The organism is Methylobacterium sp. 092160098-2, from assembly GCF_028920805.1.
Lineage (GTDB): Bacteria > Pseudomonadota > Alphaproteobacteria > Rhizobiales > Beijerinckiaceae > Methylobacterium > Methylobacterium fujisawaense.
This window is the reverse complement of the sequence record NZ_JAQPZJ010000002.1, coordinates 1,336,966-1,394,636: the sequence shown is the minus strand read 5'-3', so window position 1 is coordinate 1,394,636 and position 57,671 is coordinate 1,336,966. Positions and strand designations below refer to the sequence as shown.

The 57,671-nt window shown below is 63.4% G+C and carries 50 protein-coding genes and 6 pseudogenes (1 of these 56 running past the window's edge); 25 read left to right on the top strand and 31 right to left on the bottom strand.

Features of this window, described 5'->3' with window-relative positions:
* Together PQI07_RS32245 and PQI07_RS32240 are read right to left on the bottom strand one after the other, a co-directional pair.
* Window positions 1-31: the 5' end (the start) of a penicillin-binding protein gene (locus PQI07_RS32245; protein ID WP_274928897.1), read on the bottom strand. It extends 404 nt beyond the left edge of the window; the window shows 31 of its 435 coding nt (coding positions 1-31); the start codon lies at window positions 29-31; its stop codon lies beyond the left edge, outside the window.
* A gap of 10 nt (window positions 32-41) precedes the next feature.
* The gene (locus PQI07_RS32240; RefSeq protein WP_274928896.1) at window positions 42-332 is read right to left on the bottom strand and encodes a hypothetical protein; all 291 of its coding nucleotides are present in this window, start codon (window positions 330-332) and stop codon (window positions 42-44) included.
* 190 nt (window positions 333-522) lie between these two features.
* On the opposite strand from PQI07_RS32240, the gene PQI07_RS32235 reads away from it, so the two are divergent.
* The 5 genes from PQI07_RS32235 to PQI07_RS32215 all read left to right on the top strand — a co-directional run bounded on the left by PQI07_RS32235 (window position 523) and on the right by PQI07_RS32215 (window position 2,264).
* Window positions 523-687: a hypothetical protein gene (locus PQI07_RS32235; protein WP_342462671.1), complete on the top strand. Its 165-nt coding sequence runs from the start codon at window positions 523-525 to the stop codon at window positions 685-687.
* Window positions 684-872: a hypothetical protein gene (locus PQI07_RS32230; RefSeq protein WP_274928894.1), complete on the top strand. Its 189-nt coding sequence runs from the start codon at window positions 684-686 to the stop codon at window positions 870-872. Before PQI07_RS32235 ends, PQI07_RS32230 begins: the two co-directional genes overlap by 4 nt.
* A gap of 125 nt (window positions 873-997) precedes the next feature.
* Window positions 998-1,240 carry a hypothetical protein gene (locus PQI07_RS32225; protein ID WP_274928893.1) on the top strand — a complete coding sequence of 81 codons (243 nt, stop codon included), beginning with the start codon at window positions 998-1,000 and terminating at the stop codon, window positions 1,238-1,240.
* Between the two features lie 5 nt (window positions 1,241-1,245).
* Complete coding sequence (locus tag PQI07_RS32220; RefSeq protein WP_274928892.1) at window positions 1,246-1,410, top strand: hypothetical protein; 165 nt, start codon at window positions 1,246-1,248, stop codon at window positions 1,408-1,410.
* A 185-nt stretch (window positions 1,411-1,595) separates the two neighbouring features.
* Window positions 1,596-2,264 carry an HAD-IA family hydrolase gene (locus tag PQI07_RS32215; protein ID WP_274928891.1) on the top strand — a complete coding sequence of 223 codons (669 nt, stop codon included), beginning with the start codon at window positions 1,596-1,598 and terminating at the stop codon, window positions 2,262-2,264.
* Window positions 2,265-2,587: 323 nt separating this feature from the next.
* On the opposite strand, the gene PQI07_RS32210 is transcribed toward PQI07_RS32215, so the two are convergent.
* The 3 genes from PQI07_RS32210 to PQI07_RS32200 all read right to left on the bottom strand — a co-directional run bounded on the left by PQI07_RS32210 (window position 2,588) and on the right by PQI07_RS32200 (window position 3,580).
* Complete coding sequence (locus PQI07_RS32210; protein WP_274928890.1) at window positions 2,588-2,785, bottom strand: hypothetical protein; 198 nt, start codon at window positions 2,783-2,785, stop codon at window positions 2,588-2,590.
* Window positions 2,786-2,820: 35 nt separating this feature from the next.
* Entirely contained in the window at window positions 2,821-3,087 is a 267-nt protein-coding gene (locus tag PQI07_RS32205) for a hypothetical protein (protein WP_274928889.1), read from the bottom strand.
* A gap of 151 nt (window positions 3,088-3,238) precedes the next feature.
* Window positions 3,239-3,580, bottom strand: a complete 342-nt coding sequence (locus PQI07_RS32200; protein WP_274928888.1) for a hypothetical protein — start codon at window positions 3,578-3,580, stop codon at window positions 3,239-3,241.
* A 543-nt stretch (window positions 3,581-4,123) separates the two neighbouring features.
* On the opposite strand from PQI07_RS32200, the gene PQI07_RS32195 reads away from it, so the two are divergent.
* The 4 genes from PQI07_RS32195 (at window position 4,124) to PQI07_RS32180 (ending at window position 7,119) form a co-directional block, all read left to right on the top strand.
* Window positions 4,124-4,459, top strand: a complete 336-nt coding sequence (locus tag PQI07_RS32195; protein WP_274928887.1) for a hypothetical protein — start codon at window positions 4,124-4,126, stop codon at window positions 4,457-4,459.
* A gap of 183 nt (window positions 4,460-4,642) precedes the next feature.
* Window positions 4,643-4,864: a hypothetical protein gene (locus PQI07_RS32190; RefSeq protein ID WP_274928886.1), complete on the top strand. Its 222-nt coding sequence runs from the start codon at window positions 4,643-4,645 to the stop codon at window positions 4,862-4,864.
* 1,348 nt (window positions 4,865-6,212) lie between these two features.
* Complete coding sequence (locus PQI07_RS32185; protein WP_274928885.1) at window positions 6,213-6,545, top strand: hypothetical protein; 333 nt, start codon at window positions 6,213-6,215, stop codon at window positions 6,543-6,545.
* A 346-nt stretch (window positions 6,546-6,891) separates the two neighbouring features.
* Complete coding sequence (locus tag PQI07_RS32180) at window positions 6,892-7,119, top strand: hypothetical protein (protein WP_091722396.1); 228 nt, start codon at window positions 6,892-6,894, stop codon at window positions 7,117-7,119.
* A 175-nt stretch (window positions 7,120-7,294) separates the two neighbouring features.
* Here PQI07_RS32180 and PQI07_RS32175 read toward each other — a convergent pair whose 3' ends face one another.
* Together PQI07_RS32175 and PQI07_RS32170 are read right to left on the bottom strand one after the other, a co-directional pair.
* On the bottom strand, window positions 7,295-8,404 hold the full coding sequence (locus PQI07_RS32175) for a serine hydrolase domain-containing protein (protein ID WP_274928884.1): 1,110 nt from the start codon (window positions 8,402-8,404) through the stop codon (window positions 7,295-7,297).
* Between the two features lie 1,028 nt (window positions 8,405-9,432).
* Complete coding sequence (locus tag PQI07_RS32170) at window positions 9,433-9,999, bottom strand: Ros/MucR family transcriptional regulator (RefSeq protein ID WP_274928883.1); 567 nt, start codon at window positions 9,997-9,999, stop codon at window positions 9,433-9,435.
* Window positions 10,000-11,085: 1,086 nt separating this feature from the next.
* Here PQI07_RS32170 and PQI07_RS32165 point away from each other — a divergent pair.
* Window positions 11,086-12,251 (top strand): IS3 family transposase gene (locus PQI07_RS32165; RefSeq protein ID WP_089231777.1). Its coding sequence is split into 2 segments (ribosomal slippage): window positions 11,086-11,350 and window positions 11,350-12,251, totalling 1,167 coding nucleotides; the frame shifts between segments, so codons are not numbered across the junction.
* A 597-nt stretch (window positions 12,252-12,848) separates the two neighbouring features.
* Window positions 12,849-13,325 carry an IS66-like element accessory protein TnpA gene (gene tnpA / locus PQI07_RS32160; protein ID WP_342462670.1) on the top strand — a complete coding sequence of 159 codons (477 nt, stop codon included), beginning with the start codon at window positions 12,849-12,851 and terminating at the stop codon, window positions 13,323-13,325.
* A gap of 1,784 nt (window positions 13,326-15,109) precedes the next feature.
* Here tnpA and PQI07_RS32155 read toward each other — a convergent pair.
* The 3 genes and pseudogenes from PQI07_RS32155 to PQI07_RS32145 all read right to left on the bottom strand — a co-directional run bounded on the left by PQI07_RS32155 (window position 15,110) and on the right by PQI07_RS32145 (window position 17,293).
* Window positions 15,110-16,153, bottom strand: coding sequence for an IS110 family RNA-guided transposase (locus tag PQI07_RS32155; protein ID WP_274928881.1), 1,044 nt, complete (start codon window positions 16,151-16,153; stop codon window positions 15,110-15,112).
* A 78-nt stretch (window positions 16,154-16,231) separates the two neighbouring features.
* A pseudogene (locus PQI07_RS32150) lies at window positions 16,232-16,555 on the bottom strand (hypothetical protein); the annotation flags it as partial.
* A gap of 555 nt (window positions 16,556-17,110) precedes the next feature.
* Window positions 17,111-17,293, bottom strand: coding sequence for a hypothetical protein (locus tag PQI07_RS32145; protein WP_274928880.1), 183 nt, complete (start codon window positions 17,291-17,293; stop codon window positions 17,111-17,113).
* Between the two features lie 403 nt (window positions 17,294-17,696).
* Between PQI07_RS32145 and wrbA the strand changes: the two genes are divergently transcribed.
* Window positions 17,697-18,350 (top strand): NAD(P)H:quinone oxidoreductase, encoded by a 654-nt coding sequence (wrbA, locus tag PQI07_RS32140; protein ID WP_274928879.1) that lies wholly within the window; start codon window positions 17,697-17,699, stop codon window positions 18,348-18,350.
* Window positions 18,351-18,649: 299 nt separating this feature from the next.
* Here the strand turns inward: wrbA and PQI07_RS32135 are convergent, their stop codons facing one another.
* Window positions 18,650-19,684, bottom strand: coding sequence for an IS481 family transposase (locus tag PQI07_RS32135; protein WP_274928878.1), 1,035 nt, complete (start codon window positions 19,682-19,684; stop codon window positions 18,650-18,652).
* Between the two features lie 83 nt (window positions 19,685-19,767).
* On the opposite strand from PQI07_RS32135, the gene PQI07_RS32130 reads away from it, so the two are divergent.
* The 7 genes and pseudogenes from PQI07_RS32130 (at window position 19,768) to PQI07_RS32100 (ending at window position 28,120) form a co-directional block, all read left to right on the top strand.
* Complete coding sequence (locus tag PQI07_RS32130) at window positions 19,768-20,157, top strand: hypothetical protein (protein WP_274928877.1); 390 nt, start codon at window positions 19,768-19,770, stop codon at window positions 20,155-20,157.
* 54 nt (window positions 20,158-20,211) lie between these two features.
* The gene (locus PQI07_RS32125) at window positions 20,212-21,825 is read left to right on the top strand and encodes a hypothetical protein (RefSeq protein ID WP_274928876.1); all 1,614 of its coding nucleotides are present in this window, start codon (window positions 20,212-20,214) and stop codon (window positions 21,823-21,825) included.
* Between the two features lie 89 nt (window positions 21,826-21,914).
* Window positions 21,915-22,322 (top strand): hypothetical protein, encoded by a 408-nt coding sequence (locus PQI07_RS32120; RefSeq protein WP_274928875.1) that lies wholly within the window; start codon window positions 21,915-21,917, stop codon window positions 22,320-22,322.
* Between the two features lie 193 nt (window positions 22,323-22,515).
* Complete coding sequence (locus PQI07_RS32115) at window positions 22,516-25,497, top strand: bifunctional diguanylate cyclase/phosphodiesterase (protein WP_274928874.1); 2,982 nt, start codon at window positions 22,516-22,518, stop codon at window positions 25,495-25,497.
* Between the two features lie 91 nt (window positions 25,498-25,588).
* Window positions 25,589-26,826: pseudogene (gene istA / locus PQI07_RS32110) on the top strand (IS21 family transposase).
* Complete coding sequence (gene istB, locus PQI07_RS32105) at window positions 26,826-27,608, top strand: IS21-like element helper ATPase IstB (protein ID WP_210028606.1); 783 nt, start codon at window positions 26,826-26,828, stop codon at window positions 27,606-27,608. The pseudogene istA and the gene istB overlap by 1 nt, the downstream one beginning before the upstream one ends.
* A 71-nt stretch (window positions 27,609-27,679) precedes the next feature.
* Window positions 27,680-28,120 (top strand): EAL domain-containing protein, encoded by a 441-nt coding sequence (locus tag PQI07_RS32100; protein ID WP_342462679.1) that lies wholly within the window; start codon window positions 27,680-27,682, stop codon window positions 28,118-28,120.
* 290 nt (window positions 28,121-28,410) lie between these two features.
* On the opposite strand, the gene PQI07_RS32095 is transcribed toward PQI07_RS32100, so the two are convergent.
* Window positions 28,411-28,608 (bottom strand): hypothetical protein, encoded by a 198-nt coding sequence (locus tag PQI07_RS32095; RefSeq protein ID WP_274928873.1) that lies wholly within the window; start codon window positions 28,606-28,608, stop codon window positions 28,411-28,413.
* Between the two features lie 853 nt (window positions 28,609-29,461).
* Here PQI07_RS32095 and PQI07_RS32085 point away from each other — a divergent pair.
* Window positions 29,462-30,442: an AraC family transcriptional regulator gene (locus tag PQI07_RS32085; RefSeq protein ID WP_446721000.1), complete on the top strand. Its 981-nt coding sequence runs from the start codon at window positions 29,462-29,464 to the stop codon at window positions 30,440-30,442.
* On the opposite strand, the gene PQI07_RS38030 is transcribed toward PQI07_RS32085, so the two are convergent.
* From PQI07_RS38030 to PQI07_RS32010, 14 genes and pseudogenes are all read right to left on the bottom strand, one after another.
* Window positions 30,375-31,115 (bottom strand): IS66 family transposase, encoded by a 741-nt coding sequence (locus tag PQI07_RS38030; protein ID WP_446720999.1) that lies wholly within the window; start codon window positions 31,113-31,115, stop codon window positions 30,375-30,377. The two genes, PQI07_RS32085 and PQI07_RS38030, sit on opposite strands and share 68 nt — an antisense overlap.
* A gap of 45 nt (window positions 31,116-31,160) precedes the next feature.
* Window positions 31,161-31,508 (bottom strand): IS66 family insertion sequence element accessory protein TnpB, encoded by a 348-nt coding sequence (gene tnpB / locus PQI07_RS32075; RefSeq protein ID WP_274928872.1) that lies wholly within the window; start codon window positions 31,506-31,508, stop codon window positions 31,161-31,163.
* Window positions 31,505-31,711, bottom strand: coding sequence for a hypothetical protein (locus PQI07_RS32070; RefSeq protein ID WP_274928871.1), 207 nt, complete (start codon window positions 31,709-31,711; stop codon window positions 31,505-31,507). Before PQI07_RS32070 ends, tnpB begins: the two co-directional genes overlap by 4 nt.
* 54 nt (window positions 31,712-31,765) lie before the next feature.
* Window positions 31,766-31,921 (bottom strand): transposase, encoded by a 156-nt coding sequence (locus tag PQI07_RS32065; RefSeq protein ID WP_274928870.1) that lies wholly within the window; start codon window positions 31,919-31,921, stop codon window positions 31,766-31,768.
* A 1,334-nt stretch (window positions 31,922-33,255) separates the two neighbouring features.
* The gene (locus PQI07_RS32060; protein WP_274928937.1) at window positions 33,256-35,967 is read right to left on the bottom strand and encodes an MGH1-like glycoside hydrolase domain-containing protein; all 2,712 of its coding nucleotides are present in this window, start codon (window positions 35,965-35,967) and stop codon (window positions 33,256-33,258) included.
* An 11-nt stretch (window positions 35,968-35,978) separates the two neighbouring features.
* Window positions 35,979-37,916 carry an amylo-alpha-1,6-glucosidase gene (locus PQI07_RS32055; protein ID WP_274928869.1) on the bottom strand — a complete coding sequence of 646 codons (1,938 nt, stop codon included), beginning with the start codon at window positions 37,914-37,916 and terminating at the stop codon, window positions 35,979-35,981.
* 1,610 nt (window positions 37,917-39,526) lie between these two features.
* Entirely contained in the window at window positions 39,527-39,643 is a 117-nt protein-coding gene (locus PQI07_RS32045) for a gamma-glutamyltransferase (protein ID WP_274928868.1), read from the bottom strand.
* A gap of 262 nt (window positions 39,644-39,905) precedes the next feature.
* A pseudogene (locus PQI07_RS32040) lies at window positions 39,906-40,204 on the bottom strand (hypothetical protein); the annotation flags it as partial.
* A gap of 382 nt (window positions 40,205-40,586) precedes the next feature.
* Window positions 40,587-41,392, bottom strand: a protein-coding gene (locus tag PQI07_RS32035; RefSeq protein ID WP_274928867.1) for an IS5 family transposase whose coding sequence is annotated in 2 segments (ribosomal slippage) — window positions 40,587-41,056 and window positions 41,056-41,392 — 807 coding nt in all. Because the reading frame shifts where the segments join, the coding sequence is not laid out codon by codon here.
* A gap of 81 nt (window positions 41,393-41,473) precedes the next feature.
* Window positions 41,474-42,217 carry an SDR family oxidoreductase gene (locus PQI07_RS32030; RefSeq protein ID WP_274928866.1) on the bottom strand — a complete coding sequence of 248 codons (744 nt, stop codon included), beginning with the start codon at window positions 42,215-42,217 and terminating at the stop codon, window positions 41,474-41,476.
* Window positions 42,218-42,766: 549 nt separating this feature from the next.
* A pseudogene (locus PQI07_RS32025) lies at window positions 42,767-43,823 on the bottom strand (ISL3 family transposase); the annotation flags it as partial.
* A 67-nt stretch (window positions 43,824-43,890) separates the two neighbouring features.
* Window positions 43,891-46,371: a two-component system VirA-like sensor kinase gene (locus tag PQI07_RS32020; RefSeq protein WP_274928865.1), complete on the bottom strand. Its 2,481-nt coding sequence runs from the start codon at window positions 46,369-46,371 to the stop codon at window positions 43,891-43,893.
* Window positions 46,372-46,373: 2 nt separating this feature from the next.
* The gene (locus PQI07_RS32015; RefSeq protein ID WP_274928864.1) at window positions 46,374-47,384 is read right to left on the bottom strand and encodes a cytochrome-c peroxidase; all 1,011 of its coding nucleotides are present in this window, start codon (window positions 47,382-47,384) and stop codon (window positions 46,374-46,376) included.
* A gap of 2 nt (window positions 47,385-47,386) precedes the next feature.
* Complete coding sequence (locus PQI07_RS32010) at window positions 47,387-48,097, bottom strand: response regulator (protein WP_446721005.1); 711 nt, start codon at window positions 48,095-48,097, stop codon at window positions 47,387-47,389.
* Between the two features lie 903 nt (window positions 48,098-49,000).
* On the opposite strand from PQI07_RS32010, the gene PQI07_RS32005 reads away from it, so the two are divergent.
* Entirely contained in the window at window positions 49,001-49,336 is a 336-nt protein-coding gene (locus PQI07_RS32005; RefSeq protein ID WP_274928862.1) for a chorismate mutase, read from the top strand.
* A gap of 137 nt (window positions 49,337-49,473) precedes the next feature.
* Here PQI07_RS32005 and PQI07_RS32000 read toward each other — a convergent pair whose 3' ends face one another.
* Window positions 49,474-50,019 (bottom strand): YkgB family protein, encoded by a 546-nt coding sequence (locus PQI07_RS32000; protein WP_274928861.1) that lies wholly within the window; start codon window positions 50,017-50,019, stop codon window positions 49,474-49,476.
* A gap of 205 nt (window positions 50,020-50,224) precedes the next feature.
* Between PQI07_RS32000 and PQI07_RS31995 the strand changes: the two genes are divergently transcribed.
* On the top strand, window positions 50,225-51,145 hold the full coding sequence (locus PQI07_RS31995) for an AraC family transcriptional regulator (protein ID WP_274928936.1): 921 nt from the start codon (window positions 50,225-50,227) through the stop codon (window positions 51,143-51,145).
* A 12-nt stretch (window positions 51,146-51,157) separates the two neighbouring features.
* On the opposite strand, the gene PQI07_RS31990 is transcribed toward PQI07_RS31995, so the two are convergent.
* Entirely contained in the window at window positions 51,158-52,522 is a 1,365-nt protein-coding gene (locus PQI07_RS31990) for an FAD-dependent oxidoreductase (RefSeq protein WP_342462678.1), read from the bottom strand.
* A 69-nt stretch (window positions 52,523-52,591) separates the two neighbouring features.
* On the opposite strand from PQI07_RS31990, the gene PQI07_RS31985 reads away from it, so the two are divergent.
* Both PQI07_RS31985 and PQI07_RS31980 read left to right on the top strand, forming a co-directional pair.
* A protein-coding gene (locus PQI07_RS31985; protein ID WP_274928860.1) for an IS5 family transposase occupies window positions 52,592-53,346 on the top strand; the annotation gives its coding sequence in 2 pieces (ribosomal slippage) (window positions 52,592-52,922 and window positions 52,922-53,346; 756 coding nt in all).
* Window positions 53,347-54,121: 775 nt separating this feature from the next.
* A pseudogene (locus PQI07_RS31980) lies at window positions 54,122-54,887 on the top strand (IS5 family transposase).
* Here the strand turns inward: PQI07_RS31980 and PQI07_RS31975 are convergent.
* The 3 genes from PQI07_RS31975 to PQI07_RS31965 are packed head-to-tail and all read right to left on the bottom strand — an operon-like array spanning window position 54,884 to window position 56,924.
* On the bottom strand, window positions 54,884-56,266 hold the full coding sequence (locus PQI07_RS31975) for an IS701 family transposase (protein WP_274928859.1): 1,383 nt from the start codon (window positions 56,264-56,266) through the stop codon (window positions 54,884-54,886). The pseudogene PQI07_RS31980 and the gene PQI07_RS31975 overlap by 4 nt on opposite strands.
* A 38-nt stretch (window positions 56,267-56,304) precedes the next feature.
* Window positions 56,305-56,454 carry a hypothetical protein gene (locus tag PQI07_RS31970; protein WP_274928858.1) on the bottom strand — a complete coding sequence of 50 codons (150 nt, stop codon included), beginning with the start codon at window positions 56,452-56,454 and terminating at the stop codon, window positions 56,305-56,307.
* Window positions 56,455-56,486: 32 nt separating this feature from the next.
* A complete protein-coding gene (locus PQI07_RS31965) occupies window positions 56,487-56,924 on the bottom strand; it encodes a Ros/MucR family transcriptional regulator (RefSeq protein ID WP_274928857.1) in 438 nt (145 codons plus the stop codon).
* A 380-nt stretch (window positions 56,925-57,304) separates the two neighbouring features.
* On the opposite strand from PQI07_RS31965, the pseudogene PQI07_RS31960 reads away from it, so the two are divergent.
* Window positions 57,305-57,460 (top strand): annotated as a pseudogene (locus PQI07_RS31960) (IS110 family transposase); the annotation flags it as partial.
* Between the last annotated feature and the right edge of the window lie 211 nt (window positions 57,461-57,671).

Below are 57,671 nucleotides of genomic sequence, written 5' to 3'. Positions count from 1 at the left end.
GGGCGGAACGGCGGGTGAGGAGCGCGTTCACTGGCTCGGCCTCAGTGCGCGGCGGCGCGGTGGGCCGCCTTGGCGACCTGCCAAGCGGCCTTGAGAGCGGATGACATGGCATCGGCGCGAGAGACGCCGCACCGCTCCTGGATCCCGCTGGCAGCCTTGCAGGCGGCGGCCATGATGGCGGCGCGGTCGTAGCGACCACCGGCGGCGAGGGGACGAGTGCGGGCGCCGAACTGGATGAGGGCGCGGGCGCTGAGCAGGCCGGCAAGGATCGTGGGGCGAGCGTCGCGGCCGGCGCGGTCGATGCGGGACCAAGAGACGGTGCGGTGGGGCATTGCAAACCCGCTTCACTAGGTATAATTCCTAGTCAGGTATGAGCCCTTCCGTTCGTGCAGCCAATAGTCTACTATGAAAAAATCCTAGTCAGGCAGGATCAGAACGGCGATGTTGACGACGGGCAACCAACTGCGAGCTGCGCGTGCGCTCGTTGGGATGGATCAGGGGACGCTAGCTGATCGGGCAAGAGTGAACATCAACACGATTGGTGCGATGGAGAAGCGCGGCGCGTCTGGGCTCGTGAGCGGGCTCGACAAGGTCCAGGCCGTGATGCGCGTTCTGGAAGCCGAAGGCGTCGAATTCCTGAACCACGGGGAGCCTGGCGTGAAGCTGCGGAGGAAGGATCCGGCGTGAACTCAGTAGTCGCGGCGCCCGAGCGTCTGTCCGAGGTCCTCCGCCTCTGCACCTCGCTCGCCTATCGCGCACTCGACGCGCAGATCATGGGCCTCCCTGTACCGGCGGATCAGGCCGTAGCGCTGGCGAAGGCTGCGCAGCTTCTGGAGGACCACGGTGTGGAATGGCCGCCGCTGCTGACGTAGGTGCTGCACGAACTGGCGGGCAGGAGCGGCGGACCGAACCCCTCGCCCGTCGTCGAGGTTTCAGCAGACGGTGATCTGCAGGGCCTCACACGCTTTTTCGCGGGCTTCCGCACGAAGGATCAGCAGTGACCTACACCGTCGAAGATCTGGCACCCGGCAGCTACGATGTGCTGCTCGATGGCATTGTGATCGCAGCTTTGGTTCGGAGCATCTCTCGCAGCGGGCCGAGCGATATGTGGCAAATCGAGCTACTCGACGAAATGCCGGCGGCTCAGAGACCCGCGCCGTTCACATCCCAATGGCGCACCTTCGAGTCGCGTCCAGCGGCACTGAAATGGCTTGGGATCGAGGTGGCCGACCCTGAGTAGGCCGGATGAACCGGATCTGGAGCCGTTTCGCGGCGATCGGCGTGGCCTGTGTGCTCGTTAGCGCTGAGCGCCTGCTCGAAGCCGTCGGCCTGGAATACGCGTTCGAAGACTGCGCCGTAGCAGCTGTCGCTGCAGCCGTCGTTGTAGCGGCAGCGGATCTCAAAACATGACCGCCGGTCTGGAGTTCATCTCCGAGAACGGCGGCGGTGCCGGGATCCGATTCCGGGAGCGGAAGGCCTCATGATCGTCAAGGCGTCATGATCGCCAGCGACAAGGAACGGCGCGCAAGGTCCACGCGGCTCTGGCACCTAGCGGCGCCTTTTCCCGATGTGACTGAATTGGGAGGAGCACAGTTTTGAGCGAGCAAGACAACCGTTCAGCAGGTCCGTTCCGGGCCGTTGCTTTCGATCTGCTGACCGCACTGATGGACTCATGGTCACTCTGGGTCGCGGTCGCGGGCGAAGATGCGCTTGGACGTCGATGGCGGCGCGAGTCGCTGCAGCGGGTCACGACAGCGGGCGCTTACCGCCCCTACGAGGTGATCGTGCGCGAGGCCGCTCAGACTGTCGGGCTAACTCAGGTGCGGGCGGATGAACTGCTTGAGCGGTGGGCTTCAGGAGAGTTGCGGCCCTGGCCGGAAGCGCACGACGTCCTCGTTCAACTCGCATCAGAGGGATGGAAGACCGCCGTCGTCACCAACTGCTCGCAACGCTTGGCCGAAGCGGCTGCCAGCGCGACGGGGCACGCCTTCGACGCGATCGTCAGCGCTGAGCGTGCCGGCGTCTACAAGACAGACCCACGTGCCTACCAAGCTGGCCTTGCGGCTCTGGGGAACCTCGCACCGGTTGAGGTCCTGTTCGTCGCAGGCTCGGCCCATGATGTACCAGGGGCCGGGTTGGTCGGGATGCCGGTGTACTGGTCGAACCGCTTCCACGACAAAGTGCCTGCCGGTGCGCCGCTGCCGCTCTTGAATGCTCCTGATCTCCGGCAGCTGCCAGGCCTCCTCGCGACTAAGCGCGATTGATGACCTACACCGTCTAGGAACGGGCTCCCGGCAGCTACGATGTGCTGCTCGATGGCATTGTGATCGCGGCTTTGGTTCGGGGCCTCTCTCGCAATCGGCCGAGCGACACGTGACAAATCGAGCTGCTCGACGAGATGGCACCGTCCGAGCGGCCGGCGCCATTCATATCCCAATGGCATACCTTCAAGTCGCAGGTGGCTGCGCTGGATTGGCTTGGCATCCCGCACGACACGGACGATCCAAGCCAATCCGGATGAACGCGAGTAGGTGCGGTCTGATGGCGACAGGTGCGACTTTCATCGTCGTCAGCGCAGCCCTGCTGCTTAAGGCAGCGGATCTTGATATGCCATCGCGGATTGTGCCGGCGCGGCGACATCGTCGATCACTGTGATCATCTTTAAGGTCGTGTTGTCGTAGGGACCGGCGACCGAATAGCAGGTTCGATCGCAATCAGCGGTCGCGTCCCCCGGCGTGGGTAGCTTCACCGGACTCGCCGGAGAGCCCATTTCATCGTTCTGCATCAGCAGGATCGCGCCGGCAAACTACGGTAGTGAGATCAAATGAAGTCGATGTGCTCAAGCTCCACAACACCACCCGGCGCCCCCATCGCCGCATAGTGCTCTTGAGCCGCTTGCTCGATCTCCGTCTTGTTGGCGAGAAACAAATCGATGGCATCGGCGGCCGGATCATCGAACAGTTCACCTAGCATGTCGGCAAGAATGTGGAACTCCACAATCTCCTTGCCCTCCCACGTGGTCCAGCGCAAGTACGTGATGTTATCTTCTAGGACCAGATTGTTGCGCGAGAATGTATCGTATGACATGGATTTTCTCCCAAGATTAGCCAACTTCATTCGGTGAATACTATTAGGATACGAGCAATTTGTTTATACTAAAAATATTTAGACGCAGATCTTTATATGGATTGTCACTACAGATCTTCAATTCCCGCTTGTCTCGTCGGGACTAATTCGATCAACACCCTGTGCAGATGGCGTTGTTGATCAGCCAATCGAGCTGCCGGCTCCTGGCGTCGAGGGCAGCGGTGGAGCCGGCCCGCTCGTCTAGGGCAGCACCCGCAGGCTTGGTCTGACCCACCGCGCTGACCCGGCGAAAGCCGGTTCCCACGTGCAGCATCGGCAGGTGCACCAACTGAGCGACGGCCGGCACCTCAGACGTGCCACCGTTCACGGGGCGCGCCTGTGCGGCCGAGGTGAGCACCGTGCTGGTGAAGGCTAGGCCGGCGAAGACGACCGGCAGCAGCTTGGCGGCTGTGAAGTGGCGGGTACGGGCCGGGGAGCGAGCGGTGAAGGACATGTGAGCCTCCTGCGTTGAAGCAACGAGCGTGAGGTCATGGTAGGCGCCGCTATCGAGATGATGAATGCCGTATCTGCTTGATGAGCTGCTCAGGTGTCTCACCACCGCCCGGCGCTCAGGCGGTCCGATCCGACAACCGGCCACACCAAGGCGGGCCCGCTTGCCTGACCGGCGGCCGCATGCGTGCCACCGGCAGCCGCCCGCGCTAACGCGCATGCGCGGCCAGCGGCTCCGGCGGCTCGCCTCGGCCAAGCCTGGTTCCAGCGCCAGCCTCCTCGGCCCCGGGCAAACCGCTTCTCGGGCCGGCATGCCTGATCCCGGGCTACCACGTGTCGCGCCTGCCGGATGAGCTGATCCGGCATAACGTCGAGCGTTCACCGGAGTGATCAGCTCGCGCGCCGCTCGTACACGGAAGAGGAGGTCCTCGCGACACCACCTCTTCCCGAGTAGGCAGTCATGTTCTCCGTCCAGCCACACCCAGCATCTTCGGTCACCTCAGACGTCCCGGCCGACGGCGCCGGCGATCACTCGTCCGCGCGGTTGTTGCCCAAGGTCAAGCTCGGCGTAATCCTCGCTCTGTGCCTCGCCAGTCTCGGCCTCGCTGCGGCCGGCGACGCTCAGGCGCGCTCCGCACCGGGCGGGTACGAGCGTGCAAGCGCCCCGCTCAACATCCACGTTCGCCCCCGCAGCTGGCTGGACGCCGGCAACGTCGTCGAGCGTGGGAGCAGCGTGGCGGGGCTGGGCAACCCCGCGATGAACCCGCAGCTCATCGCAGCCTCCAACCAGCTCGCTCCGGTCTGGGGCCGCAACGATCGCTTCGGCGCCGACATCCTGCCCGATCCGATCACCAACGCACCCTTCATCGGCGTTCGCTGGTAGGGACCAATGAGGACATCCTTAGTCTGCAAAAACCGTTGACATCAGTAGGGCATCTTTTTCCGAGCGGTCAGCGGACCGGCAGAACAAGGCTGAAGATGAACTGCTGCTCGCATTCCACATGTCGAACCGCGCTTTGATCCGCGCTCAGAGGGACAGTATCTTGGCTGATGCTCTGACCGGCACATGAGTGTCGCCGGCAAACAGTTCGAGGCAGCAGTGGAGAACTTGAGCCGCCGCATCGCGCAGGCTGAGATGCGCTCGACGACGGCGGCTGAGGCGCTTGCTGCCCTGACCAAGACCGAGGCCGACACTGTCGAGGCGCAGCAGTGGCTCTGGGAGGAGATGGATGCTTTGCTGGCCCTGCGTCGACAGCTATGGGAACTCCGCTCGCAGGAAGGCTGTTGAGCGTTTTCTGTTTCGGGATCGGCTCTAAGCCGACCGTTGAGCCTCGGCTAACCGCCCTCCCCTCATCCTGCAGTTCGGGTCGCGTTGCGTACTGGCCCTGCCGTGAAGAACGGCGTCGAGCCCCGCCAGCCCATGAGCAGATCGGGCGGCGGGGCTATCTCAACCCATGCTGGGCAACCCCGCTTCTGGCCGCATGGCTCACCGGTCGCGCATGCCGTAGCTCGGCCGCACGGCTCCCGATTTCCTCACACGGCATGATCTGCGCACCGTGCTCAGCAGAGTCCTCCGTTCACGTCGATTTCCGACCGACAGCTATGAAAATTTTGGTCGGCATCTCGATAATTCCGTTGGGAACCGCGTAGGACGCGAACGCCTCGGCCATTCATCTCGGTGGGCTTGCAACTAAAGAAGAAGCTGGCACCGCGTATAAAGCGGCTGCGGCACTCAACCATAGTGAATACGTTATGCGAGTTGTTCTGTCGTCACGGCTTGATCAGTAGGCCTGGAATTAAAGAGCCGTGATCTCCAAACAAGCTCCAAGCGGTTGAACACCAACTAAGTGCGCCTTGTTTCTTGATATTGTCATTGATACCGGACTCCGCTTTATCTATCTCTGCATCTACAACCGGCCGATCTTATTCCAAAATATTCGATATTGATTGTATTTGTAATATAAGATATGTGTTTTGATTAACGCCAGAGCACGCATCCTCTGCTAGAACAGCGATCGCGAAAGTCGAAGCATAGGCTGTTATAGCTCTGCTGTGATCAAACTTTGCCGGTTACTCACGCCGGTCTTGAGCGGCGGCTGGCTGGATAGCTACGAGAGCTAATGCGATGGCCAGCATGAACATCATTCTCAACCTCAGAGTGGGGACCGCCGGTTTGGGGTTCGCGGCTCGGGGAGGCTGAGGCGGCTTGTTTCCCGCAGCGGCTCTGGAAGTGGCGGGCCGGGCCCACACCGAAGGGCGATAGGCTGCAAGAACCCGACCCGCTTGCCGCAAGCCAGTTGAGTCGGGCTTGCCGACAGGCGCACGATCACATCAGCAGGTTACAGCATGATTTCAGATTGGGAGTTCACCGCGAAGGGCGCCTGATGCAACGCGGTGAGGATAAGTGCCGAACCAGGACCCCTTCCTGAAGTACGGTAAGATCCTCAACATACAAACGTTTTTCGCACTGAGGTGGGGTCCCGATCGGCGCCGACCGGGACCCCGCCCCTCTCGCGATTTTGCTAGTGATAACAACGCGCTACATTGGCTTTGATCCGGGGTCCCGCTTCAACGCCTATCCACAATTTGATCGTGCGCGTCGCCGGCGCAGCCGACTGACCAGCCAAATTCCGCCCATGCGCACCTTTGCGCTTATCCTCGCCTTGGCGAGTGCCGGGCCAGCCTCGGCCCTGGCGGCCGAGCCGGCCGACCTGCCGGCCCTTGAGCGGGCGTGGCACAGCTGCGTGCGCGACGCGTACGATCGGCAACCGGAGCACGACAGCAAGCCCGGCCGGGAACGTAACGCCCTGGATGAGTGCAAGCCGCACGAGGACGCCTACGTGGCGGCGCTGATGGCGGCCCGTCCAAATGCCGACTTGCCCCTGAACGGCTGGGCGCGGACGTGGGCTTCCTACGTGTCGTTCGTGGTGGATCCGGTGAAGGCCTGGATCGAGGCGCTGCGGCGCTGAGGCGGTATCAAAGGCGGCTGCAGATCCGGCCACCAGTCAGGGTAAACTAACCGTTCACCAAGTGCGCGCAATTGCGCGGACCGCCGTGATCTCGCCGCCATGTCGGGACGTTCCACCGGCACATCCACCGGAGACACTCAGCCATGCTGATTCTCAATCCCCTGAGCGGACAGATGGTTGAGGTGCGCGTACCCCGGCCGGGATCGAGAACCGTCTGACACGCAATCCGCGCTCGGCAATGCGTGGCCGTGCATAGCCACATCCCCTCGCCCGAGCGCCCGGCCAGATACCCGCAATCACACCTTCTGGGCATAAGCCCCGCCCCGCCACGAACCCTAGCGAACCGATGACGCTGTCCGACCTCGACAAGCCCGCCGAACTCACCGTGTGGCCCGGCCATACGCCGGCCCATGTCGCCGATGCTCGCAGCTTCTCGACCCTGCGCGCAGCCCTGGCCGCCGCAGCCGAGGCGATTGATGCGGAGGATGCGAAGCCCTGGATCATCACCGAGAGCGGCGATATCCTCGCCCCTGGCTGGATCCGCGCCAATACCGCCTCGTACCGTCTGCAATAACAGGACGTGAGCCGGCGCCCCGCGGTGTCCAGCTCCCCTGCATGCACCGACCCTCACGCGACCGCCCGGCCAAGGCATCACGGGCGATGCGTGAGGAACTGGCCCGCACACCGCCTGTCGTCACGTGCCCACCTGCAACAGCGCCGAGCGATACCTCGACGCCTCGCGATCGATGTCAGCGGAGGGCGCTCACCACAGCGCTGAAGAAGTCGGCATCCACGACGGGAGGTGCGCCTGTCGGCTTCGAGCGAGCGCCCCACATGGCGATCACGACGTGCTCCTTCGGGTTCACGTAGACGTACTGGCCGAAGATGCCACGAGCCGTGAACGCGCCCTCGTTCGGCGTGCCCGCCGGGGCGCCGAGCGGCCACCACATGTAGCCGTAGTTGACGGTCTTCCCGCTCAACTCCTTCGGCGAGCCTGCCTGCTCGTACCAGCCTTCGGGGACGACGCTCTCACCATCGATCACGCCCTTGTTCAGCACGAACTGGCCGAAGCGCGCATAGTCCCGAAGCGTGGCGCTGAAGCCGCTGCCTCCGACCTCCAGGCCGTTCGGCGATTCCACCCACCAAGTCGCGTCCTGCTCCATGCCGAGCCGCGACCAGATCTTCTCCGACAGGTAGACGGAAACCGGCTTCCCGACCGCGGCGCGCACGAGAGCACCCACGAGGTGTGTCTCTCCGGTGCTGTAGTTCCACGCGGTTCCCGGCTCGTGAGCGCGCGGCAGCTTGGCCATCATCGCCACGATCGTGCCGGGCTTACCCTCGAGCTGCAGCTCCAGCATGCGCCGCCGGTCCGACTTCGGGTCGGTGTAGGTCTCGTCCCATTTGGCGCCGGAAGCCATCTGCAGGAGGTTCCGCACAGTCACGCCGTCGTAAGCGCCGCCGGCTAGCTCTGGTAGGTACCGGGTGACCGGGTCGTCGATGCTCTTGATGAAGCCGTCCTTGATCGCGACGCCCACGAGGGTCGAGCTGATCGACTTCGCGACGGACATCGACATCCAGCGCGTCGCTTCGTTGTTACCGAGTTCGTAGTCCTCGTAGGCGATCTTCCCATCCTTCAACACGAGCAGGCCGGCTACCCGGTTGAGCGAAAGGTAGTCGAAGAGGTCGACGGCCTTGCCGTTGGACTGGAACTTCACGTCCGTCAGCGGCTTCGTCGATGTCTCGAGGCGGGCGACTGGCCCACCCCGATTCACGGTCCGCGTCGAAAACAGTCGGTCGATGTTCCGGAAGGTGTTCGCCTGAAGGTCGGGCGTGAGGTGGCCGTCATAGGCCTGCTGCACGGAGCCTATCGCGTTCGAGCGGCCGTCCAATGCGGAGACACCCCCTACCTGGAGAGCGCTGAGGCAGCACAGAACGGCTGTCCCCATCTTCCATGTAGATTCGTGCATTGATTGCCCTTTTTGACTACGCTACGCGAGCTGGCGTTCCCATACGCGGGTGTCGGCCGTTGGGCCGCCATAGACAAGCTTGTGGTGACTGCCACGCGGGTGCACCGGATGCGAATGTCACCGCCGCTCCGGAGCCCGCGCACCGCTCGCACAGCTTGGCCCGGAACTCCGGCTCCGTGCCTACCTCTTCAACGTGCCGCGCGCTTGCATGCTGATCCGGCCGTCGCGGTCGGGCATTCATCAGCCACCAGCGCCGGGCTTTCTCCAAAAGGGCGATCGCCTCGGCCTGCACGAAGACGCGTCGCCGCGTCATAGCCCATCTTGTGATCCCCGGAGGGATGTAGAACGGGACTAGAACTGACGAGGCGGATGACCGAGAACGCCGGCATCAATCGCCCGTGTGTCATGTGCAAACGCGAACAGAGCGGCACCCGTTGACGAAATATTAACTATGAGGTGCCAGAATAACCGCAGCGATCGGGCGGGGGTCGAGCGTCGGAAGAGCTGCACTGGGGCCTATTCCCCCCTGGCCTCGGTGCGGCCTCGCCGGCGCAGTCGCAACAAGTCGTGCCAGGAACACCAGGGCGGGCATCTCTCTTCAGATTGGGCGACAAAGCCGATCTAACTTGGGTGACCGCCTGAAGACGCTGGGAAGGCGTGCCGGAATACCCGTATAGCTCCGCTTCAAGCGAACAGCTTGCTATCGGAGCCTCCAGCGATGATGCGCCTCTACGGACGTTCACCGATCGAGCATTACCGATCCGGGATCTGGTCACAGACCAGCGTTGAGCGTCGGCCAATCGCCCTCCTCCATCCTGCAGCTCGGCCGTATCGCATCTCCGCCTCGGCCATAAAGATTGGCATCAAGCCCCGACGCCCGTAATCAGATCGGGCGGCGGAGCTCTGAATGCGCATCGGCTCTACTTGGCCGCAGCGGTCTTCTTCGGCTTGCGCGCAGGTGCCGGCTTCTCGGCAGGTGCAACTGCAGGCTCAGCAGCCTTCTTCCGGCCGCGGGCTTTCGGCACCTCGGCGATCGTCTCAGCGACCACGGCGGTTTTCGCTGCGTTCCGGCGCCGCTGGCCGAGACCGAGCGCCAGGGCTAGCTTGGAACGCTGCTCCGAGTAGCTGGCTGCCGTAGACGGATAGTCCCTGGGCAGCCCGAAGCGCTCGCGATACTCCTCGATTGTCAAGCCATTGCCGGATAGGTGCCGCTTCAGCGTCTTGTACGGCCGGCCGTCAAGGAAGCTGATGAGAGCATCTGGCGTGATCGATTTGCGGATCTGCGCGGGTGTCGGCTTCTCCACCTTTGACTCGGCGGAAGAAGGGGCGCTGTTTAGCCCGGCGATCGCAGCGTGAACGTCGGCCAGAAGCGCCGGGAGATCGGCCGGACGTACAGAATTTTTCGTCACATACGCCGCGACGACGTCGCTGGTGAGTTGGATGAAGTCAACCTTATCGGCCGCGGAAACTGATGCGCCTTCGTCCACGTTCGCCTCCCTCAGGATCGTGCCGAATGAACGCAACGCGTTCGGATGTTAGTCAAGGCGCATTGGCGAAGAGTCGTCCAGGCATGTCGTATATCAACGGGTTTGATGAGTGATTTCCAACCCACGTCAAAATGCGATCGGCTCTAGACGGGAAGAACCTTCGACTATCTATTCGGCCAGGCCGCTCACGCAATGGCGCCTCCGGCTGACAAGATCCTCATTAAGCGGCATGCCGTCGCCGAGCCAGGTGTCCGCGCCGGTGTTCGCACACACTTACGTATTCGCTCTCAGTACTCGCCGACGCGATGAAAGCGAAATTGCTGGTGTTCGCGTGTGTCGTCGCACGGTTACAGTTTTCATTGCGTGGAAGGCTCTGAGCCGCGCCGATCATGGCTGCATCGAGAGGGCGAGATCATGCGAAACGGAGCAAAAATTCCACCATGGCTAGCACGTCGAGGCTTCTCTGCGCACCTAAAGAGGCGTTTGAACAGTGCTTCCAGTGTAAGGAAATTCGAACCGATACCAGACGATCCCAAGCACGAGGTTAAGCCTCAGCGGGTCGGTAGGGCCTTCGAGCTCCAAGAGTACCTGACTTTGCGAATGGCCGAGGTCGGCTGAACGTCATGAGTAGCTCCGGACCGCTCGAGCGTCCGGGGCTCTCTCGTTCAATCGTCCGTGCGGGAGAGGCCGGCAATCCGGAGATCCTCGTCGGTCAGTCGAATCGCGCCCGTACCGTAGACTTGCTCGTAGTCGGTGAGCCTCCAGTTCAGGGTGAAGGCCCGGCGCAGCCGCCGAAGCCTCAGGTGTGGACCAGAATGGCGATCGGGCTCATGCGGCGCCTCTCTGCGGGACCATGTTCTACCCGCCAGAGAAGTAGTGTTGGGCTCTGCCCATCAAGGAAGGCGGCTTTTGCGGTCTCATAGTAGGCTCTGCACATGCCTGTCGAGTTGCCGCTTTCACGGATTCCGCTGATGCGTTGGATCCGCTTCCTGCGGTGGGCCCGTACCATCCGGCGTGGTCCTGATGATCCGCCCCCAATGAAGTGGTCCGCCCTTTGGTATGGCTTTGAGCCTGGAGGACGGATCGATGTCGAGGAAGCGACCCAAGCCTGAGGAGATCGTCGCCAAGCTGCGGCAGGCGGACGTGCTGGTCGGGCAAGGCCAGAGCGTGGCGGAGGCGATCCGCGCGATCGGCGTGAGTGAGGTGACCTACTACCGCTGGCGGCGTGAGTACGGCGGCCTGAAGTCGGATCAGGTCCGGCGGATGAAGGATCTGGAGACGGAGAACCAGCGGCTCAGAAAAGCCATCGCCGATCTCACCCTGGACAAGCTGATCCTGCAGGAAGCCGCCCGGGGAAACTGACCAGCCCCGCGCGCCGACGCGCCTGCATCGAGCATGTCCGGACCGTGCTGAAGGTCTCCGAGCGTCGGGCCTGCAAGGCACTCGGGCAGCATCGCTCGACACAGCGCAAGGCGCCGCGGGGCAAAGATGACGAGGCGGCGCTCGTCGCCGAGCTGATCGAATTTGCCCGTAGCTACGGGCGCTACGGCTATCGGAAGGTCGCCGCCCTACTGCGGGCGGACGGCTGGCTGGTCAACGACAAGCGGGTCGAGCGCCTATGGCGGCAGGAGGGGCTGAAGGTCCCGGCCCGCCAGCCCAAGCGCGCACGGCTGTGGGACGGGGATGGTTCCTGTATCCGGCTGCGCCCGGAGCACCGCAATCACGTCTGGTCCTACGACTTCGTCGAGACGCGCACCCACGACGGGCGCAAGTTCCGGATGCTCAACGTCCTCGACGAGTTCAGCCGCGAGTGCCTGGCCATCCGAGTGGATCGCAAGCTCAAGGCGGCCGACGTGATCGATGTGCTGTCCGACCTGTTCATCCTGCGCGGCGTGCCGGCGCACATTCGGTCAGACAATGGTCCGGAGTTCATCGCCAAGTCGGTGCAGTCCTGGATTGCGGCCGTTGGCGCAAGGACGGCCTACATCACCCCTGGTTCGCCGTGGGAGAACGGATATGTCGAGAGCTTCAACGCACAGATACGCAACGAGCTGCTGAATGGCGAGATTTTTTACACGCTCAAGGAGGCGCAGATCATGATCGAGGGCTGGCGACGGCACTACAATACGGTTCGGCCGCATGGCGCATTGGGCTACCGGCCGCCAGCGCCAGAGGTGTTCGTGCCAGCTATAGCCGCTAGGCCGGCTGCACCGGCCAAGCTCGCCGTGGTCCAGCGACCAACCCTGCACTAACTTTGACCTTGGACCACCTCGTGGGGGCCGATCACTGCGAGCACACTGACGGCAAAAGCTAAAGCAGCAAGGGCTTGGTAGTGCACGGCGGATCTCTAGTGACCATCACTCGTACAATGCGGTAACGAGCGGCGGCAATATCTGAAAACAGCGTACTGCAGGACGGCTGGAGAGCAGTCTCGCTTCAGAGCAGCTGCGGCTGATTTCTCGGTCGCAGCTTGAGCCCTCAGACGAAGTGCATCGGCAGTGCCAGGGTGACGAGGGCGACATACGCACCAACGAGCAAGGCCCCGGCAGGTACGACGACACCGCTGAGCAGGACGAGGCGGGATGAGAGGGACATGACGATCTCCAAGGGATGGGCGGCGGCTGCCGTCGTTGAGGGAGATCTATGCTCAAGCTCTCCGGTCCGATGTGTTGAGAGACACTCCCAGCGGCCTGTTTAGGCGTAGGGGCCGCCAAACAGGTCGCCGAGCGCCTTCCGCTGGAACAGCGTGCGCCAGCGCCGTCTCTGAGTAAGCGCAGTCTGGGCGGCACCTTCCGGCAGGCGGTGTGAAGGCAACATACGGAGCGGATTGGGAGCTCCGTCACATTTTGATGTCAGGGCGTATGGCTATGTCGGAGCCGATCCGGCGCCTGGAGCTATTCACCGGGGCCGGTCGGCGGCGGACGTGGTCGAATGAGAAGAAGGCCGCCATCGTGGCCGAGAGCGATGGGCCGGGCACCTCGATCAGCGCGGTGGCACACCGGCTTGGATTGAGCGCCTCGCAGCTGTTCACGTGGCGGCGCCTGGTATGTCAGGCTGGGGGGCACGACGGCGAGTGCGCACTGCAGTTCGTGCCGGCCGTGATGAGTGTGGGACCACAGGAGCCGACGTCTGCCGAGATGAGCCCCGAGCTGAGGGAGCGATGCGGCGGCCACAGCATAGAAGTTGAGGTCGCAGGCGCCACGGTCCGCATCGCTCAGGGCGCGAGCGCGGCTCAGATCGCCGCGGTGACCCCAGCGCCGCGGCAGAATTCTTCTATGAAGCGCAGCTGGGCGTCCAACGGTTGCGCCTCGACGGGCCAGCCCTAGGCGCCGACGCGGCTCAAGCGATCGCTGAGAAGCTCTCTAACTCTGCAAGGGCGTGACGGTGCTATCGCGGTCGAGCTGCACGTTCGACGCGACGCTCGCGCCCACCGGCTCCGAATTCGAGGAGGGCGTGACCCTCATCCACTTCCCTGAAATTGACTGAAACTCTCCGCGCCGCCGCTGACGGAACTCGATTTAAGAGGGCGGGGGCGAATGGGTAGTTTGCCTGCCTCCGTCACTTGGCTGGCATACCAGCGTCGCGCTGAGCGAATGCAACCACTACGACGCCCATAGGATTGGTGCGCCAATATCTAATCGGTCAGTGGCAAGCCCAAGGTTGGTCATCGAATGATGCGATCATTTTGCAAGCCGAAGCAAATCCGTTCTGCGTAAGCTATCGACTTCTAGAGAGGTCCAGTCGATGCAGAAGCTTCGAGTAGATTGCGTCCGGTTAGCTAGTACACCAGAAAATGCATTTGGGGTTTCGTGACGTGTCAGTTTTGTTGGTTTCCTGGCGACTAAAAAAAGACGTGGCATACCGAGTGTCGCTACCTCTCGTGGTCGCGTCAATCATATCTGCCGCGGCGATTTGGGTGCCGATCTACAATCTATCGGGCCGCCTCATATGGTTCTGGTGAATGGTTTTGGCTGTCTGATCAGTGTTTATGCTATGAAACAGGTAATAACCTACGAGATAGCCCGATTGATGAGCAATCAGATAGGCAAAAACGATTAGTATCTGTAGATATTCAAAACCGATAAATATTAGAAATAGCACTGCGGAGCATACGAATATTAATATCGACGAGATAATGACCGCCAGCGCATTGAAGCGCCATCCGAGCGTCAGCCCAGCAATAAAAAGCAAAGCTGCGATTATCATTGCGGCGCTCGAAAGCTATCAAAAGAGAGAATTTATGCGTGCGGGAACGGCTCAGCTAACAATTTTTGAATTCCTACAGCGAAAACGCAGATTACTCTTATCGCGAAGGAATTGCATCGCATACGCAATGCAACCGTTGCTGTAAATTAATCTAGTATACAAATACCGTATTTTTATGGAGTCATGAGGTTTTTTTGGATCAGACTCGCGGATTAATCCGGAATTACGTCAAATTCATCCAGATGAAGCTCGGTCGTATAAAGAATTCCGCTCCGACGGACTTCGCGGGCTGAGCTTCAATCCTTCTCGGAGGAATGTATTCTAGCCGGAATGACATCCACCTTTGTAGGGCCGGATACCCATCCAATGTGTCTTCTCCGAAGCGGAGAGGCGGCTTTCGGCCAGGAGCTGCCGAACTCAGCTCATCAGACTGCTTAAGAGCGGACGCTCCCAGCTTCCGCGAAGGGTCGGAAGCAGTCCCTCGATCCGGGCACTGAGCGTTGGATCTCAACCGTGAATTCTCAGGCGTAGGGGCCGCCGAACAAATCGCCCAGCGCCTTGCGTCGGAACAGCGTGCGCCAGCGTCTGCGCTGATGCTCTGGTCGGTCGTGGATCATGTGGCATATGTGGACGGCCCCCAGCTCGCAAGATGAAGTCAGCTTGGATGATCGGATCGCTTGCGTTCATATGTCCGGCCTATTGACGCGTTCACACATGAACGCTGGCCAAGATGGGCTCCGCGACGTCAGCCCCAATCAACGCTGCGACCTTGATCGGCCACTGTCACATTCGGGTTCGCTGACGTCTCGGATCGATCGATCACGCCACCTGTCCGTCCTCCTGCAAGCTTCCGCATCAGCTCGGCTCGGTCGCCAATTTCCGGCGATCCGTGCTCTGCCGATCCCTACACGGCGCACGGCGTAGCAGGAGCTCGCGCTCCCGCGTAGGCTTCGCCCGTCCTCATCATCTTCCAGGCGATCCGGGCCAGCTTGTTGGCCACCGCCACCGCGACCAGCTTCGGCGCCTTGCGCTGAAGAAGCTCTTTGATCCAGAGGGCCAACCCCCATCCGCATCGACCTTCACGGACGCGCCGCACGAGGGCCGTGGCTCCGGCAACGAGGACACGGCGCAGAGCCTCGTCCCCAGCCCGCGTGATGACGCCGAGCCGGACCTTGCCGGCTGTCGAATGGTCCTTGGGGGTCAGCCCGATCCACGCGGCGAACTGCCGACCGGATCGGAACGCCTCAGGCGCAGGGGTCTTCAACATCAGCATCGCGGCCCCGATCGGCCCAATGCCGGGGATCCGCACCAAGCGCGTGCTACAGGCGTCGGCACGCTGCCACGCGGCCAGCTTGAGATCGATGGCAACGATTTTTGCCTGGACCTGTTCGTACTCGATGGCCTGCAGCGCAAACAGCTCGCGCGCGAGCTTTGGCAGGGCTTGATCGGCCTGAATACGCACGAGAAGTGGCGCGACGTGCGCGATCCCCTGAGCCGCCGTGATACCAAACTCAGCAGCATAGCCGCGGATCGCGTTGACGATCTGCGTGCGGTTGCGGATCAGCCTATCCCGTAGGCCGATCATCATGAGCGCGGCCTGCTGCTCGGCGGTTTTGACCGGAACGAACCTCATGGTCGGTCGGCTCATGGCTTCGCACAGGGCTTCTGCGTCGGCGGCGTCATTCTTGCCGCGTTTGACGTAGGGCTTTACGAGCTGCGGCGCGATAAGCTGAACGTCATGCCCAAAACTGCGCAGTAGGCGCGCCCAGTGGTGTGAAGCGCCACAGGCCTCAATGGCGACGCGCGTCGGGGTGAGCCGCTCAAAGAACGCGATCATGTCCTTGCGACGGAGTTTTCGGCGCAAAATGGGCTCTTCAGCCGCGTTCACGCCGTGCAGCTGGAAGATGTGCTTGGACGTATCCATACCGATGCGGCTAATCTGATCCACGGACGGCCTCCTCGCATGAGATCTACAACGACCTCAGCTTGGCACAGCGATGCCGTTCGGGGGCCGTCCACCCCATCAGCGCTGGCAGAAAGCCGCGAGGTTGCCGTCAGCGTTGTTCGAGGTGTCGTGGTCGCGATGGGCAGTAGCCAGCACCACCCTGGTCCGACGGGCACGGCCGAGGATGTCAGCCTCCACGGAGAGGCGGATCCGCCTGCCCCATCCGTCGCGCCAGCGGCCGGCTTCGGCGTCCCACCAGCGCCCATCACCGAGGTGGTAGACCATCCGCGCGTGCGGCCGCCCACAGCCCTCACAGCAGCCCCTCGCCCGGCCGAACCGGATCACGGCCGAGAGCTGCGGCCAATCGATGGGGTAGAAGAAGCGGTGCTCGGGCCGGATCGGCATGATGGCGCACTGTGCCAGCCATGGTGGAAAAAGCGTAGCAGTAGGGCGGGCGTCGGGCTCGAACAGGGGCGCTCGCATGATGATGGCGCACAGCCCCGATGCCGGGCCTGCCCAAAGGTGCCTGACTCGCCGGCGCGCGACCACCTACCGACGCACAGGCTTGGCAGTTGGGGGCGTATATGGTGGCGGTGGCCGCGAGGAAGGTTGGACGGATCGCGCGGATATGGCCGTGGCGGGACCCGCAGGCGCCTTGTGCGCCACGCATGAGCCATCTCGACACGCGCACTGATCCGCTCCCGCCTCGGTCCCTGACGGCTGCTGAGCTGATCGCCATGGCCCGCGCGGCACGGCGATCTGAGGCGGGGAGACCATCAGCGCGGACCTAGCTCGGAGCGGCCTACCGAGCCACATTCTGTTGAATGTGCTCAGGCGCACCTCGCGGAAGCGGCGTCGGGCGTAGCCCTTCTCTAAGGCCGTCATCGCCCCCTCGGCGGCCCGATCCAGCGGCGCAGCGCCTTCTCAGGTTGCTGCGCCGTTGTCGTTCGAGCGGGACAGCTACGGGCGCTTGGCCCTGTCTTCCTCCTCGGCCGCAACCGCCTCAATGGCCGCAATCACGTTCTTCAACTCGGCGACCTGACGGAGCGCACTCCCGGCCGGCAGCCCATCGTGCTCGGCCATCGCCAGGATGAGATCGTGCTGATGCGCCTTCAGGCGTTCAAGAAGGGCTCCGAGCGGCAATCATCGATAGCCCAGCAGCTTCTTGGTCGCGGGGCGACCACACCGTAGCGGGATGGGCCGACCGTCATGGCGCCGCAGAGGAGGACCTATCGGATAGAGAGCCCGTTGCATCCTCGGGTCCGCGAGTGTGGATCAGCGAGGTTTTCAGGTGGCAGAACGGCATTCCAGTCAGAACGGTCAGCATGGGGGGCCCGGTCTGCCGGTCTTTTACGGGGTGATTGGCGGTACCGGATTGATGTTGGCAGCGCTGACCATACTGATGGCCGGCCAGGTGGCGAACTCGCATCGAACGATTAGCCATACTGCCGATGCTTCATCGCTCTTCGGAGACATGACGCGGTCGCACGCAGACGCGATCTCTCAGCAACCGTCGGGCCGTAGCGCCAATCCGTAGGAGGATGCCGTGGCCAACCGTACATCCGATCCGACACGCCTACTGATCGTCTACTACTCGCGCACTGGCAGCGTCGAGACGCTCGCGACCGCTGCAGCTGATGCCGCGCGGGAAGCTGGCGCACAGGTTCGCGTACGCAGGGCGCGAGAGGTCGTCGATGCGGCGGCGATGGCCAAGGTCGACGGATGGACCGAGAGCGCAGCCCGGCAGAACGCCCTGTACGAAGCGCCCACGCACGACGATGCCGAATGGGCAGATGCGATCCTGTTCGGCACGCCGAGCTACTTCGGGGCCATGGCGACCGAGTTGAAGAACTTTCTCGACCTGCTCGGCCCGCAGTGGAAGCGGGGCGCCTTGGCCGGCAAGGTTGGCGGTGCGTTCGCGGCGGCCTCTTGGCCGCATGGCGGCTCGGAGGTCGTCACGCTGTCGCTGTACGCCCCGATGGCGCATCTGGGCATGGTGATCCTGCCGACCGGCTACACCGATGAGGTGATGCTGGAGGCGGGCTCACCGTACGGCGCCTCCGCCATCGTCGGCAAGGAGAACCGCCCACCGCGGCGAGAGGACCTGGACGCGATCCGCCATCAGGGACGGCGGATGGTGGCGATCACCGGCGCGTTGATCGCTGCCGGCGAAATGCCGTGTCGCAACGTTGATAGCTAGGCCGAGCCGACCGACGGGTCAGGCCAACCGTGGTGCTCGATGCCGCTCGTGGCGCCACAGAGCCACCGCAACGCGGCGAGCCTAGTAGGTCCGCCGGAGCGACGTCCCGAGATCGCCTTGGGCCTCCGGGGAGAAGGCATAGGTCAGCACCCCATCCGGCCCATAGTTCCGACGCATTTCGGCACGCCAGACGCTATCGGCGGCCGCGAGGGCGGCTTCGGTGAGAGCTATGGTGTAGTAGCTGGCACTCGATCTGACAGTCGATGTCCGGAGATGGTCGGTCTCGACTGCCTGACGGCTCAGGCGGCGATCATCTTCTCCTGAGCCAGCGGCACGGCGTCAAGGAAGGTCTGCATCGGCGTCTTGCCGAAGCACCAGCGCCCCTGATGCGGGCGCTCCTCGTTGTAGCTCCTCATCCAGGCATCCAGGTCCGCCTGCAGCTCGGCCAGCGAGCCGTAGATCTTCTTGCGGAAGGTGACCCGGTAGAACTCGTTCAGCACCATCTTGTGGAAGCGCTCGTCGATGCCGTTCGTCTGCGGGTTCTTGGCCTTGGTCCGAGAATGATCCACATCCTCGACCGCGAGGTAGAGCTCGTACTCATGGTGCTCGGGATTGCCGCAATACTCGGTACCACGGTCGGTCAGAACCCGGCACAGCTTCACCTCCTGCGCGTCGAAGAACGGCACCACACGGTCGTTGAGCAGGTCGGCCGCAGTGAGCGCCGTCTTCCGGTCGTAGAGCTTGGCGAACGCCACCTTGGCGTAGGTGTCGATGAAGGTCTGCTGATAGATCCGCCCAACTCCCTTCATCGTGCCGACGTAGAAGGTGTCCTGCGCCCCGCAATAGCCGGGGCATTCGCTCTTGAACTCGCCGTGCGTCTCCTTCTCGGCCTTGGCCTTTTCCAACGCCGCAAGCTGACCCTCGGTCAGCATCAAGCCCTCCTGGGCGACCTTGGCTTCCAGCGCCTTGAGCCGCTTCTTCATGGTCTCCAGGTCGTGGCGCTGCCAGACGCCGCGCACGCCCGCCGGTGAGATCGAATGCCCGCGCTTGCGGACCTCGTTGGCCACGCGGATCTGCCCATAGGCCGGTTGCTCCAGGGCGAGCTCCACGATCAGCGCCTCGATCTCGGGCGCGGTGCGGTTGGCCAGGAGTGGCTTGCGCCGGCTCAGCTCCTGCAGCGCCACCTCGCCGCCCGTGTCGTACAGCTCTCGGAACCGGTAGAAGCTGTCGCGCGAGTAGCCCATCATCTTGCAGGCTTGGCTGACGTTGCCGAGTTGCTTGGCCAGCTCCAACAGGCCCACCTTGCCGCGGATGACCTTCTGATCCCTCGTCATGGTCGGTGTCCTCGAAAACGCCGAGGCCGGGCGCTGCGCACCCCGACCACTCCGCGCCCGGCCTCGGCTCTCGCCTCAGCTCAATGACACCGTCTGTCAGATCAAGTCCTGACTACTGCAGCTATGGCCTCGCCGAGGCCCGTGCTGCCGATCTGACCCTGTTCCTCGGCACACTGTTGCCGCCCGCCGCGCTGCCGGATGCTTTGCCGCTCGGCCATGCCGGAGCCGGTGTCGTGCGGCAGCTAACCGGTGGCCCTGCCTCTGAGCACCGCTGGCCCAAAGACCAGTTCCGCGCCCAGCGCGACGAAAGCCTGCCTGGAGAGGATGAACCCTGGCAGGCCGTGATGCCCGTCCGCCCCGATACCGCACACGTCCGAGCCCCCCGCTTCCTCGACGTTGCCGGCGAGTTGCTGGCTACCGTCGCCATCATCGGTGGCGGCATCGTCCTCACCGGCTTTGCCACCCTGCTCTGACCCACCCCGCAGCCGTGCGGGCCGGTCGCCCGCGCCCTCACCCCGAGGCCCGCAATGCCCTTCCGTGCCACCCTTAAGAAGCTGATCCGCCGAGACGCCCCCACCCCAAGCCTGCGCGAGCGCGCGGCCACTCTGCGCGCCCACATCAGCCCTCGCGTTGCCGAGCCCCGCACCATCGCCACCAGCACGCCGACAGAGGCCCCGACGCCCAGCGAGCCCGCTACTAAGACCGACGCTGAGCTGCTGCGGCTCGGCCGCCAGTTTGAGGCCGCCAGCGCCCGCGAGACCGCGGCCAACGAAGCGTGCAACGCGGCTCAGCGCGAGGCGGAACGGCGCATGCCCGCGCGTCCGGCCTGCTTGACCTATCGCGCGTCCGATGCACCCCTGATGGTCCATCAGAACCTGATGATGGCCGAGGCTCTAGCAGGGCAGGAAGTCTGCTGGCCTGACATTCATTGGCTCCGGAGCCGGATGCCGATGACACACGAGGTTCTACGCCCGATCCGAGGGGGCGAGCGCGCCCACCGAGACCACCCCGGCCGCATGTTCGACATCGTGCCTCATCCTGAGGCGCAGGCCCGCGCCGAGGAGATCGTGGCTGCCTGGGATGCTTGGCACGCCGAGAAGATGACCCTTTACAGCGAGCATGTCACCGACGCCCTAGACAATGCTGCAAATGAGGCCGGCGAGGTCGTGTCCTCCCTCGCGTACCGGATCGCGGATCTGCCGGCACACACCGCAGACGGGTTCCGGGTGAAGCTCCGGGCGCTGTCGCATCTCAGCCGCAAGACACTTCTGGCCGAGATCCCCGATGAGCCGGACCCGGATCAAGCCATTTCGCACTCGCTCTGGCGAGACGTGCAGGACGAGGGCGCAGCGAGCGGCGACGGCCACACCGCCACGGTGGAGGAGGCCGCCAGCCTCGACTTCATCGCCTACACGTTCGACACCCCGGCCCGCGATCCGAACGGCTGGCTTAAGGAGTTCGCCCGCCACGCGATCGGTATGCACATCGCAGATCGCACCTTGCGCATGAGCAAGCCCAAGTTGGTCGCCTTCATTCAGAAAGGGGGCGAGCGGGACGCGGCCGTGCCGACTGACATGCTTGCGGCGCTCGAAAGCGCACAGAAGACCTTTGAGGGTTGGGGCAAACTTCTGGATGTGGCGCGCACCCGGTATCTTGTCGCGGGCTCATCCGCAGTTCTGGCGGACGCCAAGCCCCAGGCGGGGAATACAGAACTGGAGCCACAGGAGGAGACCCCGCCAGCTCCCGTGCCGCTTCCTACATCTAGCCTCGCCGGCATGTTGGACCTCACGTCCGCCACCATAGGTGATCTGCTGGTGCTGCATGATTTGACCAACCGCATCGGCAGTATAGTCTACGCCCATACCTGGGGGCCTCGCTGCCGACAGAGTGAGAACAAGCACGGCGCCCCGTACTTCAACGCCGCCGGCAAGCTCGTGCAGTGGATCGGCGACGCCCTGACTGCGGTGGAGACTGCGGCTCACGCGGAAGCCAGAAGGCGGACGCCGACGAACGGTGACGACCGCGAAACCCGGCTGTCTATCCTAGCTGTCACGACCATTGAGAACGGCGATCCCGACGAGACCGAGGGCTTTGCCCACGAACTGCTGGCCCATGCCGCGGCTTGGCGCGAGGGCCGCTAACACCGGCTCTCCCTCTCCCCGTAGCCGTGCGTACCTCCCCGGCCGGATCCCGCCGGGCCTTCCCCTCACAGAGACCCGAGACCTGACCTATGGGCGACGTGCTCACCTTCACCCCGCGTCCGAAACCGGCTGCTCCGGAAACCTTGAAGCCACTGACCAGGGCCAATCTACGCGCCAGTCTGGAGGAGGCGGCCCAGACCGCCCTCGACGCTGCGGACCGCATCATCGCGGTGCTGGACCGGATGGATGGCGATGCGGACCACGAGGACGGAAGGGACGCGGAGCCCTCCTTGGCCGCGCCCGAGAACGCCACCGGCTCGCAGGTCGTCTACATGCGCGGCGGGGACAAGGACCAGGAGGAGGAAGCGTACGAGACCGTGCTGCCTGAGGTGGTTGCCGAGCCGTTGCCCGAGGCTATCGTGCTGCCCTGGCGAGGCCGCGGCAATGTCATCGCGGCGGCCGGCATCCTCCTCGTCGATCTGCTGGAGCGGGCGTAATGCAGGATCCGCTGTAGGTCGATACCTGCCGCTAAGCAGCTGCGCATGAGGGCTGGGTCCCTTTGACAGGCTGATACTACAGGTTGTGATATTCAGGCTCAGCAGTGTATGAGGGTGGTATCGCGGCTCTGCCCCCGGCTTCCCGCGCTTCAGAGACTTTTTGTGCTCCCGCCTGTTGCGCGCGGAGAGCCCTGTGCCTCGTTCCTTCTTCGATATCCGTGACGGTCGCGTTGAGCGCGACAACGTAGGTCAGGACCGTGCCAACCTGCACGCCGCCGCGCAGGAGGCTGAAAAGCCGATCCCTGGGATTGTCGCTGACGAAGAGCGAAATAGGCTGCCTATTCCCGTAAATGAAGCCGAGCGGCTCACGGAGCTTCACGAGCTGCGTATCCTCGATACGCAAGCCGAAGATCACTTCGATGCCGTGTGCAAGGCGGCTGCTGCTCTGTTTTCCCTGCCCATTGCGCTCGTCTCGCTCGTCGATAGCGACCGGCAATGGTTCAAGGCCAAGTGCGGGATCGATGTCGAAGGCACACCGCGTGAACTCGCGTTCTGCGCCTACGCCATCCTCCGCGACGATGTCCTCGTGGTGGAGGATGCGACGGCCGACCCGCGCTTTGCCGACAATCCATTGGTGATAGGCGGACCCGGCATCCGCTTCTACGCAGGGGCGCCCCTCGTCCTGCAGTCCGGCATCCGAGTCGGAACGCTGTGCGTCATCGACACGAAGCCACGAAGCTTCTCGGACTTGCAGAAGACCCAGCTTCAGGATTTCGCTCGGATCGTCGTTGCCCAGATCGAGCTACATCGTGCACGCCTCCTGCTCGAAGCGGCGCTTGAGGACCGCATTCTCTCGGAAGCGCAGATCGCCGCGAGCGAAGCGCGCTACCGCGCCCTAGCGGACGGACTGCCTCAGATGGTCTGGGTGATGACCTGCACGGATGGCAGCGCCATCTACACGAACGAGCGGTTCCGTGCCTACTATGGAGCCATTGGTTCGCAGCGCGAGGAGCGTACAAGCCGCAACCATCCCGCCGACGCCGAGCACATGGCGGAGGTTTGGGAGCGCGCCATCACGGACGAGCATACCTACGTGGTCGAAGGGCGCTTGCGTCGCCACGACGGCATCCACCGTTGGCACAAGCTGATCATGATCCCGATCCGTCGGAACGAGACGGTCGTGGAATGGCTTGGCACCGCTCTCGACATCGAGGATATCGTCAAGGCTCGTGAGACTTTGGAGCAAACGACCGATCTGCTGCGGCTGGCCCAGGAAGCCGCTGGAGCGGGTGTCTGGCAGTGGAACCTTGACGAAGACGTGGTCCGCAACTCGCCCGAGAGCGCTCGCATGCACGGACTTCCGTGCGAACCGGGTTCGACGGAATGGGTCGAGGTCAGCGTCGCGGATTGGTCAGCGAACGTCCATCCCGACGATCTAGCTCCGGTCGAGGCTGCCACACACGCCGCCGCACTGAGCCATAGTAAGACCTACAAGGTCGAGTTCCGCGTTCGCCAAACCGAGAGGGGCGATACCTACCGCTGGCTGATGGGCTTCGGCCGGATCATCCGTGATGAGACGACAGGCCAGCCGCTGCGCATAGTCGGGCTCAACCTCGATGTGACCGAGCGGCGTGCGACCCAGGACGCCCTCATTCATAGCGAGAGTCTCCTGCGCACGAGTGAAGAGCGCCTCGCCCTTGCCCTCGACAGCGGCACTGACGGCTTGTGGGACTGGAACGTCCCAACAGGTCACGTCTGGTACTCTGACCGTGCCCTCACCCTGCTCGGCTACGAGCCGGGGGATCTCAACCCCCACATAAGCGCATGCATCGACCTAGTACATCCGGACGATCTCACGCAGACGCAAGCGCTGCTTGCAGAGCATCTCGAGGGAAGCACGGCCGCCTACACGTACGAGCATCGCATGCGGACCAAATCAGGCGACTACACCTGGGTTCTGTCGCGCGGCAAGGTGGTCTCACGGGACGCGCAAGGTGCACCGCTGCGCATGGTCGGCACCTACAACGACATCACCGAGCGTAAGGCGGCGGAGCATCGCATCGCCTACATGGCCCGTCACGATGTGCTCACGGGGCTGCCCAATCGCACCGTGTTTCGCGAGCACTTAGAGCAGAGGCTGGGGGAGGTTCGACGCGGCCGAGGTCACGCGGCTCTGCTGTGCCTCGATCTCGACCGCTTCAAGTCCGTCAACGACACGCTCGGCCATCCAGTTGGCGATCAGTTGCTCTGCCAGATAGCAGCGCGTCTGAAGGAGACGGTACGAGAGGGCGATGTTGTGGTGCGTTTGGGTGGCGACGAGTTCGCCATCATCATCTCGCACCTTGACCATGCGCATGACGCCAGCGCTCTGGCTCAGCGCGTGATCGATGCCGTGGGTCAACCGCTCGATCTTGGTGGACACCTTGTGACGGTGGGCGTCAGCATCGGCATCGCAGTCGCATCCGCGAACGGCGACGCACCGGAAGCCCTGTTCAAGAATGCGGACCTCGCCCTCTACCGGGCGAAAGCTTCGGCACGCAACTGCTACCGCTTCTACGAAGCAGGCATGGACGCAGCCGTTGAGGCACGGATGCAGCTCGAATTCGAGATGCGCGAGGCGGTCATGTGTGGCAGTTTTGCCTTGCACTATCAGCCCGTGCTGCGTCTTGCCGACCACAAGCTCGTCGGCTTCGAAGCGCTGATGCGTTGGCCTCATCGGACTCGTGGGATGATCCCTCCGGGCACGTTCATCCCGCTGGCCGAGGAGACGGGGGTGATCATTCCGCTCGGCTCTTGGGCGTTGCAGGAGGCATGCCGCGAGGCTGCGCCTTGGCCAAATGATCTGCGGGTTGCCGTCAACGTCTCGGCCGTTCAGTTCCAGCAGCCTGGACTGGAGCAGAGCGTGATGTCGGCGCTCGTCGCCTCAGGACTCGCGCCTCATCGTCTGGTGCTGGAGATCACCGAGAGTGTTCTCGTCCAAGACGCTGAAGCGGTGATTGCATGTCTACATCGACTGAAAGGTGTCGGGGTTCGCATCGCGCTGGATGACTTCGGCACGGGGTACTCGTCGCTCAGTTACCTGCGCCGCTTCCCCTTCAACACGATCAAGATCGACCGCTCTTTCATCAGCGAGATCTGTCAGGCGACAGGGCAAACTGCCCCCCTGACGCCATGAGGACCTGACCCCCTCGATGAGCGAGGAGGTCGAGATGATCAGGAACGAGGATCAGGCTCTTCAGCGGACGGACGATCCGCGGAGGACCGAGATGAAGACGCCGGACGACGTGTCGGCGATGGTGCGGCTGAAGGCGCTGGGCTGGGGCGCCAAGCGGATCGCGACCGAGCTCGGCTGTTCGAAGAATACGGTCAAGCACTGGCTCCGTCAGGGCGATTGGCGCCCCTCTAAAACGCCCTCACGGTCGAAGCGGCTCGACGGCTTGACGGACTGGTTGGCCGAACGGTTCCGGCAGCATGCGGGCAACGCCGACGTCGTGCGCCAGGACCTCGCCAACGAGAAGAACATCCACGTCAGCCTGCGCACCGTGGAACGGGCCGTGGCGCCGTTGCGGCGGGACTTGGTGATCGCCGCGCGGGCGAGCGTGCGGTTCGAGACGCGGCCAGGTGAGCAGATGCAGATCGACTTCGGCGAGCGGCGGATCGAGATCGGCGGCGTGCCGACCCGGGTTTCGCTGTTCGTGGCGACGCTCGGCTACTCGCGCCGCCTGCACGTGCGCGCCTTCGGCCACGAGCGGCAGGAGGACTGGTTCGCCGGATTGGAGAGCGCCTTCCAGGCGTTCGGCGGCGTGCCGCGCGAGGTGCTGCTCGACAATGCCCGCGCCCTGGTCCTGCACCATGACCCGGTCAGCCGCGAGGTCATCCTGCATCCGCGCTTGCACGCCTTCTCCCGGCATTGGGGCTTCCGGGTGCGAGCCTGCGCCCCGTACCGGGCGCGCACGAAGGGCAAGGACGAGCGCGGCGTTGGCTACGTCAAGAAGAACGCAGTGGCCGGTCGCCGCTTTGCGAGCTTTGCCGCCCTGGAGGCGCATCTCGACGCCTGGACACGGGACGTGGCCGACCGGCGCGCGCACGGCACGACCGGTGAGGCGCCGCACGCGCGGTTCGCCCGGGACGAGGCCCGGGCGCTGCGGCCGCTGGCGGGCGTGCCGCCATCTCCGCCGCGCGCGACCTCGTGCGCCGGGTCGGGGCAGACTGCGCGGTCAGCGTCGACGGCAACGCTTACTCGGTGCCTTGGCGGCTGATCGGCGAGCGGGTTCGCGTCACCGTGAGCGGAGCGGTGGTGCGCGTCCACCACGGCGGACGGGAGGTCGCCGTGCACGCCGCGTTGAAGGGACGCCACGGCCGTGTCGTCGACGATGCCCATCTGGCCGGGCTTGTCGGCAGCCGAGAGCGACCGGCTCACCGGCTCGACCCGTCTTCTGCCATGCCACCGGCGCTGTTGCGGCCGCTCGCCGAGTACGAGGCAGTCGCCGGGGGAGGCTTCTGATGGGCGAAGATCACCTCACCATACTGCTCGATCGCCTGAAGCTGACGGCTATGCGCGATCAGCTCGATAGCTTGATCGACGAGGCCGGCCGGGGCGAGCTGACGATCCGCGAGGCGCTGACCCTGTTCTGCGAGCGCGAGATTGCTCGGCGTGACCAGCGCCGCATTGACATGGCCTTCGGTCTGGCTCGCTTCCCCTTCGTGCGGGATCTGACCGGCTTCGACTTCGGCGCCCAGCCCTCGCTGGACAAGGCACAGATCCGTGAACTCGCCACCGGCCGCTTCATCGCCAATGGCGAGGCGGTGCTGCTCCTCGGCCCACCGGGTGTGGGCAAGACGCACTTAGCGGTGGCGATCGGGCGCGCGGCGATCGTGGCCGGCTATGGCGTGCTGTTCACCCCGGCCACGACGCTCGTGGCGCAGTTGGCCAAGGCGCATGCTGAAGGCCGGTTGGAGGAGCGACTGACGCACTACGCCAAGCCGAAACTGCTGATTATCGACGAGCTCGGCTATCTGCCGTTCGAGCCGGATGCCGCGCATCTGTTCTTCCAGCTCGTCAGCCGCCGCTACGAGCGGGGCGCGATGCTGGTGACCTCGAACCGGGCGGTGGGCGAGTGGGGTAGCGTGTTCGGCGACGCGGTGGTGGCTACCGCGATCCTCGATCGGCTGCTGCACCACAGCCACGTCGTCACCATCCGCGGCGACAGCTACCGGCTTCGTGAGAAGCGTCGCAGCGGCCTTCTGCAAAAGGCGGCTGCGGTCCCCCAACCCACACCCGTCTAGGCGAGGGGAAATCGGCGTGGGGGTCAGATCCTCATGACGCGAAGGGGTCAGTTCCGGATGTCGCTTGAAAGATCAGCGATCCCGGCGCTGCGGCCATCGTTCGAGCCGTCGTTGGCATCGCGACGCAGCTCGGCGCGACGGTGACAGCCGAAGGCGTCGAGACCGATGATCAGCTTGAGCAGGTTCATCGGGAAGGCTGCACGGACGTACAAGGCTACCTGATCAGCCGTCCCCTATCCGCTGAAAAATCTATTGAATTCATCAACGGTAGTCGCCTGGTAGAAGCAGGAAGGGATCTTTATCGCGATTTGCTGCCGGATACATGCCTGCTCAGCAAGCCGTACGACTTTGCGACCCTCATCCAAGAGGTAGAAGCCGGGCGCCCACAAGTGCGGAAGGAGCCGTCAACCGCTCCCGTATTGCCGAGCGGATTACCGCCCCACAGGGGAGTGGATCTAGGCAGCGGCGTGGGAGCCATTGCCGCTCCCTCGACCGAGCCGGATAAGACGTAACCCCCGCCTCCACGACGGCTATTTCGGATCGCCCACCTCGGTGAGGCCGGCCAAAGTCGATTGAAGCAGCCCCTATGGGGCGGCGCTCCGTTTGTCTGCGTTCGAGAACGGTGCGCACCACCATCAACAGCTGTTACGGTTCGCAAGCAGCCGGCGACGAGCTGCTGCGGCTGGCCCAGCGCTGGCTGGCTTGTCATTAAGGCGATCGGCAACCTGCTAATGGCCGAGGAGTCGGTGGCGCTCGCCCAAGTGAGAGGGGTACTGCGGAGGCCGACTGTGCGTGGCGAGCCTCAGTTCGAGGCAGATGCCCGCAGTTCGTGGCATCTGACCAGCAGCCCGACGAGAAGAAGCTGACTGACGTCTATGCTGGCTATTTCGGCGGCGCGTTTGTCAGGGGGTAAATTCAGGACCCCAAGGTCGCGCCATGAGCGGCGGATCCCCGCTTGCGTCCTGGTGATCTCCAACTCAACCCGCTCAAGCTCGATCATCGCAGAGCCTCCGCAACGTTGACTTAACCGTGCCGCCCGGTCGACATGGACCGCTCCGGCCGCGCCCGCCTTGGCGAGTCGAGAGCCGGCAATTCAGGAGAGCAATCGCCGCGAGATAGACCCTGAAAAGCCAACAGCCCCTTCCCGGCAAGGAAGAGGCTGCTGAAAAAACCGAGGGCCTGTGAGGCCGGCGTTGCTGCCCCCCACAAGCCATGAGACCCCCCGGGGTGTCAAGACGGAACCTGTTTCCGTCAACGGGAAGGCTTTGCCTGGACCCTAGCCGCGGCCCGTGAGGGACCGGGATCGATGAGTTATGCCGATGAGATCCGCCGACAGGTGGAGGCGGCTCCGCGCGGCGTTGCCGGCCATCACGGCTGCGCTGTGGAAGGCCTTCGGAGAGGGGAACATCACGGAGGCCGAGGCGGAAGCGCTGTCAGAGCTGATTGACGCTCGACGTTCGACCGATACTGGACAGAAATCCGGACAGAGGCCGAACTTAACTGCAACAGCCGCCAGTAGCTTGACGCTTCCCGTTCAGGATCGCGTAGGGTCGCTCAGGAGGACCGTCGGCTCGGCGGCCGCTTGGTGGTCAACAGCGTTGATACGGTTCGCGCTGCCTGCGTCGCGATGTTAAATCGCACCGACCTTAGCGGAATATCTAACTCCTTCGTGGGCCAGGAGCCCGCAGCTGTAGCCAGTCACATTCACGGCCTAGCCGAGGTTGGTCGAGTGTCCGCGCCGCTTACGGTCAGGCAACGCCCGATTCGGGATTGGTTTACAGGCCTTGTTCGAGCTAATTAGTACGGAAATTTGGCGGTTCTCTGCCTAATCATCTCAAACAGGTGAGATCATCATGGCGTTGCCCGAGGATTGGTTGAGCCGCCTGCTCGCGCTTGTCCCCGTCCGCGGACGCCTGGACATCTACTGCTCCTATGGCGCGCCCTGGCGTATCGACCAGGCCCGTGCGGCGGTCGGCGAGATGGCCTTTCACGCCCTCGTCGCCGGATCGGCCGTGCTTGAGGATCCGACGGGTGGCCCGCCGCTGCGCCTCTCGGCCGGGGACATCTTGCTGCTCCCGAGGCGGGAGGACCACGTCCTCCACGATGGCAGCGGGGCGCCCGCAGCGCCGGCGCATACGCGGACGGGCTCCAACCTGCTGATCAGCGAGAACGCGGGCGCGGGCGAGCGGCTCGACATGCTCTGCGGGCACTTCGTGCTCGCGCGCCCCCAGGAACGCCTGCTGCGGGACTACTTGCCGCCGCGGCTCGTGGTGCGAACGGCCGAAACGACCGCGTCGGCGACCTCTTCCGGAACCCGGGACGTACTGACCGGCCTCGTGTCGCTCATGCGCCATGAAGCGGTGTCCGACGGCCTGGGCGGCCGGGCCATGCTGGACGCGCTGTCCACGGCGCTGTTCACGCTGACGCTGCGTCTGGCCAGCGAGGCCCGGGAGACGCCCGCCGGCTTGCTCGCCCTGGCCGGTCACGCCCGCCTGGCTCCGGCCCTGTCGGCGTTGTTCAACGAGCCGGGCCGCCCGTGGACGCTGCCCAAGCTGGCGCGCCTCTGCAACATGTCCAGGGCGACCCTGGCGCGGCAGTTCCAAGAGAGGTTGGGTCAGTCCGCCAGCGAGCTCTTGACGGACATCCGCATGGCCCTGGCGGCGAGCGAGCTGCGCAAGCCGTCCGTGAACACGGGCGCGGTCGCGGAAACGGTCGGGTACCAGTCCGAAGCCGCCTTCCAGCGCGCCTTCAGGCAGCGCATGGGCGTCACCCCGGCGCAGTGGCGCCGGGGCACGCAATCCGCGGAGCTGGCCGCCCCATCGCTTCCATCGTGAAGAGCGGCGTCGCTACTTGGATTGCGGCGGCACGCCCGCGAAGAGCGGACCGAGCCCCTCCGCCATGGTCGGGTGCGCCAGAACAGCGTCCCGCAAACGCTGGTAGGGCAGTCCCGCCAGCATCGCCGTCTGCACCCGCTCGTCCGCGGGGGATCGGGTGGAAGGGGGCCGGGGTCTGCGCGATCGTCTCGCAATCGCTGCACGAGAAGCGCTCGCGCACGTGCTGGATCACGGCCCAGCGCGCGGGGATCCGCTCCAAGGTCTCGGTGACGTCCTCGCCGAGAGGGCGAAGGCGCGTCCCACCGCAACAGGCGCAGGTCGTCGGGCCGGGATGGACGATGCGCTCGCGCGGCAGGTGCTCAGGCAGAGGCCGGCGGGCGAGCTTGCGCCTTGAGAAAGCCGCACCGGAGAGCGCTTCGGGCTCGGCAGCCGCCTGCGCTTGGGTCTCGGCCAACGTCTCCTCCAGATCCTCCAGGACGAGTTCGAGCTGGTCGATCCGGGCGCTGCGCTCCGAGGAGGTCCCGAACCGTTCTCGCCGCAGCCGGGCGACCTCCAGCTTCAGCCGTTCAACCGCGATCTCCGAAGCGAGCCGGGCCGCCCGCTCGGCCAGGATCATGGCATGGGCGGCGGCGAGGTCCGTGGGAAGCGGCTGGGGCTCGGGCGCATTCGGCACGCTGGAAAGAAGAGCATATTCTTCAAGCGTTGTAACGCGTTATCCTCAGCCTAGAGCGCTCGGACGCCAGCTCTCCTGCGGCATCCGCCAGTCGATCCCGGAGAGCAGGTAGCCGAGTTGCGCCGTCGAGATCGTCACGGCTCCGTCGGCCACCGAGGGCCACAGGAAACGGCCGCGGTCGAGCCGCTTCGTGAACAGGCACGCCCCCTGGCCGTCGTGCCAGATCACCTTGATCAGGTCGCCGCGCCGTCCTCGGAACACGAACAGATGCCCGCCATGGGGATCGCGCTTGAGCGTCTCTTGGACGATCAGGCCGAGACTGAAAAAGCCCTTGCGCATGTCGGTGTGACCGGTGGCCAGCCACACCCGCACGTTGGCCGGCAGCGGGATCATCGGCCCTCCAGGGCATCGAGCACTCGACGCAGCGCCGCGGCATCGACGTCCCTGTCGACCTTGAGACGCCGACCGCCGCCGAGATCGATCTCAATGACGCCGCTCTTGCGCCGAGGCCGACGCAGCGGCGCTGGAGCACGCGGATCATCCGAGGGCTGGGTGGGAACAGGAAGTGACGGCTCCGGGGTGATCGCGACGGGCACGAAGACCGGGACCTGCTCGTCTCCGCCCAACCGGCCTTCCCGAACCTGACGACGCTACGTGAACAGCAGGCCCTGGGCGATCCCGTACCGGCGCGCCACCGAACACACCGACACGCCGGTCTCGAACGATGCTTCGACGATCCGCACCTTGGCATCGAACGACCAGCGCCGCCGCCGTTCGGCGTTCTCCAGTAGCTCGCCCCGCATCATCCCGACCCGCTGACCTTAACGCCAGCATTAAGGTCAGGCCTCACCGCTGAGTGCGATGCTCTCAACCGCGGCCTTCACCAGAGGCGTACATAAATGACGTTCCGCACGCGGCTCTTATGCAAATTATAGCTGTACGCTGACCCGGTCTGAGGACAAAGAAAGTGCAAAATAAAAGATGTAAAAGTAAGCATCCGGCCTGAGCCGCAGGCATTCCGGTCGTGGTCGATGGTTACCTGCCGCTTGAGGCGCTCCAGTCGCCGCATGAGTGCTTGCCTCTTGGTGGGCGCGAGATCCGCGAACGGCTCCAGGCAGGCAGTTCGCAGGTTGCCGCGCAATTCAGCAACATCCGCCTCCGCTCTTGCGGCCAAGTCCGACTCGGCTGAAACGAACACGCGCGGCGCCCCGCCAGTGCGCAGAGTAGGTAGGCCGGGATCCCTAGTTCGATCCTTTGGTGGTCTGTGAGCATGGGCATCAGGGCGTGCACCGACCTGTGCGGCACTGGAGAAGTTCCTGTTAGTTCGGCGACGTCATCGCCAATCCAGCGGCGCATTGACCCGCGCCAGGCACATCAGACGACCAAATACACCGATCCAGGGACGCCGTGAAAGCGTTCGAACATTGATGGCGCGTTCCGAGGCAACGCAGCGAGCACACCGAAGCGCCAGGTATACGCCGGAGCCAGGAGCGCTTCGAGACCCAGGCGGCGAGATGAACCGCGTTAAGGGGAGCGGCGGTGTGAACGCCATGGAAGGGCGGCTTGGCTAGTCCGTAGTAACGGTCTCGGCGCAGTCTGAAGCCGCGTACGCCCTGCGATACCCCCCTGCCCTGCCGCGGCTTCCACGGGCCTGGGCCCTCCTCGCTCTCGTGCCGCCTGCGCTACCGCCAACACCGCGGGCACGCGGATATAGGGTCAGCTCGCGGCTCGTCGCTCGGGTACAGCACGGCTTGGTCGGGCAGGGCAACTGCCATGACTGAAGCCGGCCTTGATGAACCGGCGGCTGCTCGTTATGCCCCGTTACAAGCCCTGGTCCGTGCTCTCATGGCTCGCAGCGCAGTGCACGCTGCCACGGCGAGGACAGCGCCAATCGCCGCCTTGATCCTCAAAGACCCAGGCCACCGACGTCCTCGGCCGATATCCAGCCAGTCTGCACCGCTCAACCCAGAGCACGAGGGCCAGGAAGGCGTGGTAAGTCAGCGACGATCAACGGCCCAATGCGCTGCTTATCCTAATGCAGAGTCGTCGAGTATAAATTCAGAGCGGACCTGAACGAGCCTGATCAAAGGAGAAATTTCATCCGGCGCACCACAGCTAAGGGCTTCTCGTGATATTATTACTAAGAATAGATGGCATGGTTCATCGCGAGATCGTTGAGCCGACCGGGCCTGAAAAGCAACGCCACCAGTCCGGTCCAGCCGGTTTGATGCATCGCCCCTAAACCTGCTCCAGTTTCACCGTGAAAATACTCGTGGAATGGTATACAGTCCTGCACTTGTGGGTCATTAGCAAGCGCTCCATAGGAAACGTGCACAGGCCGCCGCCCATCAGGCCCTCTGAGGAAAAGTTTGCAAATTCGCCGGCTCAACTCATCGGCGATCTCGGGAAGGCTCAAATACCGACCAGAGCCGGTCGGGCATTCAAAGCGAGTTTCCGCTCCGTGGAATGTCCCGAAGCGATCGAGCGCCTCGATGAGCAGCACGTTGATCGGCATCCAGATGGGGCCACGCCAGTTCGAGTTTCCTCCAAAAGTACCGGTCTTCGACTCGGCGGGTTCATAATCGACGGCATAGCGCGTGCTATCCCACTCAAGGACGAATGGATGGTCGGCGTGCGCTTTCGATAGGGCGCGAATACCGTGATCGGACAGAAATTCTGTCTCATCTAGCAGACGGGCGAGCAGTGCCTTCATCCGGTGGCGGCGCAGGAGTGATAGCAGGAGTAGGTCGCCGTTCGGACCCGGCGGTGGTCCCTCTCCATCCCCTTGGCTCCAGTGCGAGACGAGTGCTGCGAGGTCGGGTCGATTGCGCAGCATCCAGTTAGCTCGGCGCGCGAAGCCCGGGAAGCGATCGCGCAACTTCACATCAAGCACCTCGACGGCACAGAGCGGAATCAATCCAACAAGAGAGCGCACCTGTAGTGGCAGCTTTCGACCGTCAGGCAGCTCAAGCACGTCGTAGAAAAACTGATCTGCCTCGTCCCACAATCCACGCCCGCTAGCACCGATGTCAGTCATCGCCTCAGCGATATAGAGAAAATGCTCGAAAAATTTCGTAGCAATGTCTTCGTACACTCGATCTTCTGTGGAAAGCTCGAGAGCAATCCGCATCAGATTTAGAGTGTACATTGCCATCCAGGCAGTGCCATCGGCTTGGTCGATGGTACCGCCAGTCGGCAGCGGCGACGAGCGGTCAAATACGCCGATGTTATCGAGACCCAGGAAGCCACCCTGAAACACGTTGCGGCCTTGCGCGTCTTTACGATTGACCCACCAAGTGAAGTTCAGCATCAGTTTATGGAACACGCGTTCCAGAAAACCGCGATCCGGTTGCCCGGTCAAAGCGGCATCCAATTGGTAGACGCGCAATGCAGCCCATGCGTGCACGGGCGGGTTCACGTCGCCGAAGTTCCATTCATAGGCCGGCAATTGACCGTTGGGATGCATATACCACTCGCGGGTCAGCAGCACGAGCTGACCCTTGGCAAACTCCGGATCAATAAGCGCGAAAGTTACGCAGTGGAAGGCGAGATCCCACGCAGCGTACCAGGGATACTCCCAAGTATCAGGCATTGAAATAATATCGGCGTTGTTAAGGTGGGCCCATTCGTGATTGCGGCCGTGAAGTCGCGAGGCCGGCGGCTCGGGTTGGGTCGGATCACCCATCAACCAGCGGCGGACGTCGAAATGGTAGAACTGTTTCGACCACAGCATCCCGGCCAGCGCCTGACGCTGTACGAGCCGCGCGTCGTGGCTGTCCATCCCATGCTGGAGTACGGCATAGAAGGCGTCGGCCTCGACGATCCTCCGTTCGAACACCTTTTCGAACTCAGCTTCGCCTAGAGCGGGTTCGTCGGCCAGATTCAGGCGGTAGCGCAGCACGTGGAGCTCGCCCGGTGCCAACGTGTGGCGGCTTAGCGCCGCGCATTTAGTACCCTCTCTCAGAGGATTTACGTGCGTCCGGGTACCTGCGATCACATCGTCGTTGATTGAGTCCTTCGGATGGAACGCCCCTTTCGTACCGAAAAGGCGCTCCGAGTTGGTTTCGTTCTCGCAAAAAAGGAATTCAGCTGGCTGGAGAGCCGTAAACAGACGTTTGGGGCCTGTGGCTCGGCTCGCTTCGACGACCGGTCCTTCCGTGAGGCGGAGAAGCGGACGTTTAGGATCTTCGCGCCACGACCACGTGTTGCGGAAGCAGAGGTGCGGTAAGATGTGGATCTCAGCCGCTTCCGGACCGCGATTTATGATCGTGACCCGCATCAGCACGTCCTCGGGTCCCGCTTTGGCATACTCGATTGTGATGTCGAAGCAGCGGTTCTCCGCCAGAATCCCCGTGTCGGCGAGTTCGTACTCCGGCAGGTCGCGCCCCTTGCGGCGCCCATTTTCAGCTACGAGATCGGCGTACGGAAATTCGGCATGTGGGTATTTGTAGAGCATGCGCATATACGAATGAGTCGGCGTTCCATCGAGGAACCAGTAGAGCTCCTTTACGTCCTCCCCGTGATTGCCCTCGGCGTTGGTGAGCCCGAACATCCGTTCTTTTAAGATTGGATCGTGTCCGTTCCAAAGGGCCAGCGAAAGGCACCAGAGTTGCTTGTCGTCGCTGAAGCCTGCAATACCGTCCTCTCCCCATCGGTAGGCCCTGGAGCGGGCGTGATCATGGGGTAGGTAATCCCAAGCGGTACCATCGGCACCGTAGTCCTCACGAACGGTACCCCATTGCCGCTCACTGAGGTAGGGCCCCCAACGGTGCCAGCCCTCTGTCGCGCACGATCGCAGGCGGCGCCCCTCCGCGGTGTCGAGCAGATGCCGGACGTCGGAGGCTTCGGGCATATCGATCTTCCTCAAGAAACGTCCACGCCCAACATGCGGCGAATACGGACATACTCACCGAGCGACCACGCCTGGAACGGGCTGCCACGGGGCCGATGCGGGGGGTCGCCATCGGCGCACTCGCTGACGTGACCGAGACCGGCTTCGGAGAGGTGTCGCTCCAGTGGCGGCAGGAAGCGAGCGCGCGCCTCCGCCACGGTCGCTGCGTCGTCGCCATACACGGAGAGCCAGGCATCGACGAAGGGACCGAGGAGCCAAGGCCAAACGGTGCCCTGGTGGTAGGCCCCATCTCTCGTCCGCTGGTCGCCGCCATAACGTCCAACATACGCGGGATCGTCCGGCGACAGGGTCCGCAGACCGAGCGGCGTCAGGAGCTTACGCTCTACGACATCAACGACATCCCGCGCCGGATCTCCAGCCAGGAGCGCGAACGGGAGACCACCAACGGCCAGGATTTGATTAGGTCGCAAACTCGCGTCGAGGCGGCCTGGAACGTGATCTACGTCAACGACGTCGAACAAGCCGCCGGCGGGGTTTGGGAACCGGCGAGCAAAACTCTCCCGTGCTCGAGCCTCGATCACCGAGAAATGCGGTTCCCAGCGAAGAGCCGCGATCCGCAGAGCATTGATCCACAAAGCTTGTACCTCCACCGGCTTGCCGATGCGAGGCGTCACAACCCAATCACCGACCTTGGCGTCCATCCAGGTAAGCTGAATGCCGGGTTCGCCGGACGCGACGAGCCCGTCGGTGTCGACGTAGATGCCAAACCGCGTGCCGGCCACGTAGCCGTTTAAGATGGCAAGAATCGCGGCGCGCAGGCTGGGTTCGGACCGGGCCTGGCGTCCAACAGCATCGCAACCTGCGAGGAAATCGTGAACAGCGATCACAAACCAGAGCGAAGCGTCAACTGAATTGTATTCCGGCGCCGCGCTGGAATCGGGAAAGCGATTGGGCATCATACCTGCGCTCACGGTCCCGGCCCAGGCCGTGAGGATGGCTTCCGCCTTTTCGTATTCACCCAGCGTCAGTAGCAAGCCGCGCATCGCAATGAAGGTATCGCGGCCCCAATCCGTAAACCATGGATAACCCGCGATCAGGGTGCTGCCCCGGCCGCGATCCACTTGGTAGCTCCGGGCGCTGAGGCGGACATCTGGGCAGGCCCGGGCCTTCCGGGCCGCAGCGAACAGGCGGTCGGCCACGCCCTGAATACGGACCGGCCCGCTTTCCCCGACGCGCAGCAGCATCAGCGCCGGTCGTGGCCCTTCGAGATCGAAAATGAACTGACCGGGTGCGGCGAGATCCTCGATACAGTCGAGCCCGCGCTCCTGTTCAACCGCATAGAGAAAGTGCCGGTACCACTCCGGTGCGTGACGGTACTCCGCCGTTGTCAGAGCCGTGATCGCTGGCTGGTCCTCGTAAGGACGCCAAGTGACGTAGGCACCAACCTCCCCGCCGCCGACGCGGGCCGAAAAATCCAGGACCGGGTTCTCGACATGTAGAGCGTGGTAGTCCCTGCCCGACAGCAATGGTCGCACATCGAGGGTACAGCGCCCCTCACCAAAAGTTCGGGACCAGCGAAGTAGCGTGTCGCAGTTGTCCCGATCGACCAGGATTTCCTGCGTAATTTCAGTGCCGTCCGGCAAGCGAAACGTCCATGTTGGCCAAGGCCGAGCGGAGAAAGCCGTGACACACTCGAAGCCGCGCGGATGAAGCACGCCCGGCGCATAACGCTGCGTGCTGATCCCTCTCCTCCCGGCCGCAGTCTCGACCCAGGCTTCGAGTCCGTTGACCAGCACGACGCGCCCAGTGGGTGGACGCGTCGCAGTAAGCAGCAGCGCGTGATAGCGCCGGGTCCGAAGACCCGCCATAGTGCCCGAAGCGAAGCCACCGATTCCATCGGCCTCTAACCATTCTTTGTCCTCGCCGTTGATGGAGAGTGCGTCAGTCATGGCGGTCACCGAGTTGGCCGAATTGAGGGCCGCTTTGAACGGCAACCCGCGTAGCATCGCTTAGCCGAACCTCGACATTGTGGCGCGGCCAGCGAGCCCTTGCGCCCCCCGATGACGAACCCACTCCAAGGGTTGTCTGCGTTGGTCGGCACCGTGATCACCCTTGTCAATCTTATGATCGTCGTCCGTGCCCGAACGTCCTTCATCTTAGGGACAAACTGGGGACTTCGCCAAGAACGGATCCATCCTCGCAACGTCCATCACCTTGGCGACCTTTCAGTCCGCACTGCACTTCACGCCCATGGCCGCAGATTTGATGCCCTCAGCGCCGCAAATCCGAATGCGCCATTCTGCTTAGAACGAAACCGGCAAGGTAGGCGACGCCAGTTCGCACAATCCCCGCTAGCGTATCAAGCCAACTTGCGTCCCTTCACCGGGTCGACAGAATGACTAGCGTGCACAGCTTGTCACCGGCACTTCACCTGCCAGGCTTGGCGGTCGACTCGGAAAGCTTCGTTCTTCACGCGCACGAGTTTGCTCGCATGGAATGTTGCGTCTGGCGCTGTCGTCAAGTTCGCGGCGCTCAATTTCTATTTGCCGCTGTACTTCGACAGTGCTTACAGGAGCCTTCTCAGCACCCAACACGTTCTGAGCTAAAGCACTCTCAGCCGCAACGACCGTTAGCAGCACCGTTAACGCAACAATAGACGGATGCAGCATCATCAGTTCGCCCCCTTTGGGTTCCTCTGCTGCACATAGCCTTCGCGTGGCTCGAATCGGCGCAGGGCATCCGCCTCACCTTCTGCACGCGATCTGGACGGCCTTGGCAACAAGCGAAGATTAATACCACCATGTTACAAAGAGATTTCATTTCGACGCCGGAGTGAGCAATATCAGACCGATCAACTGAGCATATCCGGTTCGCCGCAGCAATAAAAATGTCGAACGTAATTGCTCCACTGTTCGTCAGAGCAAAGTTCCTTTCCCGCACTAATTTGTTGAATAAGGCGTCGGCGAATCAGCATATGTTGATCCAAACGATACCAAGAGGCGCGAGGGCGTCACCAGCGACACCGATTGATACGCCTGCTGCTGGTGCAGTGACTTTGACAGATGATTCCGGGATCGACCGGCGGCAGCGAGGATGACGGCTGCGGGTTTGGTCCAGATAAAGGGTCTGGCGCGCCGGTTGTGCTCGGCGATGTCGCGTTTGATTGCCGCCGACAGGGCGACGACGCTGGTGAAGGAAGCGAGCCGCAGTCAACGGCGCGAGAGCGCGGAAAAGAAGCCTTCGACGGCGTGGAGGCAGGAGGCGGAGGTCGAGGTGAACTGGAAGGTGCAGCGCGGGTGGCGGGCACCGTCTGAGCCGTTCCCCAGACTCCCATGCCTCGCCGCCCGTGTGGATCCTCCGTCCGCATTATTGCACCAGATAAAAGCCCGAGGATGCGAACCAATCATGCTGAGATTGGGCAGTATGACCAAAGTGGATCATTGGCATATCTTTGGTCGGCGACGAGCTCCTTCGTGCCCCAGGGCTTCTGCTCGACGATCATGTGGCCCATGCCCCTGAGGATGCCTCGCGTATCCGTCGAGCGTGCGTAGGGCTCGGCCTAGATTGTGGCGGGCGGGCATAGGTGATAGATGCGCGGGGCGTCCACCGCCTCCTGCGGCTCCATGCCGTATTCGAGCATGCTGATCAGCGTCTGCCAGTTGCGGCTACGCGTCAACGCTTGTCCTGCGAGGAGCCCAGTGAAGGCGGCCCATGCGGCAAGAGGCGCCCCGAAGGGGCATCGGGCCGGCTCCGGCCCGGCTGGGGCATCGTCAACGCCAACGTCAGGATGACAAGGAAGCTGAAGCCGACGCCTAACGCCGCGGCCCGCATCTGTGCCCTCGGAGAGGGATGTCGGCCTATCCGTTCCGCCAGGGAGAATCCCGCGGCCCACGTTCCGACAATCAGCAACGGAAGAAATCCGGACGACACCGAGCGCATCGGGCAGTCTTGTTGGGCATCGTCCTCATGGCTGCGTTAGCGGAGCGCGTCTCGATGCAGATCGCCGGAAAGCCCGCTGCGCGACGTTCGTCGTGCAACCAGGCTGTCAGCGAGCACGCTTCCAGGCCGATGCGCTCCAAGGGAGGTCGACCCCTGTCAGGGCAGCGATGAGGGCGGGAGGCTCGCTGGCGGCCCGCAGTTCCTTATTGATTTGTCCCCTGTCGTCGACCACGCAGATCGCGGTCTCTCCCAAGGAGACATTGAACTGATGCGGTGGATGCCCCCCACCGACCGGCATCTCGTGTGCCTGACGGTTGTATCGGAACCGATCATAGGGGTCATCGATGACGACGATCAGCATGTTGGCAGTCGATCTGTCGAAGGGCAGCTTTCAGGTCTGCGCCGTAGGTCCGGACGGGACGGTTCTCTATAATCTTGCCATACTCGCGCGCTGCGCCAGCCTACATTGGACCGACCGCGATCGTTTCCTTGTAGATGTCCAATCCGATAAACGTGGTACCTTGCCCCACGACAGTCTTCTGTGCCCGTGACTCGGCACCGGACGCTGTCGTAGCCCTCGTTCATCTGCTTCATATAAGATGGGTCGCCTGCTCCCAGGCGATCATCTGGCAAACCATGTGCAGCCATGCTGCAAAACAAGGTCGCTCGCCTTAGAGCGCCTAACAGAACCGTTTAATCTGGTTGAGTGTGATGAGGCTGGCAGCGAGGCTGGTGAAGGCCTCGTAGATGTCGGCGCGTCGCTCGTAGCGGACCGGCAAGCGCCGGAAGCGATTGAACCAAGCGTGCGTGCGCTCCACCACCCATCGGTACCGGCCCAGTCTCTCGCTGCTCTCGATGCCGCGGCGTGCGATGCGCGGTACAATCCCACGTGCCCGGCACTCGTGTCGGCGCGGTCGAGCGTCGTAGGCTTTGTCGGCGTGCAGTTTGTCCGGGCGGTATCGCGGCCGGCCCCGCCGACCGTTGCGCACGGGCGGGATGGCATCGAGGGTCGGTGCCATCATCACGCTGTCGTGCCGGTTGGCCCCACTCAGGCAGACGTCGAGCGGCGTACCACGCGCGTCGGTGACGAGGTGGCGCTTCGTGCCTGCCTTGCCCCGGTCCGTCGGGTTCGGGCCGGTGGCAGAGCCCCCTTTTTGGCCGGGACAGAGGCGCTGTCCAGGCTCGCTCGGCTCCAGTCGATCTGACCCGCCCCGTGCAGGCGCTCCAAGAGCACTTGATGCAGGCGCGCCCACACGCCGGCCGCCTGCCAGTCCCGTAAGCGGCGCCAGCAACTCATCCCGCAGCCGCAGCCCATCTCCGCGGGCAGCATCTCCCACGGAACGCCTGAGCGCAGCACGAACAGAATGCCGGTCAACGCAGCTCGGTTCTCGATCGGCCGACGGCCGCCTTTTGGACGTGGGCGGAGCGGCGGCAGAAGCGGCGCAATCTCGGTCCAGAGATCATCGGGCAGAAGCGGACGTGCCATCACCACCAACGCCCACCCACGCAATCCGTGCCCGTTCTGTTAGGCGCTCTTAGTCGTCATCAAACATGCCCGCAGCTCTGTTCAAGTATCAAGCATACCGCCATCACATACAAATTCACTGCCCGTCGTGAACGTTGCGTCGGTCGCCAGGAACAAAATCGCTTTGGCGATTTCTTCTGGCCTGCCTATGCGGGCTAATGGCATCATTGCTTTGAAGGTTTTGAGCATGTGATCTATCTGTTCCTTCGACAACCCGGTCTTGCTTGCTAGAGGTGTGTCGACCGGCCCAGGACTTATCGTATTAATGCGTATCCCGTACGGGGCAAGTTCTGACGCAAGTGTCCGGCAGAACGATCGCAATGCCGCTTTGGTGGCCGAATAAACGCTTGTCCCGGCAATACCCATAGAAGCACCCGATGAAGATGTAAGCACGATCGCGCTACCAGGCGGCATAATTGTGTATGCGTGCTTGATAGTAAAATAAGGCCCCTTCGTGTTTACATTGAATTGTCTGTCAAATGCCTCTTCATCGACACAGTTTATCGGAGCACCTTCCATTATACCGGCATTCAGGCACAAAATGTCAATTTTACCGTAATTGAAATTGATATGCCCAATGAGATCTTCAGTTGCTCCTATGTCAGACTGATCGGATAGAATAGCTTCAATTCCCGGAATTTGCTTTCGTGCGAGTTCAATTGTTTCGATTTTAGAACCCGTAATAACTACTGTAGCACCTTGATCGTGCAATAATTTGGCAGTTGCTGCGCCTATACCCGTGGTACCGCCAGTAATTAGTGCAACCTTCCCCGAAAGATTGGGCATAGTTCCGCCTTTCAATTGAAGTGACAACGCGTAGGATAGTTTGCGCAGGTTGCAATGTTATTTCAGATATAGTCGGAATAGTTACATTAGTAGTGCGCCTTTGACGCGCGTCGTTAGGACTCTGTGCGGGCAAGGCACATATAACTTGCTCCAGCCACAGGTGGCCGTTGGTGCACATTACTCCTGAGTTTGACCCGATAATCATCTCGGACGCGCCTGCTACGAATTATTAAAATATTAGGCGGTGCGTATTAACATAATTAGGCTAAGACGATGTTTCGGCATTTAATTACAAGAAGTAAAGCAATCATTTCTCAATGTTTAAAGATTAATACTAAATACAATAAAAAGCGTACTACTCAAATTACTGGCGGCAAAAAATAGATGATCTGCAGGAATTCTTGCGATCCCATTGATCCACATCGAGTAATGTGGTTCGTTTTCAGGTTCGGTGATTCAGGCTGCGAGGAGGAGGCGCCGGGGCAGTAGGTCGGTCTTGGCGCGGCCGTACTTGGATTGGTTCGCCAGCTTGAGGCAATTGACCTACCCCTCGGCCTGCGAGGCGCCGCAGCAACCGCCCACGATCCGGCAGAACCGGCGAGCCAGTTCGACGACCCTGGCCACCTCCTCATCCTGGCACGCGCGACCACCGCCGCAGCGTCGGTGTCGAGGTCCTTGGACTCGTGCAGGAGATTTCAGGACGGCTTCTTCGGCGAGGACAGCGGAGGGAGCGTCTCAGGGAGGTCATCGTAGAAGAGAGCCATGTCCGGTATCTCGCGGCTGTGGTCCTGGCGAGTTGCGTGCGCCGCTTGCTCAGCCAGCGCCGGATCTGCTTCACGGTCCCGGGAAAGCCAACGGCGCGCAGCTCGCGCCAGAGCTGAATCGCGTTCCCGCGTCCTTCAGCGTATCGGGCGTGCAAGTGGTTCAGACGGGGGTCGAGGTGACTGCGCCCCAGTCCGCGCCGGCCAAGACGCGGGAACCGTTCGGCGAAGGCGTTCCTGCGCACTCTGGCGCGAGCCAATCCGGTCTCGCGGTTGATCCGTCGGAGTGACTGCCCGGCCGCACGACCGCGCTGCACGTCGTCGTAGAGACCCTCCCGCCGCCCGACCACCGCGGCGCGTGCGAGCACCTCCGCGGAGGCTCGCGGGCAGGTTTGGTCCGGCGGGCCGAGGAAGTCGGGATTCTTTGCCGGCGGCAGCTGCTCCAGGCGCGGGTGGACGCGGGCGAGCCAGCGCTCGACTATCCGTCGGGTGTCGAGAAGGAGGTGCCACAGTTCGGCGAACTGCACAGCGGCGGATGCGGCCAGCGTAGTGCCGCAGCCGTACTCGGTCGAGCAGTCGCGCGCCACAAGCCGGCCCTCGGGAAGACTCGGCGAAGGTGCGGCGGAGGCAGGCCTGATCGCGGGAGTAGAAGTGCCGGACCGGCAATTGCAGCCGGACGGCCTTGCTGGCCGGCAGATCGTCAGCCCGTCGCTGATATCGGCTATGGACCGCCGCGCTGCGGCTTCCGCGGGTCGGCCAGCGGGCGTGATCGTGCCGTTCTCGGGCGCGGACAGTGAGGGCCGTGGGCCGTCCCGCGAGATGCGGACGATGTGGCAGCCAGGCAGGGAGCAGAGCTGGGTGGGTCATGCCCCGATCCGCGTACTGACGCCGATCCGCGCTACTTGCCAGCCGTCATGCCGCCCCTTCCACCAAATTTGGCGATGAACCAGTTTGCTGGGGCAGCTTTTGGAGATGGCGCTGAAGCGTGAGTGCGAGAGCGTTCGAACGCCACGGCCGGCGAGCGATATCGACGATGGGGATGCCGGACAGGTCCTCTGGATCCGTCGGTTCGGAGGCTGGCAACGACAGCACGATGGGCCAATTCGAAATCAGGGCCGCCCGTCGCGCGAAGGCGAATCCCGAGAGGCCGGACAGCTGACTCTCGACTATCAACAGGTCGAACCGTCTTGGTTCCGATCGCAGGATCGCCATTGCCGCCTCAGGGTCAGCCAATCCGACGGGTTCATAACCGAGTGCGGCCAAGGTTTCCTCGTCTTCACGGACCGCGTCACGCGAGCGCCCGATGATCAACACGGTGCTGCCGGCTGTCGCGCCCATTCGCGTTGCCGGGATCACCGGCAACCAAACCTCGAATACGCTGCCTGCCCCAAGGACACTACGCACATCAAAGACACCGTTCTGCTCTTGGACGAACTCAAAGGCAGTGGCGAGCCCAAGTCCAGTTCCACCTGGGCGCGTGGTGAAGAACGGTTCGAAGATCCGCGCGATAGTGTCTTGATCCATGCCGCGTCCGGCGTCAGTGACGCGGATCCGGGCGTGGTCGCCGGGGCGCAGCACGCCGTGAGAGAGGGTGTGGGGCTGCGTTAGAGAGAATCTGTCGAGCCGCACGTCGATCGCATCTTGAGAGCTCGACGCCTGAATGGCGTTGCGAATCAGGTTATGCACCAATTGCTGCAGCTGTACCGGCTCACCACCGACGATCGCTCCATCTGTTGCGCCCGCGAGCCTGATTACGGCTGGATGGGCTGCCGAGCTGCGGATCAGGGAGACGGTCTCGGTCACGATCGCGTCGACCACGCTGCAGCGCTGCGTCGAGCTTCCGCGTTTTCCAAAATCGAGGATCTGTTCAGTGATCTCACAAGCCCGGCCGCCGGCCCAAACCAGTTGGTCGATCTGCCTGGCCGCCAGCTGCGGGTCGGACGGCAGGGCGTCTGCGGCGATCTCGGCATGGCCGAGCATGACGTTAAGCACGTTGTTGATGTTGTGCGCCACGCCGCTGGCGAAGATCCCGATCGCTTCGAGCCGTTGCGCGCGCCGAAGCGTCGCCTCGGTCTGGCGGCGCTCGATCCAGACATGCTGACGCTCCAGGGCGGCCCCGAAGCTGTCGGCGACAATCCGCAGCAGGCCGCGGGAATGCCGCAGCCACATCGGCAGATCGGAGGTGCTACGCTCGAAGCACAGCAGGCCGACAATGTGCTCCCCGCGACGAAGCCGTGCGCAGGCCCATGAGGTGACGCCGCGTTCCGCGAGGGAACGGAGCAGGTCCGGCGGCCCGATCCTGCCCGATGTTTCGACGATGACGAGATCGTCCGGCGCGGCGACGATGTTCGGGATCAGAGCGCGGTGTGCGGCGGGCCAGCCGCGAGGGGAGGACAGGCCGGAGCGATTCCAGAGGTACGCAGAGCCGGTACCATCGAGCATGAGCACATAGCCATGGTCTGTTCCCAGGCCCTCGCCTACCTTAGCGAGGATCTCGCTGATACGCGCGGAGATCTCCCCAGGTTGGCTCGCCAGGAAACGATTTGCGGCCTGAGCCACTACGCTCTGGAACGCGATGGTCTGGCGCAAAGCGGCGGTACCTGCACGCATCAGCAGACACACTCGGACCACCAAGATTAGTAACGCCAGAGCGACTGCGTAGAGTGCGAGGCGGAAGCCGTCCGCACGGTCCTGCCGCCGTTTCCGAAGCGCGCTGTGAGCGTCCAGCAGGTTCTGCAGCGCCCTCGCAATTGAAAAGGTCGGCAAGGCGCGGGTTACGGCCTCCACCTGTGGAAGAAGATCGAGGAGCTGGCGCCCGTGGAGGATTATAGCGTTGATGTCCGCCGCTCGGTCCGGCGTGGGCGAATTCTCGGTCAGGGCGTCCAACGCTGCGTGAAACTCCTCGAGACGCTTCCGGCTCGCATCGTGTCCGAGTTCCGCCATCTGAACCTGCAGAGCAGCCACCGAACGTGCAAGCCAGGGGGCGGTGTCCGGATCAGAGAGGCGGTCACTGAGGGAATTAAAGTAAGCAATCGAATTCTGCACGAGGGCGTTGCCGGTCTTGAAGCGCTCGACCATCTGCGCCTCCCGGCTGACCGCCTCGGCGAGAACGCGCACTTCGCGATCGTCCAGCCCGCTCGCCGCCCGTATCACGGCGAGCGCCGCCTGCATCTCCCGGAGATGGGTGACGATCGGATCGTAGTTGCGCAGGAGCCCCATCCGCGCTCGGAGAACGTCGTGCTGCAGGCGCGACTCGGCCAGCGCGAGGGCATCCACGGTCCGCCGCGTCTTGGAGTAGGCGGTCCCCATCGCGCCATTGCCGTTGATCAGCAGCCACGTGAGCAGCCCGGCCAGGAGCACCCCGAGCACAAGGGCCTGCAGGGTGAGTCTCATGGCTACGGCGTGTCGCCTGGCTGCGCGGTACCAGACGCTCTCGACGCGGTCAGAGGTCGCCCCTCGAAGGAGCCGGTGAGCGTCCCGAGGAACGCCACGATCGACGCGGTCTGCGACGCCGTCAGCTCCCGGCCGAGCTGCGCCCGGGCCATGAGCCGCACCGCCTCGGGGAGCGTGGCGACGCCGCCATCGTCGAAGTACGGCGCCGTGACCGCGACGTTGCGCAGGCTCGGCACCCGCAGCACCTCGGCGGACCTGTTGGGGATCGTGACGAAGATCCCGACCTTCTCGAACAGGTTGCCGCCGACATTGGCGCCCTGGTGGCAGGCCGCGCAGCCGATCCCCCGGAACAGGGCGTAGCCCGCCCGCTCCGCCTGGGTGATGGCGTGGACGTCGCCGCGCAGCCAGCGGTCGAAGCGGCTGTCCGGGGTGAGCAGGCTGCGCTCGAAGCTGTTGATCGCGTCGATCACCGCCTCCCGGTCGGCCGCGTGGCCGTAGGCGGCCTGGAAGAGCGCGGCGAGCACCGGGTCGCCGTGGACCGTGTCGAGGATCCGGGGCCAGGAGCCGCCCAGGAATTCCGGCCGCGTCAGGGCGAGTTCGGCCTGATCGTGCAGGGTCGGGATGTCGCCGGCCCAGCCCAGGCGGAAGCTCAGCGCCGCGTTGAAGGCCGTGGGCGTGTTGCGCGGCACCGGCGTGCCATCGGTGGTGAGGTTCCGGGCGACCGCGCTCGCCCCGTTGCTGCGGATGTCGTGACAGCTGATGCAGGCCCGGTCGCCCCGGCGCGACAGCCGGGTGTCGGAAAACAGCATCCGGCCCAGGGCGACCCGGTCGGGATCCGCCCCGAGGCTGCTCGGGACGGGCGTGATGACGTCCAGCGCGTCGGCTGCCTCGACAGGCAGCGTGTCACCGATTAACCTATCACCGGCGGCCGGCGAGAGGATGGGCGCCGCGCTTACGACAACTGCCGTAGCAAGTACCGCGACCGGCTGGCGTCCCCACCATCCCAGGGCCATTGCTACAGCTTCTCGACAGCAGCCGCGAGGACGTAGCCAACGCCCCACTCAGTGACGATCAGACGCGGCGCGCTCGGATCCACCTCCAATTTTCGGCGCAAGCGGAGGATTTGCACGTCGATGCTGCGGTCGAACACGTCTTCGTGGACACGCGTGGCTTGGAGGAGTTGCTCGCGGCTCAATGGCCGCTGAGGCGCGTCGAGGAAGGCCACCAGCAACGTGTACTCGCCCTTGCTGAGCGCGACATCGGTGCCGGCGGGATTGGTCAGGCGGCGGTGGCGTCGGTCGAGCACCCAGCCGGCGAAACGGCTACGATAGGAGACCTGGGTCCGCGCCTGAGCCGGACTGAGCTCAGCCCGGCGCAGGATGACCCGCACCCGCGCGAGCAACTCGCGCAGGCCGTAGGGTTTAACGATATAGTCGTCGGCGCCGAGTTCGAGACCAATCACCCGGTCGACCTCGTTCCGTCGGTGGCCGGTGGTGATGATCACCGGCAGATCGCTCCGGGCACGTAGGTCGCGCAGCAGGTCGAGGCCGTTCTCAGAGCCGAGTCGCAGGTCGAGCACGACGAGGTCGAACGCACCTTCCGCGAGGCGCCTCTCCGCCTCCGCCCGGTTGATCGCCGGTGTGACGTCGATGTCGTGGTTGGCGAAATGCTCCAAGACGATGCGCTGGATGCCTACGTCGTCCTCAACTAAAAGGATGCGCGTCATGCCAGGACGCAAGCTTCGACTCTCATCCTGATCCTGCCCGAGCTCAATCAAGGCTAACTCCGCTTCGTGCTACCAGGCCGCAACCATGGAACACAGTCTCTGCGCTGGTGCTGCCGTGGGGCAACGCGCGCCACTTCGCAAATCGCATTGCCAAAGATCTACACAAGTGTTTCTAGGATAACAGCCCTTTCCAATCCTGCCTGACACACAATTTCCGAACAGTTCCACTCTACGTCGCGCGCTACATGGCACACACTGACAGAAAATCAAACTTATATTCATGTTACTCCCGTGACAGAAAATATGCGTTTCGACATCATATTCTAACACGGCCGATTTGAGATAGGTAATTGCTAGTATTACGATGTTATTCAGGAAAGCCAAGCACGTTAGAGATGCGTAGACAATTGATGCGCAGTTGATCGGGAGCGTTTTAGATCTATTTTGCCGATTCCGCGGCCTTTTGCCTACAGTATCCTTCACTCCAACTTGGTTGCGCAATTCGTGCCGAGGTTCTGGATGCATTCCGTTGGAGGAATAGTTTTCGGGCTACCTAAGGATCCGCTTCGTGAGAAGGGGTGGAGCAACTACGTGCGTTGGAACTAGCATATAGCCCCAGATGATCTGGCTGTGCGGCATCGAAGCTGTCGGTTTTTCCGAGCAACCGTCGAGCTTTGAAGCAATCTCGTTTACCGGCATGACATGAGTTCAATCACCCCGCATCTCCAGTTCTACATGATTTGAGAAAATGCAATGTCAGGTCCTCAGAGCTTGTCCAGTTCGATCGCGGCCATCGAGCCGTCAATCCCCTCCGCTTGAATGCTTGCACTTGCAAATAGCCAGAACGGCCGGCCAGAACGAGCGAGCGGCTCGGCGCGGCCGCTTACGTGATGGTATCAGGAAGTGGGCATGCTCTCCGCTCAAGCTGTAGATCCCGAACTCGCATACCTGCGGGACAGCATCGACAATTTCGATGCGGCGCTGATCCATCTTCTCGCCGAGCGGTTCCGCTGCACGCAGCGGGTCGGCGAACTCAAGGCCCGAAAGGGGATCCCCCCTTCCGATCAGAACCGGGAGGCCCGTCAGGTCGCCCGGCTCCGCCAACTCGCGCTTCAGGCCAAGCTCGACCCCGACTTCGCCGAAAAGATTCTGGCCGTCATTATCCATGAGGTCATTCGGCATCACCGGAAGATCGCCGTCGCTCAGGCGACGTCGGATAGTGACCGGGAGGCATTATGAGGTTACGACCTCAGGAGCTCGAATTGCCGGTCCGGTGCAAACCCACAAGTAAACCAGAAGCTCGATTCAGAGTAGACGCCATTTACAGCGACCCTGAACTCATCAATCTTGCCCCAAGGACGCAGGCAAGTCACCTGTTAGGCGGCGTGTTGGCGAAAACTGAGGTTTCCATGCTGCCCGCTGGCGTCGCGAACAGCAATCACGCGGGCCAAGTCTTGCCTCAACAGGTAAAAAGAAACGACCAGCAAAACGAGATCCTTCAGGAGGAAAGCGGCATTCATCGCCATGGCCGGGAATCCGCCGGCACCCGCATCCCAAGCATCGGGCACGAAGGGCAAGATCGTTAGAGTCGAAATGAAGGTGGCCATGGAACCGAGGGCGCCTAACACGCCCAGTTTCTTGTTCCAGAAGCCCAATAGCAGGAGCGTGCCGAAGGTCCATTCGGAAGCACCAAGGAAAATGGCGGTACCGCGAATACCCAAGAGCGGGATAGTCCAAAAGGTGAAGGGGCCGTGGGTAATCAATGGAAGAAGCCCTCTAATCTCGGCTTCAAACCATTTATCGTACCCGAACCAAGCGAAAATGACGACCATCGCTGCGCGAAGCAGATGGTAGTCGACATCTTTCCTGAAAAGACCGAAGCGGTCCATGGAAGAGGCGAGAAGAGAGATGAGAGTGTTCATGGCTGCAATCCTTGACCAGTTTTGTGCGAGCTGCGCGCATGCCGCACAGTCGACAGAAAGCGAGGTGTCTCGACGAGGAACCGGCTGCTGCCCGGTCGGGCGCCAAACACAAGATGGATTTACAGGCTACTCCCGAGCTGATTAACGTCCCAAGGATCCAAAAAAACGCTCCGTCGTCTCAAACAAGCATGCTCATAGCGGACGCCTGGACATCTACTGCACCTATGGCGCGCCCTGGCGCATCGACCAGGCCCGTGCGGCGGTCGGCGAGATGGCCTTTCACGCCCTCGTCGCCGGATCGGCCGTGCTTGAGGATCCGACGGGTGGCCCGCCGCTGCGCCTCTCGGCCGGGGACATCTTGCTGCTCCCGAGGCGGGAGGACCACGTCCTCCACGATGGCAGCGGGGCGCCCGCAGCGCCGGCGCATACGCGGACGGGCTCCAACCTGCTGATCAGCGAGAACGCGGGCGCGGGCGAGCGGCTCGACATGCTCTGCGGGCACTTCGTGCTCGCGCGCCCCCAGGAACGCCTGCTGCGGGACTACTTGCCGCCGCGGCTCGTGGTGCGAACGGCCGAAACGACCGCGTCGGCGACCTCTTCCGGAACCCGGGACGTACTGACCGGCCTCGTGTCGCTCATGCGCCATGAAGCGGTGTCCGACGGCCTGGGCGGCCGGGCCATGCTGGACGCGCTGTCCACGGCGCTGTTCACGCTGACGCTGCGTCTGGCCAGCGAGGCCCGGGAGACGCCCGCCGGCTTGCTCGCCCTGGCCGGTCACGCCCGCCTGGCTCCGGCCCTGTCGGCGTTGTTCAACGAGCCGGGCCGCCCGTGGACGCTGCCCAAGCTGGCGCGCCTCTGCAACATGTCCAGGGCGACCCTGGCGCGGCAGTTCCAAGAGAGGTTGGGTCAGTCCGCCAGCGAGCTCTTGACGGACATCCGCATGGCCCTGGCGGCGAGCGAGCTGCGCAAGCCGTCCGTGAACACGGGCGCGGTCGCGGAAACGGTCGGGTACCAGTCCGAAGCCGCCTTCCAGCGCGCCTTCAGGCAGCGCATGGGCGTCACCCCGGCGCAGTGGCGCCGGGGCACGCAATCCGCGGAGCTGGCCGCCCCATCGCTTCCATCGTGAAGAGCGGCGTCGCTACTTGGATTGCGGCGGCACGCCCGCGAAGAGCGGACCGAGCCCCTCCGCCATGGTCGGGTGCGCCAGAACAGCGTCCCGCAAACGCTGGTAGGGCAGTCCCGCCAGCATCGCCGTCTGCACCACCGCCACAACCTCACCCGCCTCGGAGCCGATCATGGTGAAGCCCAGGATGCGGTCGTCATCCCCGACCAGGGCCTTCATGAAGCCCTGCGTCTCGCCGGTGGTCTGCGTCCTCAGCACGGCGCTCATCGGCAGCCGCGCCACCCGGACGGGGACGCCCTGGCGCTGCGCATCGCGCTCGTTCAGCCCGACGCGGGCGAGCGGCGGCTCGGTGAACATGTTGGCCGGGACCAGGCGGTCCTGGGTGCTGCGCTGGCCACCGGCGAGATTGTCCCGGATGATCCGGAAGTCGTCGACGGAGACGTGGGTGAACTGCGGGCTCCCCGCCGCCTCGCCGAGCGCCCATACTCCGGGCGCGCTGGTCTCCAGGCGCTCATTCACGCGGATGAAGCCTCGGTCGGTCAACGCGACGCCGGCCTCCTCCAGCCCGATCCCTTGCGTATTAGGCGTACGCCCGGCGGCGACGAGGATGTGGCTCCCCTCGATGGTTCGCTCGCCGGCGCTTGTGCGCACGACGAGGCTGACCGCCTGCCCGGAGCGGCCCGTGACGCTCAGGGTTTCGGCGCCCGTGATGACCTCGATGTCCTCGGCGGCGAGGATCTGCTGCATCTCGGCGGCGACATCGGCGTCCTCGTTGCTCAGGAGTTGAGGACCGGTCTGAAGGATGGTCACACGGCTGCCAAAGCGGCCGAGCGCCTGCGCCATCTCCAAGCCGACATAGCCGCCCCCCAGCACGATCAAGTGCGCGGGTACGGCATCAAGCTCCAGGGTCTCGATGTGGGTGAGCGGAGCGGCCTCCGAGAGCCCGGGTATGTCGGGGATGGTCGCGTGCGTTCCCAAATTGAGGAACACTTGATCGCCCGTCAGCACGCGCGTGCCGCCGTCGTTGAGCCGCACCTCCAGCGTCTTCGGCGCGACGAAGCGCCCGCTGCCCATGATCAAGGCGACGCCGGCGTCGCCATAGGCCTTGAGGTGGAACGCGACCTCACCCTCGACCATCGCGCGCTTGCGTTGGCGGACCGCTTCCATATCGGTCGTGACCGGACCGGTGATGGTCCCGAACCGCGCGGCGTGGCGCACGAGGTGGGCGACCTTGGCGCTCCAGATCTCGTTCTTGCTGGGCAGACAGGCGATGTTGGGACACGAGCCCCCGACCCAGCGGCGCTCGACCACTGCGACCCGCTGACCGGCGCGCCCCAGATGCCAAGCCAGCAGCTTGCCGCCCTGGCCGCTGCCGAGGATTAGCGTCCGGACCCATAACGGTGGCGCGGACGGCTCGGGTGTGATTCACAGCTCCCATGGGAGGGGCCGATGGATCAGTTCTGGCTGACGGACGAGCAGTTTGCGAAGATCGCACCGCATTTGCCGAACGACACGCGCGGCAAGGAACGCGTGGACGACCGGCGGGTGATCAGCGGTATCGTCCACGTGCTGAAGTCCGGCGGCCGCTGGGCGGACGCACCGCGCGAGGTCTACGGGCCGAAGAAGACGCTCTACAACCGCTTCGTGCGCTGGGCGGCCAAGGGCGTCTGGGTCGCGCTGTTCGAGACGCTCGCGCAGGCTGGCGGCCCGCCGTCCCAGGTTCTGATCGATTCCACCGCCGTGAAAGCGCACCGCTGCGCGGCGGGAGGAAAAGGGGGGAGCAAAACCAAGCGATCGGCCGCTCGCGGGGCGGTCGCACGACCAAGATCCATGCGCTCACGGACCGCTTCTGTCGCCCGCTCGCCTTCCTCCTGACCGGCGGGCAGGTCGCCGATTGCAAGGCCGGCGCGCTGCTGCTCGAACGCCTGCCCGCCTGCCGCATCGTGCTGGCCGACAAGGGCTACGACAGCGACGCCATCCGCCGGCAGATCGAGACCACGGGGGCCGCACCCAACATCCCGCCCAAGGTCAATCGCCTCTGGAAACCGTGCTTCTCGCCCGTGCTCTATCGCGGACGCAACGCCATCGAGCGCATGTTCGGCCGCCTCAAGGACTTCCGGCGTATCGCCACACGCTACGACCGCCTGGCAACCAACTACCTCGCCGCTGTCTGTCTCGCCGCCACCCTCAGCTACTGGTTATGAGTCCGGACGCTAGCACATCGCAGTGTTCCGGCCGGGATACGGCACGGGCCTCGGTATCCCCCGCATGCCCGTGCCGTGTAGGTGTTTCGTATGACGGGTCGGTCACGCTCATGGTTGTGGCTCCGGAAATAAGCGTACGCAAAGATCTGCCTCGGCAGAGGCGGGCGAAAACGCGGTTCGCGATCCGGCGGGCACTCTCCGGCCGCGGTCGCGCTAACATTCGCCGGATCAGCGGCGACTGCAAATCGTGGCGCTGATGAGCTGATCCAAGCGAGGACTTTGAGCAGCGAGCCCGGGAGTTGTGCCGGGCGGCTTGGTCTGGCCGACCGCGCTCACGCGCCGAACGTCGAACGTGGTGTGGAGCTGCGGCAGCCGGACAGCCTTCGTGGCAGAGGAGGCCTCCGGCATGAAATGTTCTGCCACGGCAGGAGTCGCCGCCCTACCGACGAGGACGAGAGTGGCGACGGCAAGGGACACGAGCTCAGCGTCATGCCTCAAGCAATAGCCTGATCGGAAAAGATCGCGTGGGCCATATGACGCCCCTTCCTAAATCACGAACGTAGGTTGCACATTAGGTGAAGCAATTGCTCCACCGAATGCTCCATCGTCGTTAAATTGTGCTCCATCGTCTCACATCGCATTCACTTTGCATAGCGGCGTTGCCTGAAGAGCTATGAGGGAGATTAAGAGCGCCTAACAGAACTGGCACGGATCGGGCGGGCGGGCGTTGGTCGTGATAGCTCGACCGCTTTTGCCCGATGATCTCTGAACCGAGATTGCGCCGCTACTGCCGCCGCCCCGCCCACGTCCAAAAGATGGCCGACGGCTGATCGAGAACCGAGCTGCGTTGACCGGCATTCTGTTCGTGCTGCGCTCAGGCGTTCCGTGTGAGATGCTGCCAGCGGAGATGGGCTGCGGCTGCGGGATGAGTTGCTGGCGGCGCCTGCGCGACTGGCAGGCGGCCGGGTGTGTGCCCGCCTGCATCAGGTGCTCTTGGAGCGCCTACACGGGGCGGGTGAGTTCGACTGGAGCCGAGCGCGCCTGGACAGCGCCGCTGTCCCGGCCAAAAAAGGGGCTCTGCCACCGGCCCGAACCCGACGGACCGGGGCAAGGCGGGCACGAAGCGCCACCTCGTCACCGAGGCGCGCGGTACACCGCTCGGCTTCCGCCTGAGTGGGGCCAACCGGCACGACAGCGTGATGATGGCACCCACCCTCGATGCCATCCCACCCGTGCGCAACGGTCGGCGAGGCCGGCCGCGACACCGCCCGGACAAACTGCACGCTGACAAAGCCTAGGACGCTCAGCCGCGCCGACACGAGTGCCGGGCGCGTGGGATTGTCCCGCGCATCGCACGCCGCGGCATCGAGAGCAGCGAGAGGCTGGGCCGGCACCGGTGGGTGGTGGAGCGCACGCACGCTTGGTTCAACCGCTTCCGTCGGCTGCCCGTGCGCTATGAGCGACGTGCAGACATCTACGAAGCCTTCACCAGCCTCGCTGCCAGCCTCATCACCCTCAACCAGATCAAACGGTTCTGTTAGGCGCTCTTAGCTCGACTTTGGCCGTTCACGCGGCGTGGCAGAGCGCATAAGCCAAAGGCGCTGGCAAAGGGAAGCGGGGTTTTGTTCGGGCGCGTCGGCGCGGTGATGTTGCCAAAGTCCGTTCGCGCCGGATCGCACAGCGCACGGCGGCCAGTGCATCGGCGAAGGTCGGGCGCGGTTTGGGGTACCACGCGGCCGCCGCGACGCGTCGCCGTTGGCGAGCCGAGAGGCGTACGGCCAGCAGTGTGACGATCGAGAACAGGGCGAGCAGGCAGGGCGTGGTGCGGGCGATGGCCTTGTCCGACCACTGCCGCTCTCGTCTCCATCCCGAGGTGAGCGCGCGCTTCCTGGAAGGTGACCTCGATGGTCCAGCGCCGCACGAACCACCCTACGATCTGCGTGGGCTCGCGCGTCGGATCAGTGCAGAGCGGAGCCTGAGGCGGGAAGCGCGCCTCGGGATCGCGGATGAGGATCCAACGGATCGGTACGACGGGCAAGCCACCGTGCCGCCACACCGCGGTGTCCGTGGCGATCTCGATCGTGCGCTCGCCCGCCCCGTACCAGCCGGGCACCACGACCGCGTGCCAGCGCGTGTCCTTGGCCGCGAGGATCGCGGCGAGCGTCGGCAGTCGAGCGCCCTTCGTCCGCGGGCGTCCGATCGTGCCCGGCGGCCGTGGCGGGGCCGGCTCGTAGAGAGCAGCATCCAGCCGAAGGCGGGTGATCGCCGTGATGCGGGCGCGGCGCATTGCGTCGAGGAACAGCAAGGCCGAGAAGCCGCTGTCGCCCACCACCACGAGGTCGCGCCTCGGCAGCCAGCGCCGCGCCTGGAGGGCGAGTTGACGCCCGACGTCGAGCAACGGCTTGTGCCGACGGCCGCGTTCGCGACAGGCGCGCTCGGACGGCACCAGCGCGGTCAGAAACGGCAGCGCCCAGACGCGCCCCGCCCAGGGGATCGGGGCGAGCACCATCAGGCTCATCCAGCGCAGCCCGCTCGCCTTGACGAAGTGGCTGTCGGAGGAGCGAACCGGATCACGGTAGATACCCTTGGCGGCGATCCGCTTGCCGTGGCGGCGCTCGATCGTGTCGTCCAGTCCCAGGACCACGGGGCCGCGTTGCGCGAACGCATCGACGAGGAGCCCGAGCAGGATACGGCTGCCGGAGCGAGGGCACCACGCTGCCCTGTTGAGGATGCAGTGGACGTTCACGAACCGCCGCTCCTGCGCGCGGCCCCTGATGCGCAGGATGCTTGTGACGGTGCGCTGCCCCGGCGTGAGGATCGCGCCGACCAGCAGGTTCTGAGCGTGTTGCCACGAGTGGTGGACGAACAGCGGTGCGAACGCCAGGATGATCCCGGCGAAGCGGGTGGGCAGGGAGAGCATGGTGGTGTCTCTTGGCGGGGACGCCATCAGCCTATCCGTCACGCCCGCTTCGTCACCTCCGTCCACTCGGCGCGCCGCAAATGGCCAAAGTCGAGCTTAGTCGTGGTGCCGGCGCAATTGCGTGTGCTGGTGATCCGCCGCCCGCGCGACGCCTGCCCCGCCTGCAGGGACGCGGTCAGGACCTTCATGACGAAGGTTGATCAGCCTGCATCGAAGTGCCCTAACCGCTCTTAGCCGCAGAAACCGTCCGTCCTAGGCCGTTAGCTTTCGCGAAGGCCGAGCGCTTCTTAGCATAGCTCGCCGCTACCATAGGATAATCGCCCGGCAGGCCATAGCGCTGCCGGTAGCCGCTCGGATTAAGACCATGGCTTTTCAAATGGCGCTTGAGCGTCTTGTAGTTCTTTCCATTGATGAAACTTGTCAATCCATCGTCCTGAATCGATCTATGGATCTCTGTTGGGTTCGGCAATTGCGAATTAGGAATCTTTTTTGGCATCAAATAGCGGCAGCTATGAATATCCGAGAATGCTAAAGATACTATCTTTATGAGGGCCGGCATTTCTGAAGGTGAAATATAGTTTCTTGCTACATATGCCACAACAATTTTTACGACATTGCTCCGGACGGTTTCCGATCGATTGGTAGGTAGATCCTGCATATCCATCATCTCCTTGAAAGCTTTAATATCAGAACAACTTATCCTAGCCTTTTCTGGAAATTAATACATCACATCATCTCTTCAAGTTTGCAGAACGTCTCGAAATTAGTACGTTGGTTAAAAATCGATCCACATTGTGGTTGATGGATCACCAGATCTATCAACCGATTCAATTATTGTAGATCGCTGTTAAAGAGGACCCGGGTCATGATTGTCGGACCTGAGCCGTTATAGCCGCCGCGCACCGAGACCACATCACTTCTTACAACGCAGACACCAACCTCGCTGCCTTCTGCCAGCGATGTTGAGGTGGACGGCCCCCGAACGGCATCGCTGTGCCAAGCTGAGGTCGTTGCAGACCTCATGCGAGGAGACCGTCCGTGGACCAGATTAGCCGCATTGGTATGGATACATCCAAGCACATCTTCCAGCTGCACGGCGCGAACGCAGCCGAAGAGCCCATTTTGCGCCGAAAACTCCAGCGCAAGGACATGATCGCGTTCTTCGAGCGGCTCACAATGGTTGATCTTAAAGCTTTATGGAAGCCAGTCACCCCATCGTTCGTCATACCGTCCGGCCACAGACCTTTATTACCTTATAGATCCGCGGGCTCTACCGTCCGCAAGGATTCTTAAAGCCTGCCCGGCCGAGACGCCGAACCGCACGCCTCTCCAGAATCGCCTCTACGTCTCAATCGCGGGATCTGGCGGGCAACACAGCAACTACGGATCTGCGCCTGCAGCGCAT

Coding starts and splice junctions, on each gene's coding strand:
- PQI07_RS32030 (WP_274928866.1), bottom strand. CDS start 42,217: ATGCCCAATCTTTCGGGGAAGGTTGCACTAATTACTGGCGGTACCACG.
- tnpB (WP_274928872.1), bottom strand. CDS start 31,508: ATGATCCCGCTGCCGGCCAACGTGCGGGTGTGGCTGGCCACCGGTCAC.
- PQI07_RS32010 (WP_446721005.1), bottom strand. CDS start 48,097: ATGACGCGCATCCTTTTAGTTGAGGACGACGTAGGCATCCAGCGCATC.
- PQI07_RS32210 (WP_274928890.1), bottom strand. CDS start 2,785: ATGCAGAACGATGAAATGGGCTCTCCGGCGAGTCCGGTGAAGCTACCC.
- tnpA (WP_342462670.1), top strand. CDS start 12,849: ATGTCAGGGCGTATGGCTATGTCGGAGCCGATCCGGCGCCTGGAGCTA.
- PQI07_RS31975 (WP_274928859.1), bottom strand. CDS start 56,266: ATGCTCTCCCTGCCCACCCGCTTCGCCGGGATCATCCTGGCGTTCGCA.
- PQI07_RS32085 (WP_446721000.1), top strand. CDS start 29,462: ATGGCGTTGCCCGAGGATTGGTTGAGCCGCCTGCTCGCGCTTGTCCCC.
- PQI07_RS31970 (WP_274928858.1), bottom strand. CDS start 56,454: ATGAAGGTCCTGACCGCGTCCCTGCAGGCGGGGCAGGCGTCGCGCGGG.
- PQI07_RS32120 (WP_274928875.1), top strand. CDS start 21,915: ATGGGCGACGTGCTCACCTTCACCCCGCGTCCGAAACCGGCTGCTCCG.
- PQI07_RS32060 (WP_274928937.1), bottom strand. CDS start 35,967: ATGCCCGAAGCCTCCGACGTCCGGCATCTGCTCGACACCGCGGAGGGG.
- PQI07_RS32220 (WP_274928892.1), top strand. CDS start 1,246: ATGAACCGGATCTGGAGCCGTTTCGCGGCGATCGGCGTGGCCTGTGTG.
- PQI07_RS32185 (WP_274928885.1), top strand. CDS start 6,213: ATGCGCACCTTTGCGCTTATCCTCGCCTTGGCGAGTGCCGGGCCAGCC.
- PQI07_RS32190 (WP_274928886.1), top strand. CDS start 4,643: ATGAGTGTCGCCGGCAAACAGTTCGAGGCAGCAGTGGAGAACTTGAGC.
- PQI07_RS32130 (WP_274928877.1), top strand. CDS start 19,768: ATGACACCGTCTGTCAGATCAAGTCCTGACTACTGCAGCTATGGCCTC.
- PQI07_RS32055 (WP_274928869.1), bottom strand. CDS start 37,916: ATGACTGACGCACTCTCCATCAACGGCGAGGACAAAGAATGGTTAGAG.
- PQI07_RS32240 (WP_274928896.1), bottom strand. CDS start 332: ATGCCCCACCGCACCGTCTCTTGGTCCCGCATCGACCGCGCCGGCCGC.
- PQI07_RS32200 (WP_274928888.1), bottom strand. CDS start 3,580: ATGTCCTTCACCGCTCGCTCCCCGGCCCGTACCCGCCACTTCACAGCC.
- PQI07_RS32180 (WP_091722396.1), top strand. CDS start 6,892: ATGACGCTGTCCGACCTCGACAAGCCCGCCGAACTCACCGTGTGGCCC.
- PQI07_RS32205 (WP_274928889.1), bottom strand. CDS start 3,087: ATGTCATACGATACATTCTCGCGCAACAATCTGGTCCTAGAAGATAAC.
- PQI07_RS32135 (WP_274928878.1), bottom strand. CDS start 19,684: ATGACGAGGGATCAGAAGGTCATCCGCGGCAAGGTGGGCCTGTTGGAG.
- PQI07_RS32000 (WP_274928861.1), bottom strand. CDS start 50,019: ATGAACACTCTCATCTCTCTTCTCGCCTCTTCCATGGACCGCTTCGGT.
- PQI07_RS32125 (WP_274928876.1), top strand. CDS start 20,212: ATGCCCTTCCGTGCCACCCTTAAGAAGCTGATCCGCCGAGACGCCCCC.
- PQI07_RS32095 (WP_274928873.1), bottom strand. CDS start 28,608: ATGATCGAGCTTGAGCGGGTTGAGTTGGAGATCACCAGGACGCAAGCG.
- PQI07_RS32020 (WP_274928865.1), bottom strand. CDS start 46,371: ATGAGACTCACCCTGCAGGCCCTTGTGCTCGGGGTGCTCCTGGCCGGG.
- PQI07_RS32065 (WP_274928870.1), bottom strand. CDS start 31,921: ATGATGCGGGGCGAGCTACTGGAGAACGCCGAACGGCGGCGGCGCTGG.
- istB (WP_210028606.1), top strand. CDS start 26,826: ATGGGCGAAGATCACCTCACCATACTGCTCGATCGCCTGAAGCTGACG.
- PQI07_RS32015 (WP_274928864.1), bottom strand. CDS start 47,384: ATGGCCCTGGGATGGTGGGGACGCCAGCCGGTCGCGGTACTTGCTACG.
- PQI07_RS31965 (WP_274928857.1), bottom strand. CDS start 56,924: ATGCAGGATCTACCTACCAATCGATCGGAAACCGTCCGGAGCAATGTC.